This window comes from Sulfuricurvum sp. PD_MW2, from assembly GCF_002633015.1.
Taxonomy (GTDB): Bacteria; Campylobacterota; Campylobacteria; order Campylobacterales; family Sulfurimonadaceae; genus Sulfuricurvum.
In genome coordinates, this window is sequence record NZ_NSIU01000014.1 from 1 (window position 1) to 52,203 (window position 52,203).

General features: G+C 42.5%; 59 protein-coding genes and 1 tRNA gene. 32 read left to right on the top strand and 28 right to left on the bottom strand.

The features are described 5' to 3' along the window. The 5 genes from CJD30_RS07440 to mraY form a co-directional block, all read right to left on the bottom strand. Positions 1–199 (bottom strand): hypothetical protein (locus tag CJD30_RS07440; RefSeq protein ID WP_294917959.1); only part of this gene is annotated, 199 nt, incomplete at its 3' end. Positions 200–226: 27 nt separating this feature from the next. Continuing rightward, complete coding sequence (locus CJD30_RS07445) at positions 227–712, bottom strand: hypothetical protein (protein WP_294917961.1); 486 nt, start codon at positions 710–712, stop codon at positions 227–229. Positions 713–1,060: 348 nt separating this feature from the next. Beyond that, positions 1,061–1,136: transfer RNA gene (locus CJD30_RS07450), tRNA-Phe, on the bottom strand. Between the two features lie 64 nt (positions 1,137–1,200). After that, positions 1,201–2,409, bottom strand: a complete 1,209-nt coding sequence (gene murD, locus CJD30_RS07455; RefSeq protein ID WP_294918052.1) for a UDP-N-acetylmuramoyl-L-alanine--D-glutamate ligase — start codon at positions 2,407–2,409, stop codon at positions 1,201–1,203. Further along, positions 2,409–3,467 (bottom strand): phospho-N-acetylmuramoyl-pentapeptide-transferase, encoded by a 1,059-nt coding sequence (gene mraY / locus CJD30_RS07460; RefSeq protein WP_294917962.1) that lies wholly within the window; start codon positions 3,465–3,467, stop codon positions 2,409–2,411. The genes murD and mraY overlap by 1 nt, the downstream gene beginning before the upstream one ends. Before the next feature lie 92 nt (positions 3,468–3,559). Between mraY and gpmI the strand changes: the two genes are divergently transcribed. The 5 genes from gpmI to accA all read left to right on the top strand — a co-directional run bounded on the left by gpmI (position 3,560) and on the right by accA (position 8,368). After that, complete coding sequence (gpmI, locus tag CJD30_RS07465) at positions 3,560–5,035, top strand: 2,3-bisphosphoglycerate-independent phosphoglycerate mutase (RefSeq protein ID WP_294917964.1); 1,476 nt, start codon at positions 3,560–3,562, stop codon at positions 5,033–5,035. A 9-nt stretch (positions 5,036–5,044) separates the two neighbouring features. Next, a complete protein-coding gene (fabG, locus tag CJD30_RS07470) occupies positions 5,045–5,788 on the top strand; it encodes a 3-oxoacyl-ACP reductase FabG (protein ID WP_294917967.1) in 744 nt (247 codons plus the stop codon). A gap of 81 nt (positions 5,789–5,869) precedes the next feature. After that, positions 5,870–6,100, top strand: coding sequence for an acyl carrier protein (acpP, locus tag CJD30_RS07475; protein ID WP_294917969.1), 231 nt, complete (start codon positions 5,870–5,872; stop codon positions 6,098–6,100). Between the two features lie 102 nt (positions 6,101–6,202). After that, positions 6,203–7,420, top strand: coding sequence for a beta-ketoacyl-ACP synthase II (locus CJD30_RS07480; protein ID WP_294917971.1), 1,218 nt, complete (start codon positions 6,203–6,205; stop codon positions 7,418–7,420). Positions 7,421–7,432: 12 nt separating this feature from the next. After that, positions 7,433–8,368, top strand: a complete 936-nt coding sequence (accA, locus tag CJD30_RS07485; RefSeq protein WP_294917973.1) for an acetyl-CoA carboxylase carboxyl transferase subunit alpha — start codon at positions 7,433–7,435, stop codon at positions 8,366–8,368. An 11-nt stretch (positions 8,369–8,379) separates the two neighbouring features. Here the strand turns inward: accA and CJD30_RS07490 are convergent, their stop codons facing one another. From CJD30_RS07490 to CJD30_RS07510, 5 genes are all read right to left on the bottom strand, one after another. After that, the gene (locus CJD30_RS07490) at positions 8,380–9,168 is read right to left on the bottom strand and encodes a 3'-5' exonuclease (RefSeq protein ID WP_294917975.1); all 789 of its coding nucleotides are present in this window, start codon (positions 9,166–9,168) and stop codon (positions 8,380–8,382) included. Further along, complete coding sequence (locus CJD30_RS07495; RefSeq protein WP_294917977.1) at positions 9,165–9,752, bottom strand: phosphoribosylanthranilate isomerase; 588 nt, start codon at positions 9,750–9,752, stop codon at positions 9,165–9,167. Before CJD30_RS07495 ends, CJD30_RS07490 begins: the two co-directional genes overlap by 4 nt. 2 nt (positions 9,753–9,754) lie before the next feature. Then, positions 9,755–10,396, bottom strand: coding sequence for a ribulose-phosphate 3-epimerase (gene rpe, locus CJD30_RS07500; protein WP_294917979.1), 642 nt, complete (start codon positions 10,394–10,396; stop codon positions 9,755–9,757). A 78-nt stretch (positions 10,397–10,474) separates the two neighbouring features. Further along, positions 10,475–11,869: a chemotaxis protein CheX gene (locus CJD30_RS07505; protein ID WP_294917980.1), complete on the bottom strand. Its 1,395-nt coding sequence runs from the start codon at positions 11,867–11,869 to the stop codon at positions 10,475–10,477. Then, positions 11,853–12,662: an HDOD domain-containing protein gene (locus tag CJD30_RS07510; protein ID WP_294917982.1), complete on the bottom strand. Its 810-nt coding sequence runs from the start codon at positions 12,660–12,662 to the stop codon at positions 11,853–11,855. The genes CJD30_RS07505 and CJD30_RS07510 overlap by 17 nt, the downstream gene beginning before the upstream one ends. A 165-nt stretch (positions 12,663–12,827) precedes the next feature. Here CJD30_RS07510 and rpmB point away from each other — a divergent pair, with 165 nt between their 5' ends. The 5 genes from rpmB (at position 12,828) to CJD30_RS07535 (ending at position 17,806) form a co-directional block, all read left to right on the top strand. Continuing rightward, positions 12,828–13,016, top strand: a complete 189-nt coding sequence (rpmB, locus tag CJD30_RS07515; protein ID WP_013459236.1) for a 50S ribosomal protein L28 — start codon at positions 12,828–12,830, stop codon at positions 13,014–13,016. Positions 13,017–13,153: 137 nt separating this feature from the next. Further along, positions 13,154–14,341: a bifunctional glutamate N-acetyltransferase/amino-acid acetyltransferase ArgJ gene (argJ, locus tag CJD30_RS07520; RefSeq protein ID WP_294917984.1), complete on the top strand. Its 1,188-nt coding sequence runs from the start codon at positions 13,154–13,156 to the stop codon at positions 14,339–14,341. A gap of 64 nt (positions 14,342–14,405) precedes the next feature. After that, positions 14,406–15,335, top strand: a complete 930-nt coding sequence (locus tag CJD30_RS07525) for a ribose-phosphate pyrophosphokinase (RefSeq protein WP_294917986.1) — start codon at positions 14,406–14,408, stop codon at positions 15,333–15,335. A 103-nt stretch (positions 15,336–15,438) separates the two neighbouring features. Further along, positions 15,439–17,229, top strand: coding sequence for a translation elongation factor 4 (gene lepA, locus CJD30_RS07530; protein WP_294917988.1), 1,791 nt, complete (start codon positions 15,439–15,441; stop codon positions 17,227–17,229). A 1-nt stretch (position 17,230) separates the two neighbouring features. Then, entirely contained in the window at positions 17,231–17,806 is a 576-nt protein-coding gene (locus CJD30_RS07535; RefSeq protein WP_294917990.1) for a phosphoribosyltransferase family protein, read from the top strand. Here the strand turns inward: CJD30_RS07535 and CJD30_RS07540 are convergent. Together CJD30_RS07540 and CJD30_RS07545 are read right to left on the bottom strand one after the other, a co-directional pair. Next, positions 17,784–19,049, bottom strand: a complete 1,266-nt coding sequence (locus CJD30_RS07540) for a hypothetical protein (RefSeq protein WP_294917992.1) — start codon at positions 19,047–19,049, stop codon at positions 17,784–17,786. The two genes, CJD30_RS07535 and CJD30_RS07540, sit on opposite strands and share 23 nt — an antisense overlap. Further along, entirely contained in the window at positions 19,046–20,437 is a 1,392-nt protein-coding gene (locus CJD30_RS07545) for a DASS family sodium-coupled anion symporter (RefSeq protein WP_294917994.1), read from the bottom strand. Before CJD30_RS07545 ends, CJD30_RS07540 begins: the two co-directional genes overlap by 4 nt. 167 nt (positions 20,438–20,604) lie before the next feature. Here CJD30_RS07545 and grpE point away from each other — a divergent pair, with 167 nt between their 5' ends. The 4 genes from grpE (at position 20,605) to CJD30_RS07565 (ending at position 25,034) form a co-directional block, all read left to right on the top strand. Next, positions 20,605–21,144, top strand: coding sequence for a nucleotide exchange factor GrpE (gene grpE, locus CJD30_RS07550; RefSeq protein WP_294917996.1), 540 nt, complete (start codon positions 20,605–20,607; stop codon positions 21,142–21,144). A 102-nt stretch (positions 21,145–21,246) separates the two neighbouring features. Further along, positions 21,247–23,124 carry a molecular chaperone DnaK gene (gene dnaK / locus CJD30_RS07555; RefSeq protein WP_294917998.1) on the top strand — a complete coding sequence of 626 codons (1,878 nt, stop codon included), beginning with the start codon at positions 21,247–21,249 and terminating at the stop codon, positions 23,122–23,124. A 108-nt stretch (positions 23,125–23,232) separates the two neighbouring features. Next, complete coding sequence (locus tag CJD30_RS07560) at positions 23,233–24,465, top strand: glutamate-5-semialdehyde dehydrogenase (protein WP_294918000.1); 1,233 nt, start codon at positions 23,233–23,235, stop codon at positions 24,463–24,465. 47 nt (positions 24,466–24,512) lie between these two features. Beyond that, complete coding sequence (locus CJD30_RS07565) at positions 24,513–25,034, top strand: ATP-binding cassette domain-containing protein (protein ID WP_294918053.1); 522 nt, start codon at positions 24,513–24,515, stop codon at positions 25,032–25,034. Here CJD30_RS07565 and CJD30_RS07570 read toward each other — a convergent pair. From CJD30_RS07570 to CJD30_RS07610, 9 genes are all read right to left on the bottom strand, one after another. Further along, positions 25,021–25,728 (bottom strand): lysophospholipid acyltransferase family protein, encoded by a 708-nt coding sequence (locus CJD30_RS07570; protein WP_294918002.1) that lies wholly within the window; start codon positions 25,726–25,728, stop codon positions 25,021–25,023. The genes CJD30_RS07565 and CJD30_RS07570 overlap by 14 nt on opposite strands. Continuing rightward, a complete protein-coding gene (locus tag CJD30_RS07575) occupies positions 25,709–26,857 on the bottom strand; it encodes a hypothetical protein (protein WP_294918004.1) in 1,149 nt (382 codons plus the stop codon). The genes CJD30_RS07570 and CJD30_RS07575 overlap by 20 nt, the downstream gene beginning before the upstream one ends. Then, positions 26,854–27,528: a phosphoribosylformylglycinamidine synthase subunit PurQ gene (gene purQ, locus CJD30_RS07580; RefSeq protein WP_294918005.1), complete on the bottom strand. Its 675-nt coding sequence runs from the start codon at positions 27,526–27,528 to the stop codon at positions 26,854–26,856. The genes CJD30_RS07575 and purQ overlap by 4 nt, the downstream gene beginning before the upstream one ends. Next, entirely contained in the window at positions 27,525–27,767 is a 243-nt protein-coding gene (purS, locus tag CJD30_RS07585) for a phosphoribosylformylglycinamidine synthase subunit PurS (protein WP_294918007.1), read from the bottom strand. The genes purQ and purS overlap by 4 nt, the downstream gene beginning before the upstream one ends. A gap of 5 nt (positions 27,768–27,772) precedes the next feature. Beyond that, positions 27,773–28,483 carry a phosphoribosylaminoimidazolesuccinocarboxamide synthase gene (gene purC, locus CJD30_RS07590; RefSeq protein ID WP_294918009.1) on the bottom strand — a complete coding sequence of 237 codons (711 nt, stop codon included), beginning with the start codon at positions 28,481–28,483 and terminating at the stop codon, positions 27,773–27,775. Between the two features lie 2 nt (positions 28,484–28,485). Further along, positions 28,486–29,811 carry a S41 family peptidase gene (locus tag CJD30_RS07595; RefSeq protein WP_294918011.1) on the bottom strand — a complete coding sequence of 442 codons (1,326 nt, stop codon included), beginning with the start codon at positions 29,809–29,811 and terminating at the stop codon, positions 28,486–28,488. A gap of 76 nt (positions 29,812–29,887) precedes the next feature. Continuing rightward, positions 29,888–30,091, bottom strand: coding sequence for an RNA-binding S4 domain-containing protein (locus CJD30_RS07600; protein ID WP_294918013.1), 204 nt, complete (start codon positions 30,089–30,091; stop codon positions 29,888–29,890). Between the two features lie 104 nt (positions 30,092–30,195). Continuing rightward, positions 30,196–30,468 carry an RNA-binding protein gene (locus CJD30_RS07605; RefSeq protein WP_294918015.1) on the bottom strand — a complete coding sequence of 91 codons (273 nt, stop codon included), beginning with the start codon at positions 30,466–30,468 and terminating at the stop codon, positions 30,196–30,198. A gap of 164 nt (positions 30,469–30,632) precedes the next feature. Next, positions 30,633–32,747: an EAL domain-containing protein gene (locus CJD30_RS07610; RefSeq protein WP_294918017.1), complete on the bottom strand. Its 2,115-nt coding sequence runs from the start codon at positions 32,745–32,747 to the stop codon at positions 30,633–30,635. Positions 32,748–32,877: 130 nt separating this feature from the next. Between CJD30_RS07610 and CJD30_RS07615 the strand changes: the two genes are divergently transcribed. From CJD30_RS07615 to CJD30_RS07630, 4 genes are read left to right on the top strand one after another with little or no spacing between them, the layout of a single operon-like run. Next, positions 32,878–34,482 (top strand): ATP-binding cassette domain-containing protein, encoded by a 1,605-nt coding sequence (locus tag CJD30_RS07615; RefSeq protein ID WP_294918019.1) that lies wholly within the window; start codon positions 32,878–32,880, stop codon positions 34,480–34,482. After that, positions 34,469–35,302 (top strand): DUF5718 family protein, encoded by an 834-nt coding sequence (locus tag CJD30_RS07620; RefSeq protein WP_294918020.1) that lies wholly within the window; start codon positions 34,469–34,471, stop codon positions 35,300–35,302. Before CJD30_RS07615 ends, CJD30_RS07620 begins: the two co-directional genes overlap by 14 nt. After that, positions 35,295–35,501, top strand: a complete 207-nt coding sequence (locus tag CJD30_RS07625; RefSeq protein WP_294918022.1) for a DUF1653 domain-containing protein — start codon at positions 35,295–35,297, stop codon at positions 35,499–35,501. Before CJD30_RS07620 ends, CJD30_RS07625 begins: the two co-directional genes overlap by 8 nt. Continuing rightward, positions 35,498–35,833: a translation initiation factor gene (locus CJD30_RS07630; protein WP_294918024.1), complete on the top strand. Its 336-nt coding sequence runs from the start codon at positions 35,498–35,500 to the stop codon at positions 35,831–35,833. Before CJD30_RS07625 ends, CJD30_RS07630 begins: the two co-directional genes overlap by 4 nt. Here CJD30_RS07630 and CJD30_RS07635 read toward each other — a convergent pair whose 3' ends face one another. After that, the gene (locus CJD30_RS07635; protein ID WP_294918026.1) at positions 35,834–37,042 is read right to left on the bottom strand and encodes a diguanylate cyclase; all 1,209 of its coding nucleotides are present in this window, start codon (positions 37,040–37,042) and stop codon (positions 35,834–35,836) included. Positions 37,043–37,136: 94 nt separating this feature from the next. Here CJD30_RS07635 and CJD30_RS07640 point away from each other — a divergent pair, with 94 nt between their 5' ends. Both CJD30_RS07640 and CJD30_RS07645 read left to right on the top strand, forming a co-directional pair. Next, complete coding sequence (locus CJD30_RS07640) at positions 37,137–37,451, top strand: hypothetical protein (protein ID WP_294918028.1); 315 nt, start codon at positions 37,137–37,139, stop codon at positions 37,449–37,451. A 49-nt stretch (positions 37,452–37,500) separates the two neighbouring features. Continuing rightward, entirely contained in the window at positions 37,501–37,854 is a 354-nt protein-coding gene (locus tag CJD30_RS07645) for a hypothetical protein (RefSeq protein WP_294918030.1), read from the top strand. A 10-nt stretch (positions 37,855–37,864) separates the two neighbouring features. Here the strand turns inward: CJD30_RS07645 and CJD30_RS07650 are convergent, their stop codons facing one another. Next, positions 37,865–38,263, bottom strand: coding sequence for a rhodanese-like domain-containing protein (locus CJD30_RS07650; RefSeq protein ID WP_294918032.1), 399 nt, complete (start codon positions 38,261–38,263; stop codon positions 37,865–37,867). Between the two features lie 62 nt (positions 38,264–38,325). Between CJD30_RS07650 and CJD30_RS07655 the strand changes: the two genes are divergently transcribed. Beyond that, positions 38,326–38,688 (top strand): hypothetical protein, encoded by a 363-nt coding sequence (locus CJD30_RS07655; RefSeq protein ID WP_294918034.1) that lies wholly within the window; start codon positions 38,326–38,328, stop codon positions 38,686–38,688. Here the strand turns inward: CJD30_RS07655 and CJD30_RS07660 are convergent, their stop codons facing one another. From CJD30_RS07660 to dmeF, 3 genes are all read right to left on the bottom strand, one after another. Beyond that, positions 38,689–39,246 (bottom strand): manganese efflux pump MntP family protein, encoded by a 558-nt coding sequence (locus tag CJD30_RS07660; RefSeq protein WP_294918035.1) that lies wholly within the window; start codon positions 39,244–39,246, stop codon positions 38,689–38,691. A 59-nt stretch (positions 39,247–39,305) separates the two neighbouring features. Then, positions 39,306–40,370, bottom strand: a complete 1,065-nt coding sequence (locus CJD30_RS07665) for an SO_0444 family Cu/Zn efflux transporter (RefSeq protein WP_294918037.1) — start codon at positions 40,368–40,370, stop codon at positions 39,306–39,308. Between the two features lie 89 nt (positions 40,371–40,459). Further along, positions 40,460–41,392, bottom strand: coding sequence for a CDF family Co(II)/Ni(II) efflux transporter DmeF (gene dmeF, locus CJD30_RS07670; RefSeq protein ID WP_294918038.1), 933 nt, complete (start codon positions 41,390–41,392; stop codon positions 40,460–40,462). 75 nt (positions 41,393–41,467) lie between these two features. On the opposite strand from dmeF, the gene CJD30_RS07675 reads away from it, so the two are divergent. The 9 genes from CJD30_RS07675 (at position 41,468) to CJD30_RS07715 (ending at position 47,734) form a co-directional block, all read left to right on the top strand. Next, complete coding sequence (locus CJD30_RS07675) at positions 41,468–41,740, top strand: metal/formaldehyde-sensitive transcriptional repressor (protein WP_294918039.1); 273 nt, start codon at positions 41,468–41,470, stop codon at positions 41,738–41,740. 155 nt (positions 41,741–41,895) lie between these two features. After that, complete coding sequence (locus CJD30_RS07680) at positions 41,896–42,054, top strand: hemin uptake protein HemP (RefSeq protein ID WP_294918040.1); 159 nt, start codon at positions 41,896–41,898, stop codon at positions 42,052–42,054. A gap of 13 nt (positions 42,055–42,067) precedes the next feature. Further along, positions 42,068–42,400 carry a DUF2325 domain-containing protein gene (locus CJD30_RS07685; RefSeq protein ID WP_294918041.1) on the top strand — a complete coding sequence of 111 codons (333 nt, stop codon included), beginning with the start codon at positions 42,068–42,070 and terminating at the stop codon, positions 42,398–42,400. A gap of 79 nt (positions 42,401–42,479) precedes the next feature. After that, positions 42,480–42,977: a non-heme ferritin gene (ftnA, locus tag CJD30_RS07690; RefSeq protein WP_294918042.1), complete on the top strand. Its 498-nt coding sequence runs from the start codon at positions 42,480–42,482 to the stop codon at positions 42,975–42,977. Between the two features lie 197 nt (positions 42,978–43,174). After that, a complete protein-coding gene (locus CJD30_RS07695) occupies positions 43,175–45,445 on the top strand; it encodes a TonB-dependent siderophore receptor (protein WP_294918043.1) in 2,271 nt (756 codons plus the stop codon). Positions 45,446–45,520: 75 nt separating this feature from the next. Then, positions 45,521–46,204 carry a Fe2+-dependent dioxygenase gene (locus CJD30_RS07700; protein WP_294918044.1) on the top strand — a complete coding sequence of 228 codons (684 nt, stop codon included), beginning with the start codon at positions 45,521–45,523 and terminating at the stop codon, positions 46,202–46,204. 54 nt (positions 46,205–46,258) lie between these two features. Further along, positions 46,259–46,681, top strand: a complete 423-nt coding sequence (exbB, locus tag CJD30_RS07705; protein WP_294918045.1) for a TonB-system energizer ExbB — start codon at positions 46,259–46,261, stop codon at positions 46,679–46,681. Then, entirely contained in the window at positions 46,668–47,051 is a 384-nt protein-coding gene (locus tag CJD30_RS07710; RefSeq protein ID WP_294918046.1) for a biopolymer transporter ExbD, read from the top strand. Before exbB ends, CJD30_RS07710 begins: the two co-directional genes overlap by 14 nt. Beyond that, positions 47,048–47,734, top strand: coding sequence for an energy transducer TonB (locus tag CJD30_RS07715; protein ID WP_294918047.1), 687 nt, complete (start codon positions 47,048–47,050; stop codon positions 47,732–47,734). The genes CJD30_RS07710 and CJD30_RS07715 overlap by 4 nt, the downstream gene beginning before the upstream one ends. On the opposite strand, the gene CJD30_RS07720 is transcribed toward CJD30_RS07715, so the two are convergent. Next, positions 47,731–48,471, bottom strand: a complete 741-nt coding sequence (locus CJD30_RS07720) for a polysaccharide deacetylase family protein (protein WP_294918048.1) — start codon at positions 48,469–48,471, stop codon at positions 47,731–47,733. The genes CJD30_RS07715 and CJD30_RS07720 overlap by 4 nt on opposite strands. A gap of 154 nt (positions 48,472–48,625) precedes the next feature. Between CJD30_RS07720 and CJD30_RS07725 the strand changes: the two genes are divergently transcribed. After that, positions 48,626–50,587 carry an EAL domain-containing protein gene (locus tag CJD30_RS07725; RefSeq protein WP_294918049.1) on the top strand — a complete coding sequence of 654 codons (1,962 nt, stop codon included), beginning with the start codon at positions 48,626–48,628 and terminating at the stop codon, positions 50,585–50,587. A 6-nt stretch (positions 50,588–50,593) separates the two neighbouring features. On the opposite strand, the gene CJD30_RS07730 is transcribed toward CJD30_RS07725, so the two are convergent. Then, the gene (locus tag CJD30_RS07730) at positions 50,594–50,749 is read right to left on the bottom strand and encodes a hypothetical protein (RefSeq protein WP_294918050.1); all 156 of its coding nucleotides are present in this window, start codon (positions 50,747–50,749) and stop codon (positions 50,594–50,596) included. A gap of 301 nt (positions 50,750–51,050) precedes the next feature. Here CJD30_RS07730 and CJD30_RS07735 point away from each other — a divergent pair. Continuing rightward, a partial coding sequence (locus CJD30_RS07735; protein WP_294918051.1) for a Cache 3/Cache 2 fusion domain-containing protein occupies positions 51,051–52,203 on the top strand: 1,153 nt, incomplete at its 3' end.

The following is a 52,203-nucleotide window of genomic DNA, read 5'->3' on the forward strand; positions in this document are numbered from 1 at the left end:
AAAATTCGACAGAATTGATTTTTCCCCGATTATTAGTCCATAAAAGGAATATTTTGAACCTATTATCTGATGCTTCAAAAACTGAAATTTGAGGGAAACCTTCAAATCGAAAAAGATTTATTCGTAAATCATGAAGCGCTGAAAGAGCAATAGCACCTGCAATTTCACAACTTGAAATTTTTTCTTTTGGAAAATACATTACTCCCCCCCTTCTTTTCACTGTAACTTATTTTACAGAGACAATCCAATTACCACCTTTATTTTCAATATCATAATTATATCGGTGGTCATTACAATAAACGTGATACCCTTCACTTGTGAAAAATCTATTCATTCCATCTATGGAATCACAAGTGTATCCATTAGCCGAAATAAGTTCTTTTGCAGCTATTTTTTGAGCATCAGTTACTGTGACATCTGCTGGGGCATCTACTTCTGATGTTGCAGGTTTAACTTTATCATCACTTCCAGAACAAGATCTAATAAATATGACAATAACAATTAAAATGAATAAACTTGTAAAAATTACGGAAAAAGCTTCACCGCCTTTGCTGGCTTCATTTGTTTTAGGGGCAATGTTATCTTTCTTATTTAATTCAATTGTTGGTTCTTCTTCTTTCGGTTCTGATGTCGCTGGAGCACCACAGTGAGGGCAAGACAAAGCTTTGTCTGAAATTTCTTTTTCACATTCATAACACTTAATTAATGGCATTTAATAGTCCTTGTCTTTTATTATAAGGTATGATACATTAAGTGAAGGGAAAATTAGTTATTTCATTCCATTGGTAATGTTAATATATTCATTCGGTTGAATATAAGGTATTGCATTTTTAAATCCATTTCAGAGCTACTATCTAAAAAAATAAACCGACTATACGGGAAAGAAAGGGAGTCTATATTCCCCAACTTTTCAAAATTATAAACTCTTATTCTGTAGCTTAACCGTGTGTTGCACTTACTACTTGAATTGGCGTGTTGAATGGGAGGCGCTATAAAAATAACGTTGTTGCACTTGATTGTTGAATGGGCGGATTGTATTAGAAGGGATTGTTTTGTAAGGTGGTGGCTAATCTCGGAATCGAACCAAGGACACAATGATTTTCAGTCATTTGCTCTACCGACTGAGCTAATTAGCCACGTTTGTGAGGACGAAATTATAGCTATGTAAGCTTAAAAAGAAGCTTAAAGCTATAAAAGTCTTTATTTTGTTCTTTGCGCGAGGGTTTTGAAAAGATTTCCACGCTCTGCATAAGATGTAAATTGATCCAAACTTGCTGCCGCCGGTGAGAGCATTGCGATACTGTGTTCATCTAGACGTTGATCGATTGTAGCAACGGCAATATCCAAGGTATGACAAAGAGTGCAGGGGATACTATAGCGCTCACACAGTCCATTTAATCGCTCGGCATTGCTACCGATTGCATAAACCTCGACATCGTAAGATTTAAGAGGCGTAAAAAGCTCTTCAAGTTCTACCCCTTTATCATCTCCTCCGAGAATCAGATGAATCTTTTGGTTTGGATACGTACGTAAAGCTGCGAGGGTTGCATCGATATTGGTTGCTTTTGAATCGTTGATCCACAATCGTCCGCGAGAGTCTCGAACTTCTTCTTGGCGATGAGGATCGAGGATAAAGGCGTTGATTTTATCGTAATCGATACGATCATAGAGAATTTTGTCGATTCCCATCGCGATGAGGGCGTCCATCAAAAACGCCCCTTTGAATTTGACTCGGGAGGCATCGATCCCGAAATACTCTGCCAGATCATTTTCATCTTCATAAGGGATAACAAAAGCTTTCGTCGGCGTGTCGGCATACGCTTTTGGGAGGATAACAGCTTCTCCTTCCTTCATGGTTTCGAGGGGTTTGAGTTTGGCAGCAATGTATTCTTCCATACTCCCATGCCAGCTCACATGATCGGGCGTGATCGGAAGAAGTGCGTAGATATTAGGAGATGCAATTTTATTGTAATGCATACTGAAAGAACTCGTCTCCAAAATCCAAATTGGAGCTTCACCTGACATGTCTGCGAGGGGAGTACCGATGTTTCCGCCGCTGATCGCTCCCTTGTCGGCAAGGAGATGTTCAACCATTTGCGTTGTCGTTGTTTTGCCGTTCGTTCCGCTGATCCAGATTGAAAACGGGGTTTGCGAAGCAAAAAAATCATATTCGCTGATAAGATGTGTCGCATTTTGGATGAGGGGATGACTCGGAGGAAAACCGGGAGAGGGAATTTCATGTGTGAAAAGAGTGGTGTCAAATTCACTTGCCGGACGGATTATATTTCCCGCTTCATCAGTATAGGTTTGCGTTGTTTTATCATCGAAAAAAGTACAGGGACCAACTTTGTTAGCAATCGCTCGGGTCGTTTTGGCATACCCGAAGCAGGCGATGTTTTGATCTTTCATTAGCGAATCTTTAGTGTGATAAGAGCGAAGATATTGGATAACAAAGAGATAATCCAAAAACGGACGATGATTTTGTTCTCGGCCCATTGTTTCATTTCAAAATGGTGATGAATAGGTGCCATCAAAAAGACCCTCTTTTTGCGGAGCTTGTAGCTTCCGACCTGCAAGATAACCGAAACGGTTTCGATGACGAAGATAAGTCCGATGAGGATAAGAAGAATTTCGCTTTTTCCGATGATCGCTAAATAGGCGATAAAAGCACCGATCGTGAGTGAGCCGCTATCGCCCATGAATACTTGTGCCGGATGGCAGTTGTACCACAAAAAGCCCAGCAGTGATCCCATAAGAGCAGCAGCGATGATAACTACTTCCCCGGCAGGAATTTTCGGCATCAAAAGGTAGTGGGACAACGCAGCATTCCCTACGATATAGACGATAATACTAAGTGAGAGCAGAGCAAAGATAGAGGGGACTGTCGCAAGCCCGTCCAATCCATCGGTAAGATTGACGGCATTTGAGGTTGCAATCATCACAAACACCCAAAAAGCGACACTCCACCATCCCATATCAAAAAGGCTTGCTTTGATAAAGGGAACGTAAAAGCCGGTTTCGAGTTTGGCGTAGTGGATTAAGAAAATACCGATCGCAACACCGAAAACAAGTTGCAATGCCATTTTTGCGCGTGCACTGAGTCCGGCAAGGTTGTTTGCGCCCCGAATTTTTCCCCAGTCATCCGTAAAGCCGATATACGCATAAAAGATCAGTGTAAGAAGGCCGCCGATCACAAACGGGTTCATAATGTTAACGGTCAGCAAGGAAGCGATGATGGTAGAAACGATAAAAACGATCCCCCCCATCGTGGGTGTTTTGGCTTTTCCCTGATGAGCGCTAACATATTCGTTGATGGGCTGAACACGTGCGGAACGCTGTGCCCACGCAATAAAACGCGGCATAAAAAAGAGGGTGAGGAGCAAACCGATAAAAAACGAAACCCCGGCACGGAGGGTGATGTATTGAAATAGATTAATGCCGAGTGCTTTGTGAAACCAATATAACATCTATTAACTCTTTGTGATTAAATTTTGAAAGCAATGCAAAAGTGACATTTTAATATAATCCCCAAAAAGTTTGATTAATCGAAGGAGCCAATTTGAGTAAAAAAACCGTTTTGGTCATCACAGACGGCATCGGTTATTCGCCGAAATGCGATTTTAACGCTTTTCATAAGGCTAAAAAGCCCACCTATGAGCGTTTATTTAAAGAGGTTCCTCATTCTCTGATCGATACCTTTGGCTTGAGCGTGGGACTTCCTGAAGGGCAAATGGGGAACTCTGAAGTGGGACATATGTCTATTGGAAGCGGCCGTGTCTTGTACCAAGATTTGGTGAAAATTTCACTTGCTCTTGCCGAAGGAAAATTTGCCGATAACGATGTTTTTTCAGCATTGATGAAAACCAGCAAGCGAATCCATCTTATCGGTTTGATGAGTGATGGAGGAGTCCATTCTCATATCGATCATATCATGGGAGTTGCGGAGATCGCTGCCGATGAGGGCAAAGAGGTATGGCTTCACTTGATTACTGACGGTCGGGACGTCGCCCCGACATCAGCAAAACTGTTTTTACATACGATCGATGCGCACACATCAGAGAATATTAAAATTGCCTCGATCGGAGGACGGTTTTATGCGATGGATAGAGATAATCGATGGGACCGTGTTCAAAGCGGTTATAACGCTATCGTCAATGCCACTCCTAAGAGTGAGCAAAGCGTTGCAGACTATATTGAAAATGCGTACGCCGCGGGTGAAACCGATGAGTTTATCACCCCGAGCGCCTTTGAAGGATATGAAGGGATTAAAGAGGGTGATGCCGTTTTAATGCTTAATTTCCGAAGCGACCGCATGCGTGAGTTGACTACAGCCATCGGAGACAAAAACTTTAGCGGATTTAGCCGAGCGTTTGTACCAACGCATCTTGCAACGATGACGCAGTATGACAAAAGCTTTCCTTATCCGGTACTGTTTCCAAAAGACGCACCGATCAATACACTCTCCGAAGTGATCTCAAAAGCAGGACTTCGACAGCTTCATACGGCTGAGACGGAGAAATATGCGCATGTCACCTTCTTTTTTAACGGCGGTATCGAAGAGCCCTATGAAAATGAGACGCGCGTATTAATCCCAAGTCCGCAAGTCAAAACCTACGATATGCAGCCGCAGATGTCTGCACCTGACGTAGGAGACGCGGTTCTCAAAGCGCTCGATGAAGGGTACGATTTTGTCGTGGTCAATTTCGCCAACGGCGATATGGTTGGGCATACCGGTAATTTTGATGCTGCAATCAAAGCGGTCGAAGCGGTTGATTATGAGCTGGGACGAATTGTAGAATCGGCAAAACGTAACGGTTATTCTATGGTACTTACTTCGGATCACGGAAACTGCGAAGAGATGCGTGATGATGCTGGAAATGTTCTAACCAACCACACAGTTGGAAAAGTATGGTGTTTTGTAATGGCGGATGGAGTGAATGAAGTTCACCCGGGTGCACTTAATAATGTTGCCCCAACTGTTCTAAAACTCATGGAACTTGATATTCCGTCCGAGATGGACACACCACTTATATAAAGGATAATGATGAAATTCACAGGCAAAAATGTATTGGTAACAGGTTCGAGCCGAGGTATCGGCGCGGAAGTGGCAAAAGTATTGGCAGGTTATGGGTTAAAAGTATGGATCAACTACCGAAGCGGTGCAGCGGCAGCCGATGCCGTGAAAGCTGAAATTGAATCTGCAGGCGGTCAAGCGGCAGTGATCGGATTTGACGTTGCTGATGAAGCAGCGTTTGTCGATGCGATCAAAACGATTGTCGATGCAGATGGAGAACTTTCGTATTTGGTCAATAATGCAGGAATTACGAAAGACGGCTTAGCGCTTCGTATGAAGAGTGATGATTTTATGGCGGTGATCAATGCAAATCTGCTTTCTGCATTCGTCGGATGCCGCGAAGCGTTTAAAAGCATGCGCAAACAAAAGTTTGGTGCAATTGTGAACATTGCTTCTATTGTAGGTGAAACCGGTAATGCAGGGCAAACGAATTATGCGGCTTCCAAAGGGGGCGTTATCGCTATGACGAAAAGTTTCGCACAAGAGGCTGCATCAAGCGGTATCCGTTACAATACTGTTACTCCGGGATTTATCGCTACGGATATGACGGATGTACTCAGTGAAGAGATTAAAGCTTCATTTACCTCTAAAATTCCGATGGGGCGTTTTGGAAACCCGAGTGAAGTAGCTGAAGCGACCGCTTTCTTGCTTAGTGATCATGCAAGTTATATCACGGGAGAGACTTTAAAAGTCAACGGCGGGATGTTTATGTAACTTCTCCAAAAGAGCGCAATTTGCCTCTTAAGGTAAATATGGTATAATTTGCCGATTTTATTCATAGGAACAGGAGCTATTATGGCACTTTTGGAAGATATTAAAGAAGTAGTGGTTGAGCAATTAAGCGTTAACCCGGATGAAGTAAAAGCGGATTCTAGATTCGTTGAAGATCTTGGCGCTGACAGTCTTGACGTTGTTGAATTGGTAATGGCTCTTGAAGAGAAATTCGACATCGAAATTCCTGATGATCAAGCGGAAAAAATTGCAACTGTTCAAGATGTAATCAACTACATCGAAAGCAAAAACTAAAAACGATTATCGAGGGGCTCCTCGATAAACAAATTTACTAAATGGTCTAAAGTATTGGCTTAGCGGAGCCAAAGTTTCAGACCATCACGATCAGGAGAGAATGTGAGAAGAGTAGTAGTAACCGGAATGGGAATGATCAATGCGCTTGGTCACGATAAAGAGAGCTCATTTAAAGCAATTTGTGAAGGTGAGTGCGGGATTGATATGATTACAATTTTTGATGCATCTGCTCAAAGTGCTCAAATTGCCGGTGAAGTTAAAAATTTTGATCCAGAGACTGTTATGGATCCAAAAGAGGTCAAAAAAGCGGACCGTTTTATTCATCTTGGGATTAAAGCAGCTCAAGAAGCGATGGCAGATGCGAATTTCCCGGAAGATTTTGATAAAGAGCGCTTCGGAATCGATGCCGCATCGGGAATCGGCGGTCTTCCTCTAATCGAAAAAAATTCGATTATCTTGGAAACAAAAGGGCCGCGTCGTATTTCTCCATTCTTTATTCCTGGTGCATTGGTTAATATGCTCGGAGGATTTATCACTATTGATCACGGTTTGCTAGGACCGAATCTTTCAGCAGTAACTGCATGTGCTGCGGGTACACACGCGATCAGTGAAGCGGCAAAAACAATCATAACAAACGGTGCGGATCAAATGTTGGTGGTTGCGGCTGAATCAGCGATTACAGGTGTTGGAATCGGTGGATTTGCATCGATGAAAGCACTTTCAACGCGCAATGAAGATCCAAAACATGCATCGCGTCCGTTTGATGCGGAACGTGACGGATTCGTAATGGGAGAAGGTGCTGCTGCGCTGGTTCTTGAAGAGTATGAGAGCGCTGTAGCGCGTGGTGCACGTATTTATGCAGAAGTGATCGGATTTGGTGAGAGCGGCGATGCAAATCACATTACGACTCCTAGTTTGGAAGGGCCACTTCGTGCAATGAAAGCAGCTCTCAAAATGGCAGGTAATCCAAAAGTAGATTATGTAAATGCACACGGTACAAGTACACCTACCAACGATAAAAATGAGACTGCAGCACTGAAAATTGCATTCGGTGGAAAAGAGAATTGTCCTCCGGTGAGCTCAACAAAAGGTCAAACAGGTCACTGTCTTGGAGCAGCCGGCGGTATCGAAGCTGTCATCAGTATTATGGCTATGCGTGATGGTATCATCCCTCCAACCATCAACTATGTTAACCCGGATGAAAATTGTGATTTGGATATCGTTCCGAATGCTGCACGTAAAGCAGAACTCAATATTGTTATGTCTAACTCATTTGGATTTGGCGGCACAAACGGTGTCGTTATTTTCAAAAAAATATAAGAGGGCAAGCCTTTGGCTACCTATTTAGATTTTGAACAAAACATCCGTCAAATTCAAGAGGAGATCATATCTGCAGAAGTGCGTTATGATCATCATGCAGTAGAGATACTCAAGCAGGATTTGGCAAAAGAGGTTGAAAAAACCTATTCAAATCTCTCTCCGTATCAAGAGTTACAGTTGGCTCGACACGCTGATCGTCCGTATGCTTTAGACTATATCAATCTTTTGTTGGACAAAAAATATGAGATTCATGGAGATCGCCATTTCCGTGATGATCTCTCTATCATCTGTTATCTTGGCACTATCGGTGAAGAGCGTGTTATGGTTATCGGTGAACAAAAAGGGCGTGGAACAAAAAATAAGCTCAAGCGGAATTTTGGTATGCCGCATCCTGAAGGGTATCGAAAAGCTCTTCGCGCTGCAAAAATGGCGGAAAAATTCAATATCCCGGTATTGATGCTCATTGACACTCCGGGCGCCTATCCGGGATTGGGTGCCGAAGAACGCAATCAAAGTGAAGCAATTGCCCGTAATCTTCTCGAGCTTTCGAACCTGAATACAATTACTGTATCGGTCGTAATCGGTGAAGGGGGAAGCGGAGGAGCATTGGCTATCGGTGTTGCTGATCGCCTCGCAATGATGCGTTACTCTGTTTTCAGTGTTATCTCTCCGGAAGGGTGTTCTGCGATTTTGTGGAATGATCCCTCAAAAGTAGAAGCAGCGACAAAAGCACTTAAAATTACTTCATCCGATTTAAAAGAGCTTGATTTGATCGACGATGTTGTTGATGAACCACTGATCGGTGCCCACCGTGATAAAGAAGGTGCCGCAATCGCGCTAAAAACCTATTTTATGAACTCTGTCAATGAGCTGAAAACATTGAGTGATGCAGAGCGTCTCGAAAAACGCTATAACCGTCTTGTGGGGATGGGACGATTTTCTGAATAAGAAAATCATTCTTATCCCTCTGTAGTAGACCCTTCTATCTTCTCTTCTTTTTTCACTTTTGGCCGTTTCAACCGTTTTGCCTCTTTAGAAAATGCAATAAGTTCTTCAGTATTTTTGATGGTTTCAGGAATAATGGCTAGAGTGCGTTTGAGAAGCTTTGTGGTTGTAATAGCATCTGAGAGAGCTCTATGATGAGTTGCATCTTTATAAAGCTCTAGTGCCTCATTAAGATACGCAAGCCCGTAGCGTTCAGATTCGATTGTACGTTCAGCTAGATCTATCGTGCATAACGAACGGTTCAGAAGACGTGAAAGACCGACCCGCTCCATCATTGCGGAGACAAAATTATAGTCAAATTTAGCATCATGACCGACAAATACGGCATCCCCCAAAAAGAGGCGGAATTCTCGCATCACTTTCGATAATCCGGGAGCTTTGAGGGTTTGATCGGGTGTGATTCCGGTGATTTCCTGGATTTGATCTGAGATTTCAGTGCAATAAACAAGGCTTTCAAACGTATCAAGAATCTGTCCGTTTTGCATTTTGACGGCACCGATTTCGATAATCTGGTGATGAGAGGGTTTAGATCCGTTAGATTCGATATCAACGATGCAAAACAACGTATTGTTGACAGAAGTTACGGCACTTTCAAATGTATAGTGATCGTTATCCAGGATGATATTTGCACCCTGAGCTTTTAAGAGTTCACGTTCCGTCTCATCTGCGATGGATTCAAATTCGTCTTTAGGGATACCGTTTTTAGCAAGACGAAGGACTATTTTTTGATCAAGCAAACTCACATTTTTGCCTTTGTGATGAAAGAAAGCACTTTTTGATGATCTTTTTTCCCTTTAGACACTTCAACTCCGCTGCTAACGTCGACACCGTAAAATCCGTAAGATTTCAGTGATGCAACGTTATCGGGATCGAGGCCACCGGCAAGGATGATTTTTGAGCAATCGATCCCTTCAAACCACTCTATATTGAGTCGTTTTCCACTTCCTCCGTAGCCTTCACAATAAGCATCAACCAAACGGTATTCATTACAGAATGCCAAAATATCTTCTTGCTTTTGAGCACGAATAACGCGTAAAGAGGGAAAACGGATCTGATCAATAAAATGATCGTCAACGTCAAAATGTATTTGTGCCAGAGTACATCCGGTCTCTAAACAGACAGATCGGATTGTTTCAGGAGTCTCATTCACAAAAAGAGCCACTTTTTCAACAAACGGGGGGAGTTTCGAAATAATATGTTTGACATTTTCAGGAGTGATATAGCGAGGAGAATCAGGATAAAAAACAAATCCGAGTGCATCGGCACCCGCATCGATAGCTTGAAGTGCGTCATTGAGATTGGTAATTCCGCAGATTTTTACCCGCATCGTTAGATTTTTAAACTTTCGATCGCAGCTTTATAGTCTTCTTGTCCAAAAACATAGCTTCCTGCAACACATACATCAACACCGGCGTCTTTGAGAAGTTGAATATTGGAGTTTCCGACACCACCGTCGATTTCAATCAGACAATTCGGATTAATGCGATCACGAAGTATTTTTAGGCGGCGAATTTTTTCAATAACAGTCGGGATGAATTTTTGTCCACCAAAACCAGGATTGACGGACATGACCAAAACCATGTCTACATCACCAAGAAGGTATTCAACCGCTTCCGCAGGAGTATGGGGGTTTAGAACAATACCGGGTTTTATCCCTAGCGATCGAATATAATGGACAAGACGGTGAGGATGCTTTTCTTCTTCGATGTGAAAGGTGATGTATTCTGGTTTGAGCGGAGCGAAAAGATCAACAAAAAAAGTATTGTTTTGTACCATAAGGTGTATATCCAGAGGCTTGGTAGCAGCACGTGCAATCGAACTTACGACAACCGGTCCGATAGTCAGATTAGGAACAAAGTGTCCATCCATAACGTCAACATGGACTAAATCGCATCCTGCGTCACAAATTGCACGAACATCGTGCGCTAAATTCCCAAAATCGGCGGAAAGGACGCTTGGAGCGACTAACATCGGTATACCTTATGTAATATTTGTCGTATTTTAGCAAAAAAGTTTTGCATGGAGCTTTTATTCTTAATAGTGTTAAAATTACCGAGTTAGAAAAAAGGTAAAATGACTTCCTTCAAAACTAAGATCAACTTGAACCCCTTTTTTATTTTGGGCCATTTCAAGTAACGAGTTAACATCAGAATAGGTACGCGGCAACGTAATATCGACGCGGTTCTTTTTCTCTCCCAAAATCGTTTTGGCACGCCCCCCGATAATATTAACAAACTCGGCCAACGAGTCAAGGATTGCTTCTTCATTCTCTGTTTCTTCGCCAATCAGTAATTCACACGCTTTTTTAGCAACCGTTTTTGGAAAGATTAAAATGATCATCCCATCCAAATCTCCATAAAAACCGATGGAACTGGCATACTGATTTTGGCTATCTTTGACTTCAAGCGTCTGTATGTTCATAGACTCTTTAGCCGCTTTTGCATTCGTCATCATAACCAGAGTTGATACGGTAGCATCGATAAATCCGGGAAGTTCGTTAATAAGCCCTTTGGTAAGGGATCGAGTCTTTTTCGAAGCTGTGGCACTACTTCCGCCAAGCTCTTGAAGAAGCTCTTTATTTTTTAGAATATCTTCCATTTGATCGAAAAAGAGCATACCGGCATCTTCAAGATCATTTTTGAACGTGATAGGCGTTTTATCAAATGTCAATCCGACAAAACAGATGGTGGCATTGTATTCTGCAGCGGATGAAGCGAGTTTCGTGAAGAAATTCAATGCATGTACGTTCATCGATACGACTTTATACGCATCGAAAATAAAAAGACGAAATCCGACGTTCAAAGAGTTGTTATGATAGGCGATATTGAAGGTATTTCCGATTTCCGCATCCAAGAAATTACCAATCGTATAAATAATGGCATTCCCGGTTACACGTGTTGCTACTTTTTGACCGAATAATCCTAAATAGGTATCCTCGACAATCGCATAATAGAGATCAGGGTTTTGTTTTTTTTCTTCAAACTCTTTTTTGCTTTGGACGATAATGGGGTTGTGCCCATAATCAAACAGCTCAATCGCCATAGCCGAACGTTGAGACGGATCTTCATTATAAAGCAAAATAGTTTTTGGGTCACTTTTGTTTGTTGCGACAAAGAGTTCTGCAATTTTTTCGGTACGAAACAATGAGAAATTGAGATTACTGCCGTAAAAAATCTGAATAGTTTTGAATTTCGCGGAATCGTAATCACATAAACCGACCGCAATATGTTTTTGATTTCGCATATTAATCAACATACGGATAAAAACATCAAGACCGTTTTTATTGAAAAAAATAACCTTTTTGAGCGATACCAAAAGCATATCGATGTTAAGCGATTCGGTTGCTCTGATATCGTCTATTGTTAAAAATGAAGGGGCGTTGTTTCCATCTAAAAACCCTTGCGGGTGGAAAACGGCGACTCGTCCTTTAACCGTTGCACGCATCGTACTCTACCACCTGCATAAAAGATTCATAAATATCTTGAACAAAATCAATTTTAAATTCGATAAACTCGTTCAAACCGGCACTCACATAGGTGCTTTGACTGAGTTCAAAAAAGAGAAGAAGATGCATCCATTGTGCTAGTACGTTCTCTGTAGGGTTTAGATTATGATCATTACCTGAGGATGCGTGCACAACGCGGCTAACTGTTTCAGGAAGTTCCCATTTTTTTGCTATTTCATTACAAATATCGAATAGGCTTAATTGGCATAATCGAAAAAGTATCGTATTGTAATCGAGCGATTTAACCGACTTTAACTGTTCTACTTCATGTTTATGAGTACCAAAGAGTGCGTCACAAACGATAATACTTGCAGGTAAAAGGGTAATGGCACTTTCGTTATCATGGTTGAGCAATCCAAGATGGGAGAGAATTTTCGTCCATTTATTGCTTAGTGATGCTTGCAAATCATAAAATGCATGATGATCCAATTCAAAAAGATCCCATTTTTTTGGCACTAAAACACTCATAAGATAATTATAGAGAATCTGTTGAGCTGTCGAAACTCCTAAAATGCCGAATATCTGAGGCAGATCGGTAACTTCGTTCCGAAAGCCGTATACTGGGCGGTTCACTAGGGTTTTGAGATAGAGTTTGAGTGCAGGATCTTCTTCTGCACATTTTGCCGCTTTGGTTAAATCACCTGCTCTCGTAAAATCGAGAGTTTGTTTTACTATTGAAGGAGCAGGGGGGATGTTTTGTATATAATGTACGATTTCATCTTTGGTCACCACGCGTAACAGTATCCCATCTTAAATTTTTTTTAGTGTTAAACAGTTCTAATTGTAATGGGGGTTAGATTAAAGAAGCCTTTTATCGAGGTGATAGTATTGATTAAGGTAAACTTTGGGTTAAATAAGATAAAATTCGCAACTAAAATTTACGCAAGGAGCCTCAAAATGGCAAGAAAATGTGCTATTAGCGGTAAAGGCCCAATGAGCGGGAACAACGTTTCTCACGCGAAAAACAGAACTAAACGCCGTTTTTTACCTAACCTTCGTACTGTTCGTGTAACACTTGAAGACGGTACAACTAAAAAACTGAAAATTGCTGCTTCTGAGCTTCGTACTCTTAAAAAAGATTCGTAATCTCCCGCGTGGTCCCCACGCATCTAGGGAGTTCGCTCCCATCCTTTAAAATCCCTCAATTTAATTTTTTACATTGGTAACTCTGTTTATAATAAACCAAATATTTATTACCCTTTTTGTATTAGGAGTATTTCATTATGTATAGCATAAAGTCTATTGATGGCGGTGTTTGTGCTGCGTCAGGTTTTTTTGCCGATGGTATCCATATCGGATTAAAAAAAGAGGGAGCGAAAGATCTCGCTTTTATCTATTCGGAAAAACCATGCGCGATTGCATCGGTATTTACTACCAATAAAATGACAGCGGCTCCGATTCGACATTTTCGCGCACAAGGGGAGTTTGAAGGCAACTTTGTCTTGATCAACTCAAAAAATGCGAATGCCATGACAGGGCGTGCGGGAATTGATGATATCGATGAGGTGCTGGATGCTCTTAAAGCAAAGTTTCCTCAAATCCAAAATCCCGTTATGAGTTCGACGGGGGTGATCGGTGTACGGCTTCCAAAGGCCAAGATTGTTGAGGGGGCGATGCAGTTTGATCTCTCTCACCGTGAGGGGATCAATGCTTCTGAAGCGATAATGACGACCGATACGTTTGCAAAACGTATCGCGTATGAAGTGACGCTATCGGATGGGAAAACATTTCGTATCGGGGCTATGGCCAAGGGGGCAGGGATGATCAATCCTGCAATGGCGACGATGCTTTGTTTTATTACGACCGATGCGGCAGTTGATAAAGCAACGATGCAAAATATCCTTGATGAGTGTGTCCATACGACATTTAATGCGGCGAGTGTCGATGGAGACACCTCGACCAACGATACCGTTTTAGTCATGGCGAATTCTCTCTCGGGTACGTTCCATGCAGGAGCGTTCAAAGAGGCTTTGGAATCGATCATGCTCTTTTTGGCAAAAGAGATGGTTCGTGACGGTGAGGGGGCGACAAAGCTTGTAACCTACAAAGTTACCGGAGCGATCAATCACAAAGAAGCTGAAATTGCCGCAAAAGCATTGAGTAACTCATTGTTGGTCAAAACGGCACTTTTCGGGCAAGACCCGAACTGGGGACGGATCGCATCGACGGTGGGTGCGAGCGGAGTCATGTGTGATGAAGCATTTCTCAGTATCTGGTTTGATGATATCTGCGTTTACAAAAAAGGGGAGCTTCTCTTTGATGAAAAGCTTGAACCGCTTGCGGCAGCTGTGATGCAAAAATCAGTTTTTACGATTCACTGCGATATCGGATTGCAAGATGGCGAATTCACCGCGTACGGATGTGATTTGGGGCATGAATACGTCAAAATCAACGCCGATTATCGGACGTAGTATTATTTCGTACTAAGCCTCCTCTTGCTATAATCGCGTTAATTTATGCTCAACAGGAAGACTAATGCGCGGTTATAAAATTTTCAGCGGTTCAGCGTGTACCGAATTTGCCTCAGAGGTGTGCAAAACCCTCGATGTCCCTCTCTCAAAAGCGTCGGTAAAACGATTCAGCGATGGTGAGATTAACGTTCAAATCTCCGAGAGTGTCCGTGGACGCGATGTGTTTATTATCCAAAGTACAGGTGCCCCGTCAAATGATAATTTGATGGAATTGTTGATTATGACCGATGCTCTTCGCCGCTCATCTGCTAATTCGATTACAGCTGTCGTTCCGTATTTCGGTTATGCACGACAAGACCGTAAAGCTGCTCCACGTGTTCCGATTACGGCCAAATTGGTTGCCGATATGTTTGAAACCGCGGGGATTGATCGTGTTGTTACGATCGATTTACATGCGGGACAAATCCAAGGATTCTTCGATATCCCGGTAGACAACCTCTATGGTGCAATCATTTTCCAAGAATACATCACCTCAAAAAATCTTCCTAACCCGATTATTGCTTCTCCTGACATTGGGGGAGTCGCACGTGCTCGATATTTTGCAGAAAAACTGGGCCTTGAGATGGTTATCGTCGATAAGCGTCGTGAAAAAGCGAATGAATCCGAAGTGATGAATATCATTGGTGATGTGACCGGTAAAGACGTTATTATGATCGACGATATGGTCGATACTGCTGGAACGATGGTTAAAGCAGCCGCCGCACTCAAAAAACGGGGAGCTGCATCGGTCATGGCGTGTGCAACGCACGGTGTTCTTAGCGGGAAAGCGTTTGAGAACATCAACAACGGTGAGCTTGATGAACTTGTGATTTCGAATACATTGACTCTCGGGGGTCAAAGTGACAAGATCAAAGTTCTCAGCGTAGCACCGCTTTTTGCCGAAGTGATTCGCCGTGTGTATCATAATGAAAGTGTCAACAGTCTGTTTTCATAACCATGGATACGACCAAGGAACAAAGTCCCTTGGTCTACGCTAGCCGCTTGGGCTACTGAAGCTTGCCTCCTAAGGAGGCAGAAAATTAACAGGGATCAATAGCTTGGACAACATCCGAAACTTTTCAATTATCGCCCATATCGACCACGGTAAAAGTACGTTAGCCGATCGTATCATCCAAGAGTGCGGTTCCGTCTCTGAACGTGAGATGACTAAGCAAATGATGGATACGATGGACATCGAACAAGAACGCGGAATCACCATTAAAGCGCAAAGTGTCCGTTTGGACTACGTCAAAGATGGCAAACACTATGTCCTCAATTTGATTGATACTCCGGGCCACGTCGATTTTAGTTATGAGGTTTCTAAATCGCTTGCATCTTCTGATGGTGCACTATTGATCGTGGATGCGGCGCAAGGGGTTGAAGCGCAAACTATTGCCAACGTCTATTTGGCGATGGAAAATGATCTCACCCTCATTCCCGTCATCAACAAAATCGATCTCCCAGCAGCAGAACCTGAGCGGGTAGCTGAGGAGATCGAGACGACCATCGGGATCGATGCAACCGATGCGATGTTGATCTCTGCTAAAACGGGGATTGGTATCCGAGCACTCATCGATGCAATTGTCGATCGTATCCCTGCACCAAAAGGGAATCCGGAGGGGACAACCAAAGCGATTATTTACGATTCATGGTTTGATTCGTATTTGGGGGCATTAGCACTGGTGCGCGTGTTTGACGGTGAGATCAAAATGGGACAAATGGTTCAGCTGATGCATAACGGTGAAAAGCATCAAGTGCTTGATCTTATGTATCCTCACCCGTTACGCCGTCAAAAAACACAAGCGATCAAAGCCGGAGAGATCGGGATCGTCGTTTTGGGTCTCAAAGATGTCGGAAGTATCCGCGTCGGCGATACGATCACCGATGCCCGTAATCCCGCGAAAGAACCGGTGGCGGAGTACGCACCGGCAAAACCGTTCGTTTTCGCGGGGCTTTATCCGATCGATACCGATCAATTTGAAGATTTGCGTGATGCACTCGATAAAATGAAGCTCAATGACAGCAGTCTCAGCTATGAGCCTGAAACCTCTGTAGCATTGGGATTTGGTTTCCGTGTCGGTTTTTTGGGGATGCTTCATATGGAGGTTATCAAAGAGCGGTTGGAACGTGAGTTCAATCTCGATTTGATTGCTACCGCTCCTTCGGTTGTCTATAAGGTCTATCTAACGGATGGGACAATGGTTGAAGTACAAAATCCGAGCGAACTCCCTGAGCCGCAAAAGATCGACCGTATTGAAGAACCTTACGTCAAAGCGACCGTCATCACTCCGGTGGACTATTTGGGGAATATTATTACCTTGCTCACCAAAAAACGCGGGATGCAGGATAAGATGGATTATCTGAATGAAACCCGAGTTATGCTCGAATATTCTTTGCCGATGAACGAAATCGTCGTCGATTTCTATGATAAACTCAAATCGATCTCCAAAGGGTATGCAAGCTTTGACTATGAACCGATCGAATTTCGTCAGGGTGATTTGGTGAAACTTGATGTTCGTGTCGCAGGAGATGTTGTTGATGCACTCAGCATTATCGTTCCGCGTTCCGCAGCCGAATATCGTGGACGTGAACTTACCAAAAACATGAAAGAGATTGTACCGAGACAGCTTTTTGAAGTGGCAATCCAAGCATCGATCGGAAATCGTGTTATTGCCCGTGAGACGGTAAAATCGATGGGTAAAAACGTCACTGCGAAATGTTACGGAGGGGATATATCCCGTAAACGAAAACTCCTCGACAAACAAAAAGAGGGTAAAAAACGGATGAAGGCGATCGGGAAGGTGAATCTTCCTCAAGAAGCGTTTATGTCCGTCCTCAAAATGGACTGATATGCGCTGCATGATGTGCGAGCGCTTCAGCCTCTCACACATCTGCTCCGTATGTCAAGAATCACTGCTCACTCCAATTCTTTATAAACGCACCATTTTCGGCTCTATTCCGGTTTACTCATTTTTCTCTTATGAAGAAATTGAACCGTTGCTACTCACCAAGCATACCGATATCGGGTATTACATCTATTCGATTTTAGCCAAGCGGTCATTGGAGTCATTTGCACGAGAGTGGCAGTACAAAAATACCGTTGCCTCTATCGGTATCGACGATCATTCCGCAAGCGGTTACTCCCATACGGCGGTATTGAACCGTGCATTGAAATCTCATAATATACGTCCTCAGTATGGAAAACTTCGTGCGCAAAACCAGCATAAATATGCGGGCAAAAGTATCGAAGAGCGGTTGATGAATCCACGTAACTTTAGGTATCAAGAATTTGATCAACAGGAAGTAATTTTGGTTGATGACATTGTGACTACGGGAACAACGCTCAGTGAAGCTGCCGAGATGCTTCATCACCATGGAAAAAAAGTGATACTCTGTCTCACTCTTACCGACGCAAAGAACCGCTAGGGAGTGTTTTGAGCAGATCGCGCAACATCCGCTCATTCGTTGTTGTGTTAGCAATTTCCATCCGGTTCAAATCCGATCTGAACAACATCTTATAATGAACCCCATCTTTAGAGAGATCGGCATTGATCGTTGCATCAAAATGGATAAGCGGCTGGCTAATGTGATAGTGTTGTTTGAAGATGTTCGGAATACTCGAGCCTTTGATAACGTTGATCTGCATTTTGCCCTGGGTCGCATTGAGTTCAGCATAGGCAGAAAGTTCACCTTTGATCGGAGATGGAAGGGCAAAAAGGGTAAAAGTTTGTTCGGCATCGGCATGTTTGAGATCAAAAATAAGCGATGAGGGTTCGAGGGCAGGCATATCCACAGCAAGCGTTGCTATCCCCCCTGCGAGATCGGATGTTGAGTGTAAGCGTAAGCGTTTTTCATCCCCTTTAAGTGTGGCGTGAAATTTCGATTTTCCCCCTAAAGGGATACCGACGAATTGTTCTAAAATTGCTGTATCCGAGAGTAGAAGATCTACCGTAATATCACTTTTAAAGGGACGAACACGACCATTTGGATCGGAAAGCAGCGATTTAAGTGTAGTGGAGTCGTTGGAGTCTTCAGCGATAGGAAGATGTTTAAAATGGGATGTTTTTGATTGCAATTGAATGTTTCCGCTCACATCACGTCGATCAAACCCTTTGAGTGCAATAAGACCTGTGAGGGTTGTGTCGGTTTCGCATGGATAATGAAGCAACTGCATCAATGGCTCATACGCGATGTCGGTCAATTGCATATCGACCGTAGAGAGTGAAAATCGGCGAAGCTCAAGGTTGTAAATCATACGACCGTTCAAAAGTATAGCATTTCCGTGAATGTTAAAGGAGGCAATCCCTCCGCTGAGAGAACCTTCGGTTTTGAACGGTTTTTCGAGCGGATTGAATCCCCCGTATTGAAATCCTTCTACACGGTAATGGGCATACATTCGTAGTGTAAGGAGTGAAAATCCCCCTTGTGTCGAGAGAGTATTGCCAATATTATCTTGAAACAAGAGATGAAAACGGTTGCGGGTGAGGACAAACTCTTGGACGGTTATCGGAGTATTGAGTGAACTGCTGAGCGATTTCTCGATGAGAGGGGTGAGTAGACGATTTCCCCATAGGGTAAAAAGGAGCAGATAGAATGCGATAAGTGTTCCAAAAAAAATCAGAACGACTTTTCCGTAGCGTGTGCGATGAAGGGTGCGTATACGTTTCATAGCAATGCCAAAATCCAGGGTGTACCGATCAGGATAAAGATGCAAAAGGTTAGCAGCGTCACAGCACCGCCGTAGATGTAAATATCACGTGCGCTGATGTATCCGCTGCTCAGATAAATGGCATTGCACGAAGAGCCCTGAGGGGTAAGGGTGGCATTGAAATTGGTGGCAAACAACAGCATCATCGCCATTAACTCTCCCGGTACCCCCGCTTGTACACCGACAGAGAGGAAAATACCAAACAAGGCGAGAAGATGCGCGCTTTGGGAGACAAAGAGATAGTGGATCAAGACGTAGATTGCTATCAACATCGCATAGACTACTCCCCATGAAAATCCGTTTAGGTACTGCGTGAAGTGTTCAGCAATCGTATTCATAAACCCTTGTTCTGCGAGTTGTGTCGAGAGTCCAAAAAGGATGGCAAACCAAATGAGGGTACTGAGTGCTTCCCCTTGGCTTCTAAAATCCTCAATCCCGAAGACTTTGGTTGCCATCAAAATTCCCAAACCACCGAACGCAACGGCCGCTTTATCGATAGGGAACAGTCCTGAAAGTGCCCAGAGGGTGAGCATGGAGATAAATACAGCGGCGGTGATCCACTCATTACGACTGATCGCTCCCATGTGCTCTAGTGCAGCTGCGGCATTTTTAGGGGCATCGGGTGTCTCTTTGAGTTCAGGGGGATAAATGCGATAGAGCATCCATGGAATGAGGGCAAAGGCGATCAGTGTCGGGACAATCGCACACATCAGCCAGCTTCCAAACGTGATATGAATCCCCATCTTCTGTGCAATCCCCACGCCGATCGGATTGACCGCCATCGCAGTGAGCCACAGTCCAGAAGAGATTGTGAGACCTGCCATAGAGGTTATCATCAAATAACTGCCTGCTTTGCGCTGGGTATTATCGCCCACTTTGGAACCGCAGTCATGGGCGAGACCGTAGATGATCGGATAGAGTACACCTGAGCGGGCAGTATTGCTCGGAAATGCAGGAGCGATTAGTATGTCGGTGGCGATAACGCTGTATCCCAACCCCAATGTTGAATGTCCGAAACGACGAATGATATGGAGGGATAGCCGTTTTCCAAGCCCCGATTTATGAACGGCATGGGAGACCAAAAAAGCCGCAACGATCAGGAGAATAAAACTTTCGGAAAATCCCGCGTACGCTTTGGCAGGTTCGATGACTCCGCTCAAAATACTGACGGCTAGGGCGATAATGGCAGCCGCGATAATAGGGAGAATATTGAACAAAATAGAAATAATGGTGGTAATGAATATGGTAAAAAGATGCCAGGTAGAGAGATTGATAGATAGAGGAGGATTGATGCTCCACATACTCAACGCAAAAATTACGAGCACGATAACACGCAGTGCAATCCTCATAAAATCTCCATTTTTAATGGATATTATAGCACGAACGGGATAGAGTTTTATTGTTGATATACATAGACTCAACTATTTTGAATAAAAAAATTCATATACCTATTGACAACATATGACTCAATGCATTATAATAACATCAGATTTCAACAAAGGAGTCTTTAGAAATCATGTCAACTGAAGTTAACGAAGAAGTAATCAGTGAAGAGCAACTTACTCAAAACGAGGGGGAAGAAGCGGTAGCTGAGAGCCTGAATGAATTAGAAACTATCCAAGCCGAACTCGCATCGTTCAAGGACAAATATGCCCGTGTTCATGCTGATTTCGACAATATCAAAAAACGGCTTGAGCGTGAGAAATACCAAGCGCTCGAATACGCAAATGAAAAGTTTGCAAAAGATTTGATCCCGGTTGTCGATTCTTTGGGAATGGCAATCGGTGCTGCAGAGATTGATGCTGAGCCGTCTGTGTTGTTAGAGAAACTTAAAGAGGGTGTTGAACTCACGATGAAACAGCTCCTCGGAGTTCTTGAAAAACACGGTGTTACAGCCGTGGATGAGACAGAGGCGTTTGATCCGAATATTCATAATGCCGTGCAGCGTGTGGATTCACCGGATCACGAAAGCGGAGCTATCGTCAATACCTTCCAAAAAGGGTATCGTTATAAAGAGCGAACCTTGCGCGATGCAATGGTTGTAATCGCTAATTAAAGTGCATTTGGGCTTTTACTGCCGAGGTAAAACCCAGTGTTAACGTAGCTTAAGGGGCTTTGCTCCTAGAGTGTTTAAAAAAATAAAAATAAAGGAATTATTATGTCAAAAGTTATTGGTATCGATTTAGGAACGACTAACTCATGTGTTGCTGTCTACGAAGGCGGCGAAGCAAAAATCATCCCGAATAAAGAGGGAAAAAATACTACTCCATCCGTTGTTGCATTTACGGATAAAGGTGAAATCCTTGTAGGTGACCCGGCAAAACGCCAAGCGATCACGAATCCGGATAAAACAATCTATTCGGTTAAACGTATCATGGGTCTCATGATGAACGAAGAAAAAGCGAAAGAAGCGCACGACAAAGTTACCTACAAAATCGTGGATAAAAACGGTATGGCCGCGGTTGACGTAGCGGGTAAAGTGTACACGCCGCAAGAGATCTCTGCTAAAATCCTCTCTAAACTCAAAGCGGATGCAGAATCTTATCTTGGTCAAGCAGTAACCGATGCGGTTATCACTGTACCTGCGTATTTCAATGACGCACAGCGTAAAGCGACCAAAGAGGCGGGAACTATCGCGGGTCTTAACGTTTTACGTATCATCAATGAGCCGACAGCATCTGCATTGGCGTACGGTTTGGATTCAAAAGGGGATGAAAAAGTTCTTGTTTACGATCTCGGGGGCGGAACATTCGACGTTACGGTTCTTGAAATCAGTGAAGGAACTTTCGAAGTTCTTTCAACCGATGGGAATGCGTTCCTTGGTGGAGATGATTTCGATAACAAAATCGTAGATTTCTTGGCATCTGAGTTCAAATCCGACCATGGAATTGATTTGAAAGCCGACAAAATGGCACTTCAACGTCTTAAAGACGCGGCTGAAAATGCAAAAAAAGAGCTCTCTTCTGCTGAAGAAACAGAGATCAACCTTCCGTTTATCACAGCAGATGCGACAGGTCCAAAACACTTGGTTGTAAAACTGACTCGTGCAAAATTTGAAGGGATGATCGATACGCTTGTACAAGAGACAATCAGCCACATCAAAACGGCGATGAAAGATGCGGGACTTAGCAAAAACGAGATCAATGAGATTATCATGGTCGGTGGTTCAACGCGTCTTCCGATCGCACAAAAAATGGTTTCCGATGAGTTTGGCGGTAAAACGCTAAACAAAGGGGTAAATCCGGATGAGGTAGTAGCAGCCGGTGCAGCGATTCAAGGCGGGGTTCTACGCGGAGATGTTAAAGACGTTCTTTTGCTTGACGTTACACCGTTGTCCCTTGGTATCGAAACACTTGGTGGTATCGCAACAAAAATCATCGAAAAAGGGACTACAATCCCGGTTAAAAAATCGCAAGTATTCTCAACAGCCGAAGATAACCAACCTGCGGTTTCTATCTCAGTTGTACAAGGTGAGCGCGAGTTCGCCCGCGATAACAAATCGCTCGGTCTTTTCGAATTGAACGGTATTCCGGCAGCACCACGCGGTGTACCTCAAATCGAGGTAACATTCGACATTGATGCTAACGGTATCTTGACCGTTAGCTCAACCGATAAAGGGACGGGTAAATCACAATCGATCACTATCTCTGGAAGTTCAGGACTCTCAGAAGAAGAGATCAACAAAATGGTTCAAGATGCGGAAAACCACAAAGCAGAAGATGCAAAACGCAAAGAGATCGTAGATCTTCGCAACCAAGCGGATGCGTTGGCGAGCCAAACCGAAAAATCGCTCAAAGAGATGGAAGATAAAATCGATGCTTCCGAAAAAGCAGCGATCGAATCGGCTCTCGAAGAGCTCAAAGCGGTATTGAAAAATACCGATGCAAGCAAAGAAGAGATCGAAGCGGCTACGAAAAAATTGGCAGATGCAAGCCACAAAATGGCAGAGCAAATGTACAAACAAAATGAAGGCGGTGAAGCCGCTTCTTCATCAGCGAAAAAAGATGACGACGTCATTGACGCAGAAATCGAATAATTCTCCATCCTTTCTTGCCCCGCACGGGGCATCCCTTAACTCCTCCAAGTTTTTTTCATTCTCTAACTCCTCCTTTGTTATAATGTTCTTAATTAAAAGGGAACTATCATGGAACAATTTTTAGAAAAAGCAAAATCAGCCAGCCGTATTTTGGCAACGATGAGCGGTAATGAACGCAATCGAATCTTACGTGAAATGGCTCAATCGCTACGTGCCAATACCATGAATATCATTGAAGCCAATGCGATTGACATGAAAAAAGCGGATGAGGAGAACCTCTCCTCGTCGCTAAAAGATCGCTTAATGCTCGATGAAAAGCGGATTGATGCTATGGCTGTGGCAATTGAAGAGATTGCAGCGCTCAAAGATCCGGTCGGTAAAGTGCTCGAAGGTTGGATCACCGAAACGGGGCTTAAAATCGAAAAAGTGAGTATCCCTATCGGGATGATTGGAATCATTTATGAGTCGCGTCCGAACGTTACCTCCGATACGGCGGCATTGTGTTTTAAAAGCTCGAACGGATGTATTTTGAAAGGGGGAAAAGAAGCAGAGCATTCCAATAAAATCATTGCTGATGTGCTGCAGCAAGTGTTGATACGCAACGATCTGCCAAAAGAGTTGATCTCTCTTCTGCCTGATTCAAGTAGAGAAGGGGTAGCAAAACTGATCAAAATGGATAAATATGTCGATTTGATCGTTCCTCGCGGCGGTGAGGCATTGATCCGGTTTGTAAGCCAAAACGCGAGCGTTCCTGTGGTAAAACACGATAAAGGGCAATGTCATCTTTATATCGATAAAGATGCAAACATTGAAGATGCTCTAAAAATTGCAATCAATGCAAAAGTACAGCGACCATCGGCATGTAATGCCATTGAGACATTACTGGTGGATGAAAGTATCGCTGCGAGTGTCCTCCCTTTGTTTAAAGCAGTATTTGATCGAGAACACACTCAGCTCAAAGGGTGTCCGTTAACGCGTGAAATCATCGAAGTGCCACAGGCAAGCGATGAAGATTTCGATACCGAATATTTGGCCAATATCCTCAATATACGTGTTGTTGACGGAGTTGACGGAGCGATCAGTCACATCGTCCGTTACGGGTCAGGGCACTCTGAATCGATCATTACCGAAAATATTACGACGGCAGAGCGTTTCATGGAGAGTATAGATGCAGCGGCGGTTTACGTCAATGCATCGACCCGTTTTACGGATGGAGGTGAATTCGGATTTGGTGCGGAGGTGGGTATCAGTACTAACAAACTCCATGCAAGAGGGCCGATGGGTGTGGAGGGGTTAACAACCTATAAATACAAAGTGTATGGAAAAGGCCAAGTCCGTTGAATGGTATTTTAGATATACAAAATATATCTTTTGGATATTCAAAAGATATGCTTTTGTTTAGAAATTTTTCACTATCTTTGAATGAAGGTGAAATCAAAGCGATAGTGGGACCAAGCGGTGTGGGGAAAACGACTTTGTTTGAACTCATCTTGGGATACCGCAAACCGTATTCAGGATCGATTCGATCCAAACCTTTCTCACAAGTATTTCAAGATCCCTATAGCTCGTTTCATCCTACCTATACAATACGACAGCAAATACTCGAAGTAACGACGATGGATGGCTATGAAGCGCTATTGATGCAAATGGGCTTGGAAGAGAGCTTATTAGACTCCCTGCCTCATAAACTTTCAGGCGGACAGTTACAACGGTGTTCAATTCTGCGTTCATTGTTGATGAAGCCGAAACTGCTTTTGCTGGATGAACCGACATCGGCGCTGGATAATCTTAATCAGCTCGATATCATGAAATTAATCATTCAGAATTTAGAGGGGATGGGTGTACTGCTGATAACACATGATGGTGATTTGGCACGGTGGTGTGCCGATGAGATTATTAAGCTCGGGTAGAGTGATACTGAGGCAGGGATACTATTTGGTTATCATAGGCTTGCTGCATCTTGAGTTGTGTTTCATTTAGCCATTCCGGATTGCTTTTATCCGCTGTGAATGAGTCTAAATAGATGGCTGTGATGGTTCCTGAGCGGAATATTTTACGTTTATTGCTAAAGTGTTGAGCAGTAGCGATGAGGACGATCGGTTGAACTTTGAGATTGAACTTGTCTGCTACCATTTTAGCACCGGCTTTGAAAGGTCTCATCGTCCCTGTTTCTGTTCGTGTACCCTCTGGAAAGATAGTGATAACACGTCCGTGATCAAGCCGATCTTTACACTCTTTGATCAGTTTGACAAGAGAGGTTTTGCTTTCACGTTCCAACGCAATGTCTTTTGGGAGCCGAACGACAAGTCCAAAGAACGGTACATCAAAGAGCTCTTTTTTTGCAACCCAAGCTAAGTCTCTGTTGGTGATGGTCTCCATAACGCCAATATCGATATCGCTTTGGTGGTTGATCAAAAACATTTGTGCTTCAGGATCAGGAGTCCCTTTCACATCAACAGGGATAAAGACCAGTAAGCGGATAAACCATGCTGAAAACTTGACAGCATAGGGCTTGGGGAGAAGATAAAAGGTGGTGATCATCAAAGTCATCCCGCTAAAGATGACGATCACCGCATAAAGCCATTTAATTCGTGCAAATATCACGTTTGTTAATCCATCCCACTTTATCATCACTCAGGTGAACTTTAATAAAATCACCCACCTCTTTTTCTGATTCCAAATGTTCTTCTTGTAGAGTCATCTCAAAAATAGTGCCGTTTTTGATCGGTAAAAGATAAACCGGAGCATCTTTTTTGACGCAAAGTTTTTGGTTTGGCAAAAGAGCATAAACGACATAAAACATCGGTAGTGCCGCAAGGTAAAGATACGTTTTGTTTCGTCTCCAATAAAACATTCCAAAAAGCATAAGAATAGTAACAGCGGCACCGCCTACCTTGAGTTCGGTATGGCGTGCATCGGTCGGGGAGAGATCATTTTGTCCGGTTGAAACGGTATCATCGTCAACTTGTATAGGTATGGTTACCGATTCATAACGCTGTTTTTGGAGATTAAAGTAGCTAAATACAAGATTTTGTTCCGTATTGGGAATGATCGCATAGTAGGTCATTTGCGATTCACCGACATTGGAGAGTTTTGATTCAAACCCTTGCTTGATAGCATTAGGAATCGAAAAATCGCTAATGTTACAGCGTGAAGCTTTAACCGTGAAAATAACGACATTGCTTTCGTTATTGTATGGAGTTGTTTTATAGTTGATTACAGTGAACTTATCGGCCAATACATTTGCAAAACCGTTTGGCGGACTTAATGTTGTCGCATTAAAAGAACTTCCACTCAATGTTTCAGACGTTGCGCCTGTTGATGTCAGTGTTGCAGTGATATCAGGAAGACGGATACTTTGAGATTGAACCAAGAAATAAAAAGTATCATAAACCCCATCTTCTTTTACTTTTCGCTTAGGAGTATCACTAAAAATACGAACACCGGATTCATTGTTTAGGGTATATTCGATGTTGCCGGATGCTAAATCAACGGGAGTGAGTTTCACATTTACAGCAATAATTTCACCTATATAAGGGCGTGAAGGGAGGTTTGTAAATTCTAATTTAAGCCCGCTTTGGGAATGTACGCCCGAAAAAAGAGAATTAATATCGGATCCGGCACCCTGATCAGACTGTGCAGAGGGTTCAGCGGCTTGGGGATCGGTAAGAACCGAAGGCTCTGCAATAAGAAGTTGTCCGATAAGACAAATAAAAAGAGCTAAAGCTTTCAAGCGCTTATGAACCCCTCTAGCATTGCTTTGCCATCATTTGAGCCTAAAAGAGCTTCAATGGCACGTTCAGGATGCGGCATAAGACCAAATACATTTTTGGCTTTATTGCAAATACCGGCAATACTGTCAACTGAACCGTTCGGATTATCAATATTTCCTGATGCATCAGTGTATTTTAGAAGAACTTGATTATTGGCATAAAGCTCTTGAAGTTCTTCGCTATCAATATAAAAATTGCCGTCATGGTGAGCAATAGGAATATTGACTACTTGATCGATGGAACAATGACGTAAAAAATCGTTCTCATTATTCACTACTTTTAGGTGGTGATGACGAGAGATAAAGTGGAGTCCTTCATTACGCTTAAGTGCACCTGGAAGGAGCCCTGTTTCGGTTAAAACTTGGAACCCGTTACAAATCCCTAGCACTTTTCCACCGTTATTGGCATACACTTTGAGTGCCTTCATGATGGGAGACATTTTTGCAATTGCACCGCTGCGGAGATAGTCACCATAACTAAATCCTCCCGCTACAACGACGAGATCACACCCTTGTGGAATTGCATCATTTTTGTGCCAGAGAATCTCTGTTTCGCACCCTAAAGATGCAAATGCATGCTGGGTATCGTATTCACAGTTTGTCCCGGGAAATTGGATAATACCGACTTTCATGCTTGAATCTCAATCTCATAATCTTCAATAACGGTGTTAGCCAAAAGCTCTTCACACATGTGAGCAACTTTCTCTTTAGCAGTTGCACTGTCGGTTTCATTCATCTCGATGATGATTTGTTTGCCGACACGAACATCTTTTACGCTCTCAAAACCATGGCTGCTTAGTGCGTGATGTACCGCTTTTCCTTGAGAATCCAAAACACCATTTTTCAAAAATACATTGACGATTGCTTTCATAATTATTACCCCAAAATTCTGTTTAATACTTCTTCGTAAGCGACTTTTAGTCCGCCTAGACCTTGGCGAAAACGGTCTTTATCCATTTTCTCGCCGGTTTCTAAATCCCAAAATCGGCAGTTATCCGGACTGATTTCGTCAGCCAAGATAATTTTTCCGTCTTTGTCACGGCCGAATTCAAGTTTGAAATCGACAAGATTGAGCCCTTTTTCATGGAAATAAGGGCGTAAAATAGCGTTCACTTCACGAGCCATTGCGCGTAATTGATCAAGCTCCGCTTCATCGCGCACCAGTTCTAAAATCAAACAATGTTGGTCGTTGAGTTTCGGGTCGCCGAGTTCATCATTTTTATAGTCAAACTCTACCAATGTGAACGGGAGTACTTTTCCGTCGGCAATTCCGAGATTTTTGCTCAAACTTCCGGTTGCAATGTTACGAACGATGACTTCAATGAGGATGATATCTACTTTTTTACAAAGCATGTGTGTATCATCAAGCATCTCAACAAAGTGTGATTCAACTCCACGATTGGCCAACATTTTAAACAGTTCGGTAGAGATCTTGTTGTTCAAGGCACCTTTACCCGATTCATTGTCTTTTTTAGCACCGTTAAATGCGGTTAGGTCATCTTTGAACTCTGCAATAACTAAATTAGGATCATCAGTACTAAAAAGACGTTTTGCCTTTCCTTCGTAGATGAGGTCGCGTTTTTCCATGATTACTTTCCTTTGACTATGATTAAAGCTTTGATTATGTCAACACCCTCTTTGAGCTGAATATCTTTGTTCATCTGCTCTGGAGTGATGGTCGTTTTATTGGTTGCATTGGCTTCGGTCACATCTACCATACCCGGATTTTCTTTTTCCAGTTCGGATGTGAGATGTTCTTTTAGATCAGCCTCTTTGATATTGAATGATTTCGTATGATTTTTTATTTCTCCGGAAGCCACTTCAATATCCGGTGTTACTCCAACTGCTTGAATGGTACGGCCGCTTGGGAGATAATATCGTGCTACGGTCAGTTTTATCCCCTCTGTTTCAGTGATTGGCATGACAACCTGAACAGACCCTTTTCCAAAAGTTTTTTCTCCGACGATGACGCCACGTTTGAGATCTTGCAATGCACCGCTCACAATTTCGGAAGCGCTTGCAGAACCTTCATTGACCAATACAACTAAAGGGAGATGGGTAATGGTATTGCTTTTGGTCGCTTTGTAGGTTACGTCGTCAGCTTTGTTACGCCCTTTTTGTGAAACGATCACCCCTTCATCGACAAACAAGTCGGTGAGCTCAACGGCTTGGTCCAATAATCCTCCCGGGTTATTACGAAGATCAAGGATAATCCCTTTGCTTTTGTCTCCGTTTTTTTTGATCGCTTTTTTGACATCGGCAGCCACTTTTTTGTCAAAACTCGTAACGCGGATATAGAGGATATTTCCGCTGATGGTACGGGTATAGACCGATTCGACGGTGATAATATCACGAATGATATGCACTTTGATCGGATCGGCAACCCCTTTGCGTACGATAGTGAGATCGATAGGAGTTTTCGGCGTGCCGCGCATCAAGCCGACGGCATCGTCGATAGTCATGCTCAGTGTCGATTTTTCATTGATTTTTAGGATGATATCACCGGCTTTTATCCCTGCTTTATCCGCAGGAGTCCCTTCGATCGGTGCGATGACGGTTAATGCATTATCTCGCATACCCACAGTGATTCCAAGTCCGCCGAATTCACCGTCGGTTTGGGATTTTAAACTGTCGTAGCTCTTTTTATCCATATAGGTAGAGTGAGCATCGAGATTGGAGAGCATCCCCTGCAAAGATTTATCAATGAGCTGATCGACGGTTAATCCATCAACATTGTATTGTTCAACGATTCCCAAAACTTTTGTGAATTTTGCAAGTGATTGGAGACGAGAGGCTTCAACGGAGGCTTCTGTAGGTTCGGCAACATTGTTTTTTGCTAACAGCGATGTGGAAAGGGCGACGCTGATCGTCACCGCACTGACAAAACCGATAACCATCATTTTTGTGTTTTTCATACGTTTTTTGAACCTTGTGCAGAGCCGCTAAATAAGATCAGGAATTATAGTGAAAACTCAATTAAATAACAATGGATTAGACGATATCGATAACGACATCTCCGATCGTAATTTTTTCCCCTTTGATGATTTTTGCCCGTTTGCGTGTTTCAATTTTTCCGTTTCGGTAAACGTGCGAGTTTTCAATAAGCATTTTGGCCTGACCGCCGGTGTCCACCAAGTCTAACAGTTTGATTAGCTTATGAAGTTCGATATAAGGTTCGGTGAGTGTATAAGTCATTGTCATATCTTTTATGGAATAGTTTGTATCGATATTTGTAAGAAAATTAAAGAGAAAAGCAACGGAGAATATGAAGCCCTTCAATGGGCTTCATACAGTATAAACTACCAGCGATCGCGCGGAGGGCGTGGAGCGCGTGGGCGTGCTTCATTAACGCGTAGAGTGCGTCCGCCGAAATCATTACCTTCAAGAGCAGTGATTGCTTTTTCAGCTTCATCTTTGTTCGCCATTTCAACGAAACCAAAACCGCGGAAGCGTCCTGTTTCTTTGTCATTTACGAATTTAACTGAACTAACTTCACCGTATTGTCCGAAAAGATCTTTCAAATCGTTTTCGTTTTTGCCGTAGGGAATATTCCCGACATAAATTTGTGTCACATTGTGCTCCGTGGAAAAATCGAACTATAACCTGCATAATCCTTGCGATGATTGTATCTATTCCAATCTTATGGAAATGTTAAATAATATTGTATATTTGTGATTAATCAAAAACCATGCCAAAACCTTACAAATTATGGCTTTTTGTCGCAATAATTTGGGGTTTAAATCGTATAAGCTAGTGAATTCGCAGGCTTGAAATAATGGACTTCATCTTGTAGTTTTGTGAGGATTTCATTTTTTGGAAGAGGACGGCAGAGATGATATCCTTGCAATGTATCAATTTTGTTTTCAAGCAGAAAGTCGTAATGGTAGCTCTCTTCAACCCCCTCAGCGGTTACATTCATCCCTAAAATATGGGCCAGGTTGGCGATCATTTCAACAATATGGCGATTGGAATCTCCCTCAAAAAGAGGAAGGATAAACGATTTGTCGATTTTGAGTGTATCAATCGGTAATTGCGCCAAATAGGCAAATGAAGAGTACCCTGTGCCGAAGTCATCTAGGGCAATACGGATACCTCCCATTTTTAATTCATGAAGCTGATTGCTGATAAGAGAGATGTTCTCCATCAGAGTGCTTTCGGTGACTTCAATTTTTAGAAATGAGGTAGGAATGGAGCGCTGTTTTAGATAATCCAAGAGGGTATGGGCGAAATCTTCTTGATAGAGTTGTTTGGCGGAAACATTGATGGCAACAAAAAACGGATCATTCGTCATTAAACGTACCGTATCAATGAAATCACATGCTTGAGAGAGCACTTCGTGTGCAAGCAAGTGAATGTCCCCGTTGGCTTCGGCAATCGGGATAAAAACATCGGGAGGAATAAATCCTTCTTTGGGATGCTGGAAACGCAAAAGGGCTTCGTATCCCTCAATATGCAGTGTTTTTGAATCGATCAGCGGTTGAAAGTAGAGTTCGAATAAATGTTGTTTTAATCCCTCGCGAATAAGGGATTCAATGCGTAAAAAGTCATACAACGCTTGTTGCATGGAGGAGTGATAATAAACAAATTGATTTTTGCCTTTATGTTTTGCGTTGTACATCGCAGTATCGGCATGTTTGATTAGATCTTCTTCATTAGAAGCATCTTGCGGATAGAGGACAATACCGATAGAAGAGGAGAGAAAAAAATCGGTCTCGTTGATTTTGAACGGTTCTTTAAAGACTTGAATGAGTCGCTTGGCAATGGTGTCGATCCAGATCAAATCGGCATTGTGAAGGACAATAACAAACTCATCTCCACCGAAACGGGCACAAAAATCATAGACACCGATCGTATTTCTAAGACGCTGACTCACTTCGATGAGTATTTGATCCCCGATCTTATGGCCCATCGTATCGTTGATATTTTTAAAATTATCCAAGTCTAAAAACATCAGAGCAAACGGTGAATTTGCCGAATGTTCAAATCGATTGTCGAGTTGAAGTTTGAGTTTTGCCCGATTGGGCAAAAGGGTTAGGGGATCATGAAGTGCCAGAAACGCGATCTCTTCACTCTGTGCTTTCGGTGCAGTGATATCACTGGTGATTCCGATAAAGAGATGAAGCTTGGGGTGATGATGGACACGGCTATTGAGCCAGCGTATTTGGTTGTCATTATGAATGATGCGAAAACATATTGTTTGTGATTGTCCCGGAAGAAGTGTTTCGAAAAAGGTTTTCACTAAAAGCCGATCTTCGGGATGGATCTGTTGCTGCCAAAGAACCGGATCATTTAAAAAATCTTCTTTGGGAATGCCAAAAATATCTTCTACCGCATTGTTGACATACGATAAGGTAAGATTTTGATTGTTGATATACCAGATGACTTCATCAATGCTGCCGAGAATTTCTTCTATTTCTTGATTTCTATGATTAAGCAGTTTGGATAATTCGTGAGCTTGAAATTCGATAAGTTCTTTAGAAAGAAGCAGCTCTTTATTGAGGTGATTGAGTTCACTCTGATTGCGAATATTGACAAAAAAACGGGTTGTTCCGTTATGCTGTATCATCCGTACGCTTTTGGTCGTTTCTATGACATATCCGTCGCGATGGAGAAAATCGGTTGACGCATCTAATGATTTTCCATCTTGCATGACTTTTGAGATACATTTTTGAAACACATCGATATCTGCCAAAATAGATAGAATATTCAACCCTTTCAGCATTGTGTTTTCGTAGCCGAGCATTTCACAAAATGATTCATTCGCAAAAAGAATTACACCACGTTCATCGACAATAATAATCCCGTCTGGGAGATAATTCAAAACATCAAATAATGGAACTTCAGTGTACATATAATCCTAAAATGCGTATATTCGAATATTATAATTTTTTATGCTTTAAGGTTTCCTTTCTATAGCCCTTAGGCTGACATAATTTGAATTGAGCTATAATCGCGTAATTTTATGCATAAAGAGTATTAGTATGGTACAAGTAACGAAATTAACAATGCGCTTTGGAAGTCGGATTTTGTTTGAGGGGATCAACCTGAAACTTGACCGTAATAAACGATACGGTCTTATCGGAGCTAACGGAGCGGGAAAAACGACCTTTTTGAAGATCCTCAGCGGTGAGATCAAAGAGTATGAAGGGGATATCTCTATCGAGCCCGGCCTCAAAGTGGGTGTTTTGGGACAAAATCAGTTTGCGTTTGAAGATTTTACGATTGCAGACGCCGTATTGTGGGGAAACAAACGTCTCTATGATGCTATCAAAGAGAAAGAGCATTTGTATGCAACGGGTGATTTTGAAGACGATAAGGTCAATGATCGTTTGGCGGAACTCGAAATGATCTGTTGTGAAGAAGATCCGACGTACGAATACGACGTTCAAATCGCGAAAATTCTTGAAAACGTTGGAATCGCTGCAGAAAATCATCACGATTTGATGTCAACACTTCCGTCTTCTGAAAAGTTCAAAGTTCTTCTTGCTCAGGTTCTTTATCCGAAACCGGATGTTTTATTCCTCGATGAGCCGACCAATAACCTTGATATCGATACAATCGGGTGGTTGGAACATGAGCTTCAACGTCATGAGGGGACGATGGTTGTTATTTCGCATGACCGTCACTTTATCAATGCCGTTGTGACGAATATCCTTGACGTCGATTTCCAAAAGATCCGTGAATTTACCGGAAATTACGACGACTGGTATCTCGCATCGACTGTTATGGCCAACCAAGCACAGTTGGAGCGGGATAAAAAATTGAAAGAAAAAGAACAGCTCGAAGCGTTCGTCCGCCGATTCTCTGCGAATGCGTCGAAGGCGAAGCAGGCGACTTCTCGTCAGAAACAACTTGACAAACTCACCATCGATGACATCAAACCATCGAGCAGACGTGATCCGAGTATCGTCTTTAAAGCCAAACGTCAGATGGGTGACGAAGCCCTCGATGTTATCGGTGTATCCCATAACTACGACGATTTAGAAGTACTTAAAAATATTGATCTCAAAATTGTTCCGGGTGAAAAAATTGCCGTGATCGGTGCCAACGGTGTGGGTAAATCAACGTTGCTCAAAATCATCATGGAAGAGCTTACACCGAGCGAGGGAAGCGTCAAATGGGGGGCAACGATTGAGCCGACCTATTTCCCGCAAGATACGACCGACCGTATCAAAGGGACAGAGACCTTGTACGATTGGCTTCGCGCATTTGATCCAAAGCGTGAAATCTCTGAAATTCGTAACTGTTTGGGACGTATGCTTTTCAACGGTGAGCAGCAGGAGAAAAGTATCGAGAAAATCTCCGGAGGTGAAAAACACCGTATGATGCTCTCGAAGATGATGTTGGAAGGGGGAAATTTCCTCGTATTGGATGAACCGACCAACCACCTTGACCTTGAAGCGATTATCGCGCTGGGTGAAGCGTTATATGAATTTGACGGAAATGTTATTTGTGTGAGTCATGACCGTGAATTGCTCGATGCATTTGCCGGCCGAATCATCGAATTGCATGCAGATCGAACGTATATCGACTTCAAAGGGACCTACGAAGAGTTTGCTGAGGCAAAAGCGAATGGACAATTATAAAAAATTTGTCGGCTTAGGAATCGCCGGAAATTTTGCACTCCATCTTGAACAAGCCGGAGAGAGTGCCGATTTTAAGGATGTTATCACCGAAGATCCAAACGGACCGAAAGGGATGTTTCCGTTTTATATTCCCGGACGTGAAGGACAGCTTGGGGTTTATCCGATCAGTTCTGATACGATCATATTGCCGCAAGAGGTGTGTAACGTTCAGCCCGAGCCTGAAGTAGCTTTGATCTGTGAGTTCAGTTACGATGAAAAAGGGAATATTACGGCCATCACTCCAAAATTTTTCGGTGCATATAATGATTGTTCGCTTCGCAAAGAGGGGGCGGCAAAAATCAGCCACAAAAAAAACTGGGGTGCAGCATCCAAAGGGATCTCCTCTACATTGATCCCGATCGATACGTTTGAGAAAGGCGGTGTAATGGATAGCTATCGCATTGCATCGTTTCTACGCCGAGAGGGGATGTTGATGCGTTATGGCGAAGATGTCGAGCTTAGCGGATACAGCTTCTTTTATGGAAAACTGATTGAATGGATGAAAAAGCAGATCAACGGACAGGTTGATTTTGGTCCACTGGAACCTATAAATGAGTATTTGAAAGCATCAGGCTATCCCACCGAAGCAATCATCAGTATCGGTGCAACCCGATACACCCATTTTGGAGAAACCAATTTTCTCCAAGAGGGGGATGAAGTGATTGTGGTAGTTTATGACAATAAAAAATACTGCATGAATCCGATTCTTACAATGGCGAATCGAAACGCTTTTGAATCGGAAGGGATCAGTGCGTTGGTTCAAAAGGTTGTACGTGGTTAAACCGGGGTTATACCGTCATTATAAAGGGAAACACTACGAGGTTATCGGTGTGGCGAAACACTCTGAGACGAGTGAAAACATGGTGGTCTATCGACCGTTGTACGGGGAACGCGGATTATGGGTTCGTCCGTTGAAAATGTTTGAAGAGACGATGCCTAATGGAACGAAACGGTTTGAATATTGCGGGGAAGTGCAATGAGCCGCGGAACAAAACTCTCACTTGATCTTGGGGCTTCGTGGGGTGATGGATGGAGTTTGGAGGAGGAGAAAAACACACAAGCTCCTCTTGCGATCCTTGATCCTTCAGCACATCGTCTTGTGTTTCAAAAAGAGAAACGAAAAGGGAAAATAGTGACCCTTGTCGGAGCGTTTAGTCTCACTGAAGAGGATGCTCAAAAAACGCTTTCATCGCTTAAAAAATCGTTGGCCTGTGGCGGTGCGTACAAAGAGCAATGGATGGAGTTTCAAGGCGATATCGCTCCTAAAGTACGTGAACAACTTGAAAAACTCTCTTTCAAGTTTAAAAAATAGTTACAATTTGTTGCTAAAGACAATTTGGTTGCGTCCACGCTCTTTAGCGGCATAAAGATTGGTATCGGCGGTATGGATAAGGGCGTCTTCGCTCATATCGACCGTAGGGACGATACAGACCCCTCCAATAGAGACACTGAGTGTCGGAAGAATTTTGGAACCTTTATGCTCTATTTTTAAATGTTCAATACTGGCACGAACTTTTTCTCCCATGATTCTTGCATTTTTACAATCTATATCCGTCAGTATCACACCAAATTCTTCCCCACCCAGACGAAAAGGGTAATCTCCGGGCCGTTGAAGGGTGGTTTTCAAGATTTTGGCGACGGTTTGAAGCGCGAGATCCCCCTGTAAATGTCCATAGGTATCGTTATATTGTTTAAAAAAATCGATGTCGAGCATCATAAAAACAAACGGTCTGTTGGAACGGATCGCCCGTTTGAACTCTCTCTCATAGACGATGTTAAAATACCGTCGGTTATACAATGAAGTGAGAGAATCGGTATAGGATGCCTGTTCAAGTTTAAAATTGAGATGTTTTAAGGTCTCACTCGATTCGATGAGCTGTTGCTGCTGTATTTCAATCCGAGAAAAGATCATCCATGCCAGCCCCATGACTAAAGACAAAATGACCCCTAAAAACAAAAATAGCTGGACCAGAGCATTTTGGTACTGTGCAAGGAGTTGAGCGTGTTCATATTTGGCGGCCGCATTTTCATAGGCAATCAATTGTTGCAGAGTGTGCTGGATCGATTGAATATTCTCATCCATCGTGATCAATGAAAGAGGATGAGAACGAACAGGGTCATTAATGAGAGAACGCACTTGAATAAAATAATCGGCGACGTGTTGGATCTGCTCTCCCGTGTAGGTTACATAAGCAATCTCTTCCGGACGCTTGTGGTGTGAGGTATAGGAAGCCCATAAGTGGTTTATCTGTTCTAGCGATTCCACGATTTTATTTGATACGTGTTCATCGCTAATAAGCTTGTTGTTCCATTGATAGATCGAAGATGCGAGATTGTTATGGTATGCGGCATTGATAGCATTGAGTTCGCTGAGCGGGAGAAGTGAACCAAAATAGAGGGTATCGAGATTCTTTTTAATATTTTGGATATTAAAATAGCCAATCAGCCCTACGACGACAAGACCAAAGCCTACAAGTAACAATAAATACAATAGCTTTGCTTTGAGTTTTAGCGGTTTCACGTCGTTGATAAACTTTATTGTTTGGATAAAAGTTCTAAGCAACTCCTATACCAAATTTGTTTAGAATTGTGTAATAGAAACAGTGGAGGAATAGATGGCGAAACGACTCATAAAGGATGAGCGTATTAAAACAATCGTTCATAATATAGCTGAAGATTTTCGTTTTTCTCATGAGACAGGTGATTACGCACTGTTATTTTATAAAGCCGATACGGAAGGTGCGGTGAGGGGTGCCGATATCGACTCAATGATCGAATATCTCTCAACGGGGCTTTCTGAACTTCAGGACAACATTCAGTGGCGGAGAGAATTTTTGAGTGATAATCCCGGTGTCGATGAGATGCGAATGTTGGAAAATTTGGGTGTAATCGAAAAAGAGTACATCGAACTATTGGAATTTTTGCGTTAATCGCCTAGGAGATAACATGAAATTACAACTCTTCTTAATAAGTAGCTTAATGAGCCTCTCTGTATATGGGGCAGAAGATTTTAACAGTGAATTCAGCCATTTTGCCGGCGGTGCCGTTTTAGCGGGCGGAGTGAGCGCTATTGTCGATCACTATTATCCTGAGTACCGTGCTGATAGAAGAAATATCGGATTTAGCGTCAGTACACTTGCGGTATTGGTAGATCAAAGTATCCAGTATGCCGAACACGGAAATGCAAGAGGGCAGTTGCTCGACACAGCCGCGCACATTGCAGGATCGGCACTGGGGGCCTATGTAACGGATGAATATCTGTTGACTCCGATTATCAAAGACTCATCCAGTGAAGGCAAATATGTCGGATTGGCTCTCCAACGTACCTTTTAAAAGAGAGGATTTATCTCTCTTTATAGGGTTCCAAAGGGACCTTTTTACTCATAGCATACTGAATTCCGCCATCAAGATCGATAACATTGTAGCCTAGTTGTTTCCCTAAAAAGGTTCCAAGCACTTTACTGCGATTGCCGCTGTTACAAATAAGGGCAAATTTTTCATCTTTTTTGACGACTTTGTTGAGTTTCACGAGAAAAGTGTCAATGTTATAGTTGCCTTGTTCGTCAAAAAACATAATAGGGACAGAACCTTTTACCAAACCGGTTGTTTTCCATTCTCCAGGAGTACGGATATCGATGATTTTTGTTTTTGAGTCGATCAGTTTTTGATCGATCGGTTGTCGAATGTACTCGGCAGTAAGTGTAGTAATGACAAATAATAGAGATAAAAGGGCTAAACGCATATATAGGCTCCTAAAAGGTATAATAACGGTATTGTATCGATGAATGACTAATATGAGGATTTATGGGCGTATCTAAAGAGGAAAATTCCAAACGGCTTCGGTATATCCGTTTACTTGGACGCTTTATCAGCGGAATCATTGCATGGCTTTCCAAAGCGGATCATCCGACCAAAGAGCAGTATGATCAAAAAGTGGATATGAATTTTCGCTTTTTAGAAAAAAATGAGGCGGTCAAACTCTATAAAGACGAATATACCGAGCTCGAAGCACTCGGACAAAAGATACTCGATTTCCGAGCGGGTGATGAGACAATCGAAACAATCAAAGAAGAGCTTTTTTATGCTCAAAATCAGCTTGAAAAACGGATCAACGCCCGCCGGTATAAAAAATCAAAGCATGATAATCATGCGAATGACGGATGGTGATTAAAATACACCTAAATGTTCCAGCAAGATTTTGGTTCCGATCCCAATCAGAATCAAACCGCCCAAAATTTCAGCCTTGCTCTCCAAAAGCGATCCAAGCTTTTTCCCAATAAAAACAGCAATAATACAAAGCCCAAAGGTAACGAGTGCGATGAGTGCTGATGCGCTCAGAATGTCACTTTGCAAAAAGGCGAAGGTAACCCCGATTGCCATCGCATCGATACTCGTAGCGATTCCCATCGTAATCAGTGTCTTTGTGGATAGGTCGTCTACTTCCTCATCAAACTCATTTTTATACGCTTCATAGAGCATTTTTATCCCCAATCCTGAGAGGAGAAAAAAAGCGATCCAATGATCAAATGCTTGAACGTACTCGGCAAAACTGATACCGATAAAATATCCGGCTAAAGGCATCGCCCCTTGAAAAAAACCGAAAACGGCTGCGGTAAAGAGAGTTTTAGACAGTAAGAGATCCCGATATTTTGAACCGATTGCAATGGATACGGCAACGGAGTCCATTGCCAAAGCGACAGCGAGGATCAAAAGAGTTTCATGCATTGTTTGTCCTGAAAAATAAGTGCGCCATTATAGCGGACGAACAAGAAACTTTTTTATCCTTACGAGCAGCATGAACCGCCATTGCAACTTTTTTTACCCTTTTCGAATCGTGCACGAATTAAATGCCATCCTATTAACCCTAGTAAAATTGCTGCGGCAATTTTCTCTACAATACCATGATGTTCATGGATATCAACACTCATATTGAGTGCCAGTGTGTCGAAAAGCAAATCGATAGCTGCTCCGAAAAGAAGACTCCCGATACCGATAACCGAGAGATAAATCACCAATGCGCGTGTTCCAAGCATCGATTTGACTGATCCCATCGTAACGGTATTGGTGGCGGGTCCTGCACTGAGAAAGATAAAAGCAGCACCCGGAGAAACTCCTGCAATGAGAAGTGATGCGGCAATAGGGATGGATTCAGTCGCGCAAACATACATTGGTGCTGCAATTGCTACGGCGATCAGATAGCCTAGGTATCGATTGTCGTTGAAAAGCTCTTGAAGATTCGATGGGATAGCGGCTGCTATGAAAGCACCGATCAAAAGTCCCCACAAAAGAGGTTTGCTAAAACTTCCCAAAAGGGTTATAAACCCGTAGCGGAAAACGGCACGCAAAGAAAATGGTTTTTTATCTTGAATAGGAGCTGTTTGTAGGAAAGATGGAGATGCTTTCGGTGCAGTAGCCGTAAAAGAAAACGGTTTTTTCACCGGTTCTTTGGGCTCAAAGATAGTAATCAACATTCCCGCCACGATGGCGATTGCGACAGAGGTAAAAAGGCGGTAAAGGGTAAATACCCATCCAAACATTCCGAATGTTGCCAGAATGGAATCAATACCCGTTATAGGGGTAGAGATTAAAAAAGAAAGAGTTGCTCCTTTGGATGCGCCATTGTGGCGAAGTGATGCCGCAAAAGGGATAACGCTGCAAGAGCACAGGGGGAGGGGCGCCCCGAATAAAGCGGCTTTAAAGACGGAGGTATGGGTGTCTGAACCCAAATGTTTTTGTATCCATGTTTCACTGATAATCTGATGGAGTGCCCCTGCAACCAAGAGACCAAACAGAATATAAACTCCCATACTGACGCTCAAATTCCAAAACGCTTCCCATATCAAGTACATTGGATACTCCTGAAAATAATAACTATTATCGAATTCTATGCATTTTGACTTAAGCGGTTCTTAGGGAATTATTCTATGGGGTGTGCGGATCACACTTGGTTGATCTCAACCGTAATGTGAACCAGCTCTTCATGAATGCTCAGCTGCTCTTTGAAGTAATCGGGCGTTACTTCTTCGTTTGTGTGCAAAGAGAGAATACATGAATATTTCCCTTTTCCTACGCGCCAAACGTGAAGGTCTGTAATGGTTGCTTTGATCGGGCTTTCATCAATGACCTCATAAATTTCGGCAACAACCGGAGCGTCCATCTCAGCATCCAATAATATACGTCCGGAATCGCGAAGCAATCCGAAAGCCCATACGCTTACCAACGCAGCTCCGACAATACCCATCATTGGATCAAGCCATGCCGCTCCCCATAGTTTTCCGCAAATGAGAGCGATGATGGCAAGAACAGACGTAGCAGCATCGGCAATAACATGCATGTAGGCAGAACGTAAATTTAGATCATGGTGATGATCATGATGGTGGTGTGTATGGTCATGACCATGATGATCATGGCTGTGCGCGTCTTTGAGCAGCCATGCGCATACAAGATTGACAATCAAACCGATGATGGCTATTTCGATAGCTTGATCATAATGGATTGGGGATGGCGATATAAGTCTCTCAACAGATTGATACAGCATCAATGCCGCAACACCAACCAAGAAAATAGCACTGGTATACCCTCCAAGCACTTCGATTTTCCAGGTGCCAAAGGCAAATCGACTGTCTTTCGCGTATCGTCGAGCCGCACTGTATGCCATAACGGAGAGTCCTAAAGCTAATGCGTGGGTTCCCATATGCCAGCCATCGGCTAAAAGGGCCATTGAGTTGTAAATCCAACCGCCCAGAATCTCTGCAATCATCATAAATGCCGTTAAGGCTACAGCAATACGGGTATTTCGCTCTGCCAGAGGGTTACCCTCGTCAAAAATATGGGAGTGATGCCAACGTTGCTCCGCGGATGAAATCTCCATAGAATTATCCCTTTTTGAAAAATTATGATACTATACCCCAGTATACTTAACGAATATTAAAAAAAAGAGAGAACCATGGCACATACAATACATACTAAGAAACAACTACTGACCCGTGTGAGACGAATCAAAGGACAAGCTGAAGCGCTGGAAAAAGCACTGAACGATGAAAAAGAGTGTTCAGCAGTACTGCAACAGATTGCGGCAGTACGGGGAGCTGTCAATGGATTAATGAACGAAGTGATCGAAGGCTATATCCGCGAACATCTAGGTGCAAATGTTCCGGAAGAACAACGAAGTGAGGACATGGAAAAACTCATCAAAGTGCTGCATTCGTATTTAAAATAAGTTTATAAATAATAATGCTTATCAGTATTGACATTTGAATCCATTTAGGTAATAATTTTGCAAGTAATTATCAAAAAGGAGTTTTCAATGAACGTTGAGAGTAAAAAAGAGAAGCTTGATAACGAGCTACATCGACTGATTCGATCGGGGCGACCATGTTAGTTGATCACAAAGAGTTTTCCAATGAGGGAAATGAAAATACGATAGAGAGCAAACTGCTGTTTAAAGACGGCTCATCCATACGGATTGTTCATGGAAATGAGGTCTATACATTGCGTATTACAAAAGCTAATAAACTGATTCTCACCAAATAAGCAGGAGATAAAAATGTCTGTATTGGTTATCGGAGGGGATAAAATCACCCGTCTTCAGTCATTATTGGTCACGTTGGGAGCAACGAAAATGCACCATTGGGATAGCCGTCGCAACTCCACATCGCACAAAGAGCTTCCGCAAAATACCGATATGGTCATAATGATGATCGATTTTTTAAAACATAACTCGATGGATCATTTCAAACGGCAAGCGAAAAAATCGAATATTCCGTTTCTTTGTGTCAAAGGGATGAGCGGATGCAGCGAATGCCAAATCCGACAAATGGTAGAAGGGATACAAGAAAAAAAATGCAATGCATCGATTTGTAAAAGGAATTGCACGTAAATAATCTGTGATATACTTTGTCTACGCAAGCCAATGCAAAACTGCTATTAGCCAGCATATTCTTTTCTAGGAGCTGTCTATGTTAAAATCTAACATCCTCAAATTACTCAACGAACAAATCGCGCTTGAAGATTATTCCGCTAACCTATATCTTGCTATGAGTTCATGGTGCGGACATCAAAAACTCTCAGGATCGGCAAAATTTCTCGAAGCACACAGTGATGATGAGCACTCGCATATGCGAAAACTTTTTACCTATGTCAATGAAACGGGTGCGATGGCACGTGTCGGAGCTATTGCCGAACCGCCATGTGAATTTTCATCGATCAAAGATGTATTTGAAAAAACGTTTGAACATGAAAAATTTATTACCGCTAAGATCAATGCATTGGTAGAAGCGTGTTTGGAAGAGAAAGATTATTCGACCTTTAATTTTCTTCAATGGTATGTGGCTGAACAGCACGAAGAGGAGCATTTGTTTCGCTCAATCCTCGATATGATGGACGTTGTCGGTCTGGATGGACGCGGGTTGTATCTCGTGGACAAAGAGATCGGAAAAATGTCTCAACTCGCATAACGCACCCTTCAGGAGGTTCTTAGAACCTCTCCCCTTCGCCTTCTTTAAATAATAATGCTTATCACTATTGACATTGAAACGGAATTCTGTTATAACTGCATTATTGAAAGTGATTATCATTAGCTAATCACAGTTAGCCAGCCAACGCTTTGGACTAAAGCCTGTAGCCAGCCACTTCCAACACTAAAGGAGTGCTTATGGCCTATCATCAGCGATTTATAACATCACGTCTTCTTCCGATCGGAGCAATGTTGCTTAGTATGAGCGCGAGTTCTGTATTGGCGGATACTAAAAACAGCGATTCCAACTCAACGCTCAAAGCGATTGACATTCAAGAGAATATCCAAATTGAGTTGCCTCGCTATCAGCCGGGGGTTTCTAAAACAGCTAAAACCGGTCAGTTGGCTCACGATGTGCCCCAAGCGATTACCGTTGTGACCAAAGAATTGTTGCACGACAAATCGGAATTTACGGTCAAAGAGGCGTTGAGCAATGTTGCGGGATTAACGTTTAATGCTGCCGAAGGGGGGCGTATTGGGGATAACATGAATCTGCGAGGGTTTTATACGTTTGGAGATTTATACCTTGACGGTATTCGTGACGTAGCGCAATATAACCGTGATACGTTCAATCTAGAGTCGGTCGACGTGTTACGCGGTGGGGCGGCAATGCTGTTTGGTCGCGGACAAGCCGGCGGGGTTATCAATCAAGTGAGTAAAGATGCTGAAGCTGAAAATTTCGGAAAACTATCGATGACGGTGGGGAACGATCAGTATAAACGTGCTTCTACCGATATCAATGTGATGCTGAATGACACAACGGCATTTCGTTTGAATGCGATGGGTATGGATGCAGGAAGTACCCGTAATGACGTTGTGAATGAATCCTACGGTGTCGCTCCGACGATAACTTTCGGACTCAATACCGATAATGAGTTCAGTATTTCCCATTTTTATCTGAATACCCATATCACTCCCGATTATGGGGTACCGTTTTATAACAAACGTCCTTTAGATGTAGATAAAAGTACATTTTACGGGTTTACAGATGATTATGAAGATAACAGAGTCAATATTACGACGCTGAGCAATGTTCATAAGTTTTCATCGGATACGCAGTTGCGCTCGGTAATTCGACATGCTGATTATCTACGTGATAACTGGGCGATTGCACCGGGCGGTTATGACAGTGTGACAGGATCGGTAAGCCGAAGTTCAAAAGGTAACGGTGCCAAAGAGAAAACCGATACATGGCAAAACGATTTTACGACCAAATTCGAAGCGCTCGGAATGAAACATGAAGTATTGGTCGGAAGTGAGTATCTTGCAGAAGAGCAGGAGAGATGGGGGCATGATGGGCTATCAGCCTATTATCCGAATATTACCGATGCCAACGGACCGGCAAACGGATTGCCTGACAGTGCTACCGGAAGATATGTCGCTAACAACGGGATCATCTATTCACGTACGAGTTCTACCGGATCATGGGCAGCACAGCTACCGAATACGTTGGAATCAGGCTCAACGCTTCCGGATGCCTATAAAGCATTTTATGGCAATAAAGAGCGCAATATGAGCGGTGGATACAAAGGGAAAACGTGGGCCGTCTATTCACAAGATGTGATTGAGTTTGTGCCGCATTGGAAAGTGATGGGGGGATTTCGCAAAGATTGGCTGAATATGGATTATCTTGATGCCAATATGAACAAAAATGGCGAACTCCATTTTAATGAGATGAGTTACCGTGCCGGTTTGTCGTACCAGCCGAGTGCGAATCAGCACTATTATCTTGCGTGGAACAACTCGTTTAACACCACCGGAGATTTGTACTCATTTTCAAACCAGTATGCACCGGAACGGAGTAAGACGTATGAATTGGGTGCGAAATGGGAACTGTTCGATGGTGATTTGTCATTACGCACCGCAATTTACCGAACGATCAAAGAGTGGGAACGCAATACCGACGTGGCGAGTGCTTCGAGTAACCCTATTTTGAGTAAAAAACGTCATACAGATGGAATTGAGCTCGAAGCGGCGGGACGTCTTAGCGACAATTGGGATATTTTCAGCGGGATTGCATTGATGGATCCTGAAGTCGATGAGGTAGCTCCCGGGAAAAGCAGTGTCTATATCGGACATCGCCCTCCAAACGCAACCGATTATACGTTTAATCTCTGGTCAACGTATAAATTGGGCGGAGGTTGGAAAATCGGCGGAGGCTGCGAAGGAAAAGGGGAACGTGCCGTTTACAGCTACGGAACCGCGACAACATTCGATCCGAATAAAGTGCCAAGCTATATCCGATACGACGGAATGGTTTCGTATACCCAAAAAGAGTATGCTCTTCAGTTGAATATCAAAAATCTACTGAATACGACCTATTATGATGCAGCTTATATCAATGGCGGTTTTGTTGTTCCGGGTATTGGACGTACCGTTCAGATCACGTTGGATTATAAATTCTTTTAAAACTCCCCGTAGGGAGTTTTGAGGGTAGAACATATCAAATGTTTTATCCTCAAAACTTTAGGCAAAGGAAACAAAATGTTACTCCACATACCCAATGTACTGACTGCTGAACAGGTAGTACGGTGCCGTGAAATTCTTACCTCTACCACATGGGTAGACGGTAATGTAACCAGCGGTACTCAGGCGGCGAAAGCCAAAAACAATTTACAGCTCCCGGAAGAGTCCGAGGCAGCGGTTGAATTGCAGAAAATCATTCTGGATGCGTTGAGCAATAACGCCCTTTTTTTTACGGCGGCATTGCCAAAGAAAATATTTCCGCCGTTATTTAATTGTTATACAGGCGAGTTTAATACGTTTGGCAATCATGTAGATAATGCCGTACGCACAATGCGAGGAGGGGGAAAACGGGTCAGAAGCGATTTGTCGTTTACACTCTTTTTCTCGGACCCGGAAGAGTATGAGGGCGGGGAACTCGTTATTGAAGATACATTTGGATCACAAGTGGTCAAACTTCCTGCCGGGGATTTGGTCCTGTATCCATCATCCAGCGTTCATCGTGTTGAACCGGTCACACAGGGGGCTCGTATTGCGTGTTTTACATGGCTTGAAAGTATGATCCGCGAGACGGATCGCCGTCGTTTATTGTTCGATTTGGACATGTCCATTATGGCATTTCGAGAACGTTTGGGAGATGATGAAGATACGGTCAAGCTCACCAGTATTTATCACAATCTGCTTCGCACGTGGGCAGATACGTAAGAAGCCTGTCGGTAAACGGACAAAAAATATACATCTTAATTTTTGGAGATAACAATGGAAGAATTAAAAATAGTAGTCGATTATGCGACAATAGGGATTTTGGGATTGATGAGTGTTATTGCTATCGGATATGGGATAGAGCGGTTCTTTTATTATAAGTCGGTCGACATCAAAGCGTATGAAACAAAAAATCGTGCCGAAGCAGAGCTTTCCAAAAATTTGACAACGATTTCCGTCATCGGATCGAACGCCCCTTATGTAGGATTATTGGGTACGGTTGCCGGTATTATGGTGGTCTTTTATGAGATCGGAAAAAGCGGAGGGATGGAGCCTTCGGCGGTAGTGATCGGTCTGTCATTGGCATTGAAAGCAACCGCATTAGGTTTATTGGTTGCGATTCCTTCCCTGATGATTTACAGCGCGTGTTTGCGAAAAGTTGATTTGTTGATGGGAGTATGGGAAGATGCGCGCGCTTAAACGGGTAGAGGGGATCAATGTCGTCCCTTTGATCGATGTTGTTTTGGTGTTGCTCGCGATCGTATTGACGATATCGACGTTTGTCGCATCGGGTGCAATCAAACTTAATCTTCCCTCATCATCGAGTGCTATCCAAACACCGGCACAAAAAATTGATATTGCCGTTGATGAAAAAGGATCGATGTTTTGGAACGGCAAAGAGGTATCGACCCAAGAGATAATCGCTCAAATCGAAACGCTCAACCAAGATTCTCAAGTAAGTATACGAGGGGATAAACGAGCACTATTTAACGATTTTATCTTTATACTTGATCGATTGAAGCTTCAAAAAATTGAAAAAATATCGATTGTGACGAAGAGGGAATCATGAAAACGTCACGCTCATTCGGGTTCTCGCTTGTTTTGCATGCACTCATTATCAGTGTAGCAGTCTTGTTTTTTTCGATTGTACCCGAAAAGGATGAGGAGGTAGTGCTTGAACTCTCTCTCAGTGCGCCCTCTGAGGAGCCCCAGCCGATGGCCAAAAATCAAATCTCACCTTCTGTGACAACCGCAATGCAGAACGTGAAGTCTTTGAATACTCCAGAACCGGTGGTAAAAGCGGTTACCGAACCGATCAAAGAAGCTATTGTTTCGGAATCAAAAGTACAAAAAGAACCGGTTGCTGTGACAAATTCGGCAGTTGTGCAACAAACGGCTTCTACCGCTACGAATAAACTGCCAGAGCCGTCAGCTCCCCCCGCACCTCCAACCGTGAATGTCGAAGAGCAATACCTCGATAATCATCTATCGGCCATACGGGATGTATTGGTTAAATACCGTAAATATCCCAATCAGGCGGTTCGTCAAAAACAAGAGGGGGATGTACGTGTCTCATTTCGTTTGAAAGCGAACGGTGAGGTAGAAGACATTACGATCATCAGCAGTTCGGGATATACGATTTTGGATGATGATGCGAAAGCGCTGATTGAAAAGACGTCGCTTTATTTTCCCCGACCTCCCAAAAGCATTCGGATTACCGTCCCTTTGAGGTACAGTTTAAAAACAGCCTAAGGGAGTCGGTTGAGATGTTGTTTGACATCGCTAAGCCGGACAAAACCGTATCCTTGCGCTTTGAGTTTGGCAATCCCTTCGATTATCCCTTCGCGCGTACCGCTTTCGGGATGATTCATGTGAAAAATCACAACATCACCGCTATGGGCGCTCTCTAACTGTTGTGCCACTTTGGGAGCACTGAACGTTGCTCCAGCATCTCCTAAAACACTGAATCCGGCAATCTCAACACCGTTTTTATGGGCAATTGCAACGGCTTGTTCGTCATAGTAGGCAGTACCGGAACGGAAAAATTTTGGACGTTTGCCGGTAATTTTTTCGATGAGTTCAGCATTTGTGTTGATCTCCCGCTCGACTTCTTCCGCAGAGGCTGTGCCGGGGATATTGTAGATGCTCTTTCCATTCACAGAGAGGGGACGATGCGCCGTTCCGTGGTTTGCGATTTCAAAGAGGGGATTTGCCGCTAGAGAAGCAAAGATTTCGGGATTGCTATGTATCCATCGTGAGTTGATAAAGAGGGTAGCAGGGATACGGTTTTCACTCAGAAATTTGATCAATTCTGCATCGTACCCAGAACTTTTTACGCTCCCTCCGCACGCATCGAATGTAAGAGCAATCTCTTTTTTAGGGGCTGAAAAGGTAGTAACGACACCGCTGACGTTTTCTCCCCATTGTTTCGGTTCATCCGCATAAAGAGAAAATGTCGCGATAGAGAAGATCATAAGCCACTTGATCATAGGAAACCTTTGTAACAATAATGTGGTATTGTATCGTACTTTGTAACTTAGAGTTTGAGTGGTGGATAAATGCCTTAAGATTGTTTTCACACCTGCTCAGATATGATATTCCTATTTTGGAAATCAATTTTATTTATTAATATTTGGACTGATCATGCCTCATAAAACCACTTATACCAAAATCGCCGCAAAAATTATTTTTATTACGATGTTTTTTACTCTGATTGCCGCTTATTTTTATGGCGAATACATGAAAAAAGACGCGATTTCCAACCTTGCTCATGTAGATGCAAAAAAAACGAGTAAACTTGTTTTCGAAACACTCTATTCGGCGATGCAGAGAGGATGGACCAAAGATGATTTAGATGAAATCATCAGCCGTCTCAATCGTGTCGATGAACATATGAAAGTCAATGTGTATCGCAGTGAAATCGTGGCTGAGCGTTTTGGAGAAATCCAAAAAGACAAGATTGCCAGGGAAGGGAATTCGGATATCGCAAAAGCGATCAACGGTTCGGAAGTTTTGAGAATACCGAATTCGGAGTACATTCAGTTTTATTATCCAGTTGTTGCGAAAGAGGCATGTTTGAAATGCCATACGAATGCAAAAGCCGGAGACGTTTTGGGGGTTATCGATGTTTCGTACCCGATTGATGACCTCAAAGTTTCTTTGAGTGACATGATTAACTTTTTTATTATCTTTATCGTTGCCTTTTCACTCATAGTCTATTTGGCAATTTTTATTGAACTCAAACAGTATCTGATTAAGCCGATCAAAAATTTTGCCAATGTCATCAAAAATATTACCATGTCAAACGACATCAAAAAACGGGTTGATGTGAATGACAATATCGAAGAGATTGACTCCATCAAAGATATCTTCAACAGTATGCTTGATTCGATCGAACATCAATTTTATTTTGACAATTTGACCGGTTTGGAAAACAGACGGATGCTGACCGAAAAATTGGATGAGAAACGTTATGCCTCTTTGATGATTATTAATATCGATTCATTTCAAGAGATTAACGATCTTTACGGTGATCAAGCCGGAGATATTATTTTGAAAGATTTTGCACAGTTTTTACGAGAGATTATGCCGGATATGGGTGGCTTGTATCGGCTGCACTCAGATGAATTTGCCCATTTGTGCGAGAGTGATATCGATATCAACGATTTTAAAAATTTTGCTTCGATGGTCAGCGAAAAGATTTCGCATAAAAGATTCGCGATTGGAGACAAGGGTGATGTCAGCATCAGCGCTACAATAGGGATCTCATACGGGTCGGAATTTTTGTTGATGAATGCGGATATCGCTCTCAAACTGGCCAAAAAGAATAAAAAGAATTTCTTGATTTATGACGATACGATGGCCATGGCAAAAGAGTATGAGAAAAATTTTGACTGGACCAAACGTCTTAAAAAAGCGATTGAAGAGGATAAAATCGTTCCGGTGTTCCAACCGATCGTCGATACGTATACCCAAACGACGGTTAAATACGAAGCATTGATGCGGATGCTCGATGATCAGGGGTTGTATATTGCTCCAATCCATTTTCTCGAACTTGCCAAGAAAAATAAACTTTATCACGAGCTCACCAAAATCATCATCGAAAAATCGTTTACCAAATTTCAGAATCTCCCTTACATGGTATCGATCAATATTTCGGTTGAAGATATTTTGAACAAAGAGATATATGGCTTTATCATAGCAAAACTTGATGAGTTCAAGATCGGCAACAAGGTGGTATTTGAGATTATAGAGTCTGAGGGGATTGAAAACTTTGATCAGGTACTCAGCTTTATTAACGACGTTAAAAAATACGGTGCCAAGATTTCGATCGATGACTTTGGAACAGGATATTCGAATTTTGAATACTTGATGAAGTTAAAAGTGGACTATATAAAAATCGACGGTTCAATGATCAAAAGTATAGACAGTGACAAGAATGCTCAAATGATTACACGATCGATTGTAAGTTTTGCTAAAAATATGGAGATCAAAACGGTTGCCGAATTCGTCCATTCGAAAAACGTCGCTGAAAAAGTCAAAGAAATGGGGGTCGATTTTTCACAAGGGTATTATTTCGGAGAACCGACCGATACGATTCGCTAAAAGCGATTATTGTGTTTTCTCTTTGACATATGATGCACCCTGATTTACTTTTCCTTTGGTCCAATCGAGCGCACTTGTTGTGTCTTCTTTTACACCGCTCCATGTAGCCGAACAACCTGCGATTGAAAATAGTAGTAACATGCTATAAACGAAAAGTTTCATAACGTCTCTCCTTGATATAAAAAAACTATCAAATATTGTAACAATTTTGGGTGTCTTTAACGGATATTATTAGAAGTTAGTATATACGAAATGTGATAAATTTTGATATTAATGCGTAAAATCTAGAATTTTTCATAAAATTAATCAAGACATTATTTGATGACAATGTGACAAAAAGTAAAAAAAATACTTACTTTTTGTCACATACTTGCAACACTTCAGTGTAATAATTTCATGTTTTATCTTTTTTCTTACTTTGCATAGCTAGTTGAGAGATAACCAATAAAGGAGCTTACACGGAATGAATTTCCTTAATAAATCTGTTATAAACAGAGTACTTTTCAGTACATTAATCTCAATATTTGTCGGTATGTCAATTTTGGCATATATGGCATCATCAAAAACGTATGATGCACTCAATGAGGCAGATGAAAAATCGATTCAAAATGAGTTAACACTTATTTTAGGTACGATTAAAACATTTAACAGTGTTGCAAAATCATCTGCAGATCAATTGGGAGGGACTTTTTCCGGAATTATTGGAAGCAATGTTGTGGTTGACCCTTCGAGAACAGTAAAAGTCGGTGAATTTGACACCCCGCTCCTTACAGCCAATGGAGAAGTTATAAATTTGAACTTTGAAAAAGTTGATCGCTTTTTAGCATTAACGAAAGGTTCAGTTGCAACTGTGTTTGTCAAACAAGGGAATGATTTTATCCGTATCAGTACCAGTCTTAAAAAAGAAGATGGCTCACGTGCTATAGGAACTAAACTAGATGTAGCTCATCCAGGGTATAAGAAAGTCCTTAACGGGGAAGAGTATGTAGGTAAGGCCAAGCTTTTCGGCAAAGATTATATGACCAAATATATTCCGATAAAACATAATGGTACTGTTATCGGTATATTGTTTATTGGTTTTGATATTACAGCTGAGTTGGAAAAGCTGATGAAAAATATTGAAAGTATCAAAATCGGAAAAACAGGATACTACTACATTGTAGACTCAAAAGAGGGCGATACTCAGGGGACATTTTTATATCACCCTACATTGAAAGGCAAAAATAATTTAGAGACCAAAGATGTCAACGGCTTTGAATTTGTCAAAGATATGATCGCTAAAAAGAATGGAGTTATTACCTACAATCTAGAAGAAGGAACTAAATTTTCTGCTTTTCAAGAATTTGATGAATGGCATTGGCTAGTTGTCGGAGGAACATATGTTGATGAAATTGAAGAAAAAGGTAATGATATCCGAAATTTGATTTTACTCATTTCAATTATTTTATTGGCTTTGGTTTCAGTTGTGATTTATGGTCTTCTTAAAAAAGCATTATCGCCATTGAATGCTATCCAAACCGGCCTCCTCTCATTCTTCCGCTTCCTGAATCGCGAGAGCACAAAAGCAGAGCTGATCGATCTAAAATCAGAAGATGAGTTCGGGCAAATGGCAAAAG

Bases quoted from the DNA above. Each gene is read 5' to 3' on its own strand.
- CJD30_RS07445 (WP_294917961.1), bottom strand. From the start codon at position 712: ATGCCATTAATTAAGTGTTATGAATGTGAAAAAGAAATTTCAGACAAA.
- murD (WP_294918052.1), bottom strand. From the start codon at position 2,409: ATGAAAGATCAAAACATCGCCTGCTTCGGGTATGCCAAAACGACCCGA.
- mraY (WP_294917962.1), bottom strand. From the start codon at position 3,467: ATGTTATATTGGTTTCACAAAGCACTCGGCATTAATCTATTTCAATAC.
- fabG (WP_294917967.1), top strand. From the start codon at position 5,045: ATGAAATTCACAGGCAAAAATGTATTGGTAACAGGTTCGAGCCGAGGT.
- acpP (WP_294917969.1), top strand. From the start codon at position 5,870: ATGGCACTTTTGGAAGATATTAAAGAAGTAGTGGTTGAGCAATTAAGC.
- CJD30_RS07495 (WP_294917977.1), bottom strand. From the start codon at position 9,752: ATGCGGGTAAAAATCTGCGGAATTACCAATCTCAATGACGCACTTCAA.
- rpe (WP_294917979.1), bottom strand. From the start codon at position 10,396: ATGTTAGTCGCTCCAAGCGTCCTTTCCGCCGATTTTGGGAATTTAGCG.
- CJD30_RS07505 (WP_294917980.1), bottom strand. From the start codon at position 11,869: ATGCGTGCAACGGTTAAAGGACGAGTCGCCGTTTTCCACCCGCAAGGG.
- rpmB (WP_013459236.1), top strand. From the start codon at position 12,828: ATGGCAAGAAAATGTGCTATTAGCGGTAAAGGCCCAATGAGCGGGAAC.
- argJ (WP_294917984.1), top strand. From the start codon at position 13,154: ATGTATAGCATAAAGTCTATTGATGGCGGTGTTTGTGCTGCGTCAGGT.
- CJD30_RS07525 (WP_294917986.1), top strand. From the start codon at position 14,406: ATGCGCGGTTATAAAATTTTCAGCGGTTCAGCGTGTACCGAATTTGCC.
- CJD30_RS07535 (WP_294917990.1), top strand. From the start codon at position 17,231: ATGCGCTGCATGATGTGCGAGCGCTTCAGCCTCTCACACATCTGCTCC.
- CJD30_RS07540 (WP_294917992.1), bottom strand. From the start codon at position 19,049: ATGAAACGTATACGCACCCTTCATCGCACACGCTACGGAAAAGTCGTT.
- CJD30_RS07545 (WP_294917994.1), bottom strand. From the start codon at position 20,437: ATGAGGATTGCACTGCGTGTTATCGTGCTCGTAATTTTTGCGTTGAGT.
- grpE (WP_294917996.1), top strand. From the start codon at position 20,605: ATGTCAACTGAAGTTAACGAAGAAGTAATCAGTGAAGAGCAACTTACT.
- dnaK (WP_294917998.1), top strand. From the start codon at position 21,247: ATGTCAAAAGTTATTGGTATCGATTTAGGAACGACTAACTCATGTGTT.
- CJD30_RS07560 (WP_294918000.1), top strand. From the start codon at position 23,233: ATGGAACAATTTTTAGAAAAAGCAAAATCAGCCAGCCGTATTTTGGCA.
- CJD30_RS07565 (WP_294918053.1), top strand. From the start codon at position 24,513: ATGCTTTTGTTTAGAAATTTTTCACTATCTTTGAATGAAGGTGAAATC.
- purQ (WP_294918005.1), bottom strand. From the start codon at position 27,528: ATGAAAGTCGGTATTATCCAATTTCCCGGGACAAACTGTGAATACGAT.
- purS (WP_294918007.1), bottom strand. From the start codon at position 27,767: ATGAAAGCAATCGTCAATGTATTTTTGAAAAATGGTGTTTTGGATTCT.
- purC (WP_294918009.1), bottom strand. From the start codon at position 28,483: ATGGAAAAACGCGACCTCATCTACGAAGGAAAGGCAAAACGTCTTTTT.
- CJD30_RS07595 (WP_294918011.1), bottom strand. From the start codon at position 29,811: ATGAAAAACACAAAAATGATGGTTATCGGTTTTGTCAGTGCGGTGACG.
- CJD30_RS07600 (WP_294918013.1), bottom strand. From the start codon at position 30,091: ATGACTTATACACTCACCGAACCTTATATCGAACTTCATAAGCTAATC.
- CJD30_RS07610 (WP_294918017.1), bottom strand. From the start codon at position 32,747: ATGTACACTGAAGTTCCATTATTTGATGTTTTGAATTATCTCCCAGAC.
- CJD30_RS07615 (WP_294918019.1), top strand. From the start codon at position 32,878: ATGGTACAAGTAACGAAATTAACAATGCGCTTTGGAAGTCGGATTTTG.
- CJD30_RS07620 (WP_294918020.1), top strand. From the start codon at position 34,469: ATGGACAATTATAAAAAATTTGTCGGCTTAGGAATCGCCGGAAATTTT.
- CJD30_RS07630 (WP_294918024.1), top strand. From the start codon at position 35,498: ATGAGCCGCGGAACAAAACTCTCACTTGATCTTGGGGCTTCGTGGGGT.
- CJD30_RS07640 (WP_294918028.1), top strand. From the start codon at position 37,137: ATGGCGAAACGACTCATAAAGGATGAGCGTATTAAAACAATCGTTCAT.
- CJD30_RS07645 (WP_294918030.1), top strand. From the start codon at position 37,501: ATGAGCCTCTCTGTATATGGGGCAGAAGATTTTAACAGTGAATTCAGC.
- CJD30_RS07650 (WP_294918032.1), bottom strand. From the start codon at position 38,263: ATGCGTTTAGCCCTTTTATCTCTATTATTTGTCATTACTACACTTACT.
- CJD30_RS07655 (WP_294918034.1), top strand. From the start codon at position 38,326: ATGGGCGTATCTAAAGAGGAAAATTCCAAACGGCTTCGGTATATCCGT.
- CJD30_RS07660 (WP_294918035.1), bottom strand. From the start codon at position 39,246: ATGCATGAAACTCTTTTGATCCTCGCTGTCGCTTTGGCAATGGACTCC.
- CJD30_RS07665 (WP_294918037.1), bottom strand. From the start codon at position 40,370: ATGTACTTGATATGGGAAGCGTTTTGGAATTTGAGCGTCAGTATGGGA.
- dmeF (WP_294918038.1), bottom strand. From the start codon at position 41,392: ATGGAGATTTCATCCGCGGAGCAACGTTGGCATCACTCCCATATTTTT.
- CJD30_RS07675 (WP_294918039.1), top strand. From the start codon at position 41,468: ATGGCACATACAATACATACTAAGAAACAACTACTGACCCGTGTGAGA.
- CJD30_RS07680 (WP_294918040.1), top strand. From the start codon at position 41,896: ATGTTAGTTGATCACAAAGAGTTTTCCAATGAGGGAAATGAAAATACG.
- CJD30_RS07685 (WP_294918041.1), top strand. From the start codon at position 42,068: ATGTCTGTATTGGTTATCGGAGGGGATAAAATCACCCGTCTTCAGTCA.
- ftnA (WP_294918042.1), top strand. From the start codon at position 42,480: ATGTTAAAATCTAACATCCTCAAATTACTCAACGAACAAATCGCGCTT.
- CJD30_RS07695 (WP_294918043.1), top strand. From the start codon at position 43,175: ATGGCCTATCATCAGCGATTTATAACATCACGTCTTCTTCCGATCGGA.
- CJD30_RS07700 (WP_294918044.1), top strand. From the start codon at position 45,521: ATGTTACTCCACATACCCAATGTACTGACTGCTGAACAGGTAGTACGG.
- exbB (WP_294918045.1), top strand. From the start codon at position 46,259: ATGGAAGAATTAAAAATAGTAGTCGATTATGCGACAATAGGGATTTTG.
- CJD30_RS07710 (WP_294918046.1), top strand. From the start codon at position 46,668: ATGCGCGCGCTTAAACGGGTAGAGGGGATCAATGTCGTCCCTTTGATC.
- CJD30_RS07715 (WP_294918047.1), top strand. From the start codon at position 47,048: ATGAAAACGTCACGCTCATTCGGGTTCTCGCTTGTTTTGCATGCACTC.
- CJD30_RS07720 (WP_294918048.1), bottom strand. From the start codon at position 48,471: ATGATCAAGTGGCTTATGATCTTCTCTATCGCGACATTTTCTCTTTAT.
- CJD30_RS07725 (WP_294918049.1), top strand. From the start codon at position 48,626: ATGCCTCATAAAACCACTTATACCAAAATCGCCGCAAAAATTATTTTT.
- CJD30_RS07730 (WP_294918050.1), bottom strand. From the start codon at position 50,749: ATGAAACTTTTCGTTTATAGCATGTTACTACTATTTTCAATCGCAGGT.